This is a genomic window from Methylobacterium sp. AC315 (assembly GCF_979253755.1).
In genome coordinates, this window is record NZ_CEEDEA010000005.1 from 1 (window position 1) to 57,132 (window position 57,132).

The window sequence follows — 57,132 nt, forward strand, 5'->3', positions numbered from 1 at the left end:
GCGCCGCGGGGGGGGGCCGCGACGGGGGCTCAGTTGTCTAGGAAGCTCCGGAGCTTCCGGCTACGCGACGGGTGCTTCAGCTTGCGGAGCGCCTTGGCCTCGATCTGCCGGATGCGCTCGCGGGTCACCGAGAACTGCTGGCCGACTTCCTCGAGGGTGTGGTCGGTGTTCATGCCGATGCCGAAGCGCATGCGCAGCACGCGTTCCTCGCGCGGGGTCAGCGACGCCAGCACCCTTGTCGTGGTCTCGCGCAGGTTCGACTGGATCGCCGCGTCGATCGGCAGGACGACGTTCTTGTCCTCGATGAAGTCGCCGAGGTGGCTGTCCTCCTCGTCGCCGATCGGGGTCTCCAGCGAGATCGGCTCCTTGGCGATCTTCAGGACTTTCCGCACCTTCTCCAGCGGCATCGCCAGCTTCTCGGCCAGCTCCTCCGGGGTCGGCTCGCGGCCGATCTCGTGCAGCATCTGGCGCGAGGTCCGGACGATCTTGTTGATCGTCTCGATCATGTGCACCGGGATGCGGATCGTGCGGGCCTGGTCGGCGATCGAGCGGGTGATCGCCTGCCGGATCCACCACGTGGCGTAGGTCGAGAACTTGTAGCCGCGCCGGTACTCGAACTTGTCGACCGCCTTCATCAGGCCGATGTTGCCCTCCTGGATCAGGTCCAGGAACTGCAGGCCGCGGTTCGTGTACTTCTTGGCGATGGAGATCACGAGGCGCAGGTTCGCCTCGATCATCTCCTTCTTCGCCTGCCGGGCCTCGCGCTCGCCCTTCTGGACCATGTTGACGATGCGGCGGTACTCGCCGATCTCCAGCCCGGTCTCGGAGGCGAGGTCGAGGATCTGGGCGCGCAGCTCCGTCACCTGCTTCGAGCCGCGCTCGACCAGGTTCTTCCAGCCCTTGCCGCCTAGCGTGCCGACGCGCTCCATCCAGTTCGGATCGAGCTCGTAGCCCTGGTAGTGGCGCAGAAACTCGTCCCGGGCCACGCCGTGGCTCTCGGCATAGCGCATCAGCCGGCCCTCGTGGCCGATGAGTTGCTTGTTGATCGAGTAGAGCTGGCCGACCAGCGCCTCGATGCGGTTGTTGTTGAGCGACAGCGACTTCACGTCGGCGACGACGCTGTCCTTCAGCTCGATCTGCTTCTGGTTCTGGGCCGGGCTGTTCTTCTCGCCGGCAGCCTTGCGGTCTGCGCCCTCGGTCTGGAACTTGCGCAGCTTGCGGTAATTCGCGGCGATCGCGTCGAAGGTCTCGAGGACCCGCGGCTTGATCTCCGCTTCCATGGCGGCGAGCGAGACGTTGTTCTCGAGGTCGTCCTCGTCGTCGCCGCCCTCTGGCGGCGCCGGCGGCTCGGCCTCCTCGGCGCTCTCCTCGCTCTCGCCCTCGGCGATCTGCGGCGCGTTCTTGCCGTCCGGGCCGGCGTAGGTCGCCTCGAGATCGATGATGTCGCGCAGGAGGACCTTGCCCTCCACGAGCTCGTCCCGCCAGATGATGATCGCCTGGAAGGTTAGCGGGCTCTCGCAGAGGCCCGCGATCATCGCCTCGCGGCCGGCCTCGATGCGCTTGGCGATCGCGATCTCGCCCTCGCGGGACAGGAGCTCCACCGAGCCCATCTCGCGCAGGTACATCCGCACCGGATCGTCGGTGCGGTCGGTCGGCTCCTTGGTGGTCGTGGCGACCGTGACGGCGCGCGTCGGCGCGACCTCGGCCACCTCGCCGCCCTCGGATTCCTCTTCCTCGCCGTCGGCGCCGTTCGCCGCCTTCTCGGTGGTTGCAGCCTCGTCGGTCTCCTCGGCCTCGACCACGTTGATGCCCATCTCGGACAGCTGCGAGAGCACGTCCTCGAGCTGGTCAGGGTCGGACTGGCCCTCCGGCAGGACCTCGTTGACCTCTTCGTAGGTCACGTAGCCGCGCTTCTTCGCGAGCTTGACCATCCGCTTGACCGAAGCATCCGTCAGGTCGAGGAGCGGCCCGTCGGTCTGCTGCTCGGGGGCAGCGTCCGTCTCGTCCCGTTCCGTTGCCTTCGTCGCCATGATCAGCCTATTGTTTCGGGTGCGGCGCGCTGCGGGGGCCTGAGTAAGGCCGCTCCACGCCGTCGGCGCCGCGATACTTGCGAGTGGCCCCGGATTGCTCCGGACGCCTTGAGTCGTCGGGTTCCGTATGCAAGCCCGAGGCTTGACCAATTGTTAACTAACGCGGGGTTCGGCCCGTCGCCACCGCCATCGCACGGCCGTCATGCGGCGGTCGAGTCGTTCGACACCGGCTTGTCGGCTTCAGCCTCGGCAGCGATGACGGTCTCCAGCCTCGCCTTGACTTCGCAGAGCCATGCCCACCCGGCATCGGTCGGATCGTCTTCGAACGCCTGCCGTGCTTCGCGAAGTTCGCTATGTAGCGCGCCAGCCTGCCGGTGCAAGATCATCGCCTGTCTGAGAGCGTCCGCGCGCTGCTGCGGATCGGCGTGCGGGGACAGCGTAATCCGGTCTCGGGACCGGGCGAGCGCCAGAATCCGCTCCGCCGCCTCTCCGAGACCAGCCCGTGTGATGCGGGTTTGCAACAGGTCCGCGTTCGTTTGTCCATCCTCTGCGGCACAAGCGACCAGGACCGACAGGAGCGCCCGCGCGTCGGGGTGCTCGAAGTCGAGTTCCGAGACCTCGTCGCCGAACTCGCTGAGCATCTCCGGGTGGACCAGCAATGTGCCGGCGATCACCGCCTCGCGCACCGGCGCCGCCCCGGAGAAGCCCGCCGAGGCGGTCATCGAGGCGCTGGGGCTGCCGGTGATCCGCGGCGAGACCGGTTCGCCCGGGCGAACGAAGCGGCGGTTCTGCCCCTTCGGGCCGGGCCCGGGCCCGCTGGACCGCGCGTTCCGGGGCGACAGGCTGCGCAGCCGCTCCTCGATGTCGTCGCGGTAGTAGCGCTTGACGGTCTCGTCGCGGATCGTGGCGACGGTGGCGCGCAGCGTCTGGGTCAGGCCGGCCCGGCGCTCGGGCGTATCGGCCGGCCCCGATTCGAGCGCGCGGCGCCAGAGCAGCTCGGACAGCGGCAGCGCGGCCTGCAGCACCTGGTCGATCGCCCCGGGACCGCCCGAGCGCAGCAGGTCGTCGGGATCCTGACCGCCCGGCAGCAGGGCGATCCGCAGCGAGCGGCCTGGCTCCAGGGCCGGCAGGGCGATGTCGAGCGCCCGGAAGGCCGCCCGCTGTCCGGCCTTGTCGCCGTCGAAGCAGAGGATCGGCTCGTCGGCGTGGCGCCAGAGCAAGGCCAGCTGGTCCTCGGTCAGCGCGGTGCCGAGCGGCGCCACCGTCTCGGGATGGCCGGCCAGGGTCATGGCGATGACGTCGACGTAGCCCTCGACCGCGATGATCGAGCTGCGCTCGTGGGAGGCCTTGCGCGCGCCGTGGAGGTTGTAGAGCGTCCGGCCCTTGTGGAAGAGCGGCGTCTCGGGCGAATTCAGATACTTGGCGCGCACCTCCTTGGCGAGCGCCCGCCCCCCGAAGGCGACGACCCGGCCGCGGGTGTCGGTGATCGGGAACATCACCCGGTCGCGGAAATAATCGTACGGGACCGAGACATCCTCGCCGCCTGCGAGCAGGCCCAGCTCGACCATCAGCGCCTTGTCGACCCCCTGCCCGGCCAGGTGGTCGCGGAGGGCGTAGCGCTCGTTCGGCGCGTAGCCGAGCCGGAAGGCCCGCTGCGTGTCGTCCTTGAGCCCCCGGCGTTCGAGATAGGCCCGCGCCTCGCTGCCCGGCCCGGCCCGCAGGCGGTCCTCGAACCACCGCGCGGCCATCTCCATGACCTCGATCGCCCCGGCGCGCTGCTTCTCGGCGACGCGGGTATCTTCCGTGGGCGCCGGCAGGCTGACGCCGGCCTCGCTCGCCAGCCGCTCCACGGCCTCGGGAAAGCTCAGGCCCTCCGTCTCCATCAGGAACGTGAAGATGTCGCCGTGCTTGGACGATGAGAAGCAGTGATAGAACTGCTTCTGGTCGTTCACGTAGAAGGACGGCGTCTTCTCGGCGTTGAACGGCGACAGGCCGCGCCATTCGCGGCCGGCCTTCTTCAGCTGCACCCGCCGGCCGACCACGGCCGAGGCCGGCAGCCGGGCGCGGATCTCTTCCAGGATGTGGGGCGGATAGCGCACGGGGCCTGCGGATCGACTGCCTGACCGTTGGATATAGCGCGCCCGGGCGGTCCGAGTCCCGCCCGGTCGGTCGATCGTTCGATCAGGCGGGGGATTGTGGGGAGAGCCGGCGCCTCGGTCTCAGCCCTTCGCCGCCAGCGCGGCCTTCACCAGCCCGCTCGCCTTGCCGAAATCCATCCGGCCCGCGAAGGTGCCCTTCAGGGCGGCGATGACGCGGCCCATGTCCTTCTGGCCGGCGGCGCCGGTCTCGAGGATCGCGGCGTCGACCGCCGCCTTCATCTCGGCCTCGTCCATCTGCTTGGGCAGGAACGCCTCGATGATCGCGATCTCGGAGCGCTCGTTGGCGGCGAGTTCCGGGCGTCCGCCCTGCTCGTAGACCGTAGCCGATTCGGTGCGCTGCTTGATCATCTTCTGGAGCAGCGACAGGATCTCCTCGTCGGAGGCCGGCTCCTTGCCGAGGCCGCGAGCCTCGATGTCCTTGTCCTTGAGGGCGGCCTGGATCATCCGCACGGTGGCGAGCTTGTCCTTGTCGCCGGCCTTCATGGCCTCCTTCATCTCGGTGGTGAGGCGGGCGCGCAGCATCTCGATGAACCTTTTGACGGGAGAAACGGGGGGCTGGCCTGCACTTTGCGGGTGTTGAGCCTCGTCGGCCGCACGGCCACATTGACCCGATCGCGGGCCGCTCGCTAAGAGCGCCGCACACGATCATGCCGCCAGCCGAGCGTACCGCATCGCGGTGCCTGCCTTCGGCCGGACATAAGCGAGACCGACCCGATGCTGCAAGACGCCGCCGCGCAGGCCTCCAAACCCGCTGGCTCCAAAGCCGCTGCCCCCGAGCCCTGGGCGGAGCCCGTCGCGACGGCCCTGCTGGTGCTGGCCGACGGGACCATCCTGGAGGGCTTCGGCATCGGCCGGACCGGCGTCGCCGACGGGGAGGTCTGCTTCAACACGGCGATGACCGGCTACCAGGAGATCCTGACGGACCCGTCCTATGCCGGGCAGATCGTCACCTTCACGTTCCCGCATATCGGCAATGTCGGCACCAACGACGAGGATCTGGAGAGCCTCGAGGCGGCCCCGGCCTCGGGCGTGCGCGGCACCGTGATCGCCTCGGCGGTGACCAAGCCGTCGAGCTGGCGGTCGTCGTCACATCTCGACGGCTGGCTCGACGCCCGCGGCATCGTCGGGATCACCGGGGTGGACACAAGGGCGCTCACCGCCCGCATCCGCGACGGCGGAATGCCCAACGCCGTGATCGCCAACGATCCCGAGGGCCGGTTCGACCGGGAGGCCCTGAAGGCCCGGGCCGCGGCCCTCGCCCCGATGGAGGGCCTCGACCTCGTGCCGCCGGTGACCAGCCGCGCCAACTCGGAATGGTCCGAGACCGTCTGGGCGCTCGGCGACGGCTACGGCAAGCGCGCGCCCGGCGAGGGCCTGAAGGTCGTGGCGATCGATTACGGCGTGAAGCGCAACATCCTGCGGCTGCTGGCCCAGGCCGGCTGCGACGTCACCGTGGTACCGGCCACCACCAGCGCCGAGGAGATCCTGGCGCTGAAGCCCGACGGGGTGTTCCTGTCCAACGGTCCCGGCGACCCGGCGGCGACCGGCACCTATGCCGTGCCGGTGATCCGCAAGCTGCTGGACGAGAAGGTGCCGACCTTCGGCATCTGCCTGGGGCACCAGCTCATGGGCCTCGCGCTCGGCGGCCGGACGCTGAAGATGGGCCAGGGCCATCACGGGGCGAATCACCCGGTCAAGGACAAGACCACCGGCCGGGTCGAGATCGTCTCGATGAACCACGGCTTCGCGGTGGATCCCGCGAGCCTGCCGGCCAGCGCGGTCGAGACCCATGTCTCGCTGTTCGACGGCTCGAATTGCGGGCTCACCCTCACCGACCGCCCGGCCTTCTCGGTGCAGCACCATCCCGAGGCTTCGCCTGGCCCGCGCGACAGCCACTACCTGTTCGAGCGCTTCGTCGCGCTGATGCGCTCCGGTGCGCCGGAGACCGCGAAGGACGCCTGATCGGTCCGCGTCGGCGCGGTCCCATTCAGGCCGCGCCGGGGTCACAAAATCCGCGAATTCCGGCGGCTTATAGAACCCATCGACGGGCCGCACATGGCGGTTCCGTCCGGGGGGATTGCCGGATGACCATCGACGAGGCGCGCGACGACTTCTCCCGCCTGCACCGGACTTTCACGTTCCATCTCGGTGTCGCGGCCAGCCTCGCCTGGGCGACCGCGCTCTACGCCGCCGTCTACGCCCCCTGGGTGCGCAACATCCGCGCCCTGATCGATCCCGCCGCCGGCCTGGACCGGGTCGAGAGCACGGTGTCCTACCTGTTCGCGATGCCGGCCGTGCTCGCGTTCGCCTGGGTGTCCCTGTATTTCGGCCGCGAGATGCTGCGCCGGGCGCAAACGCTCTCGAACGTCGCGCTCGAATTCGCCGCCGCCGCCCTGGTCGCCTTCGGAATCTTCTACCTGTCGATCGACCGGGCGCTCGCCGCGCTTCACGCCGGATTCTGAGCGGGGACAACGGGCCGCCCCCGCCGGACCCCTACTGCACCTTCTCGAACAGCGGCTCGAAGCGCTTGGCGGCGAGCTTGCCGTGCTGGACCGCCTTTGCGGCCTCGAGGTTCTCCGGCTTGTCGCCGACCTCGATCAGGCCGACCATGCCCATGATGTAGTGCGGCGAGCACTTGAAGCCGTAGAGGCCGGGCGTGTCGAAGGTCACAGCCTCCTCCTTGCCGACCACGGTCTTGAAGGTCGGCGCGCCCTCGGGCGCCATGCCCTTGATGAGTTCGGCGTTGTGGCCCTTGTCGGCCGGCACGAACCGGACCGTGTCCCCGGGCTGAATCTTCACGAAGGCCGGATCGAAGACCATCATCCCGCCCGGGCCGTTGTTGAGCGTCTTAACGGAGACTTCCGTCGCCCGTGCGCCGGCTGCCGCGCCGAGCAGAAGCATCGCCGCGCTGAACGTTTCCCTGATCATCGTCAATCTCGAATTGTTATCGTTTCAATCGACGGACCCGTCGATCGAAAGAGCTTTATGGAGCTGGGAACGACTCGACAATGCCGTTCGCCATCGGGCGAAGACTTCAGAACTATTTGAATCTGGCGTGAGGCCCGCGGACCCGCCGGCAACGCCCCGCACCATCGCCGAACGCGCACGGCCTTCCAATGCGCCGATCCGCCGTGTAAACGCGGCGCTCAACGACAATCCCGCCACGCGCGTCCGGGAGCAGGGCCGATCCGAGCCGTGCCCGATCGGGCGCGCTTGGCCTGAAAAGGCCGCAGATGCCCAAGCGCACCGACATCTCCTCGATCCTCATCGTCGGTGCGGGACCGATCATCATCGGGCAGGCCTGCGAGTTCGACTATTCCGGGACCCAGGCCTGCAAGGCGCTCCGTGAGGAGGGCTACCGCATCGTCCTGGTGAACTCGAACCCCGCGACGATCATGACCGACCCGGACATGGCGGACGCGACCTACGTCGAGCCGATCACCCCGGAGATCGTCGCCAAGATCATCGAGAAGGAGCGCCCCGACGCGATCCTGCCGACCATGGGCGGCCAGACGGCGTTGAACTGCGCCCTGTCGCTGCAGAAGATGGGCGTGCTAGCCAAGTACGGCGTGCAGATGATCGGCGCCACCGCGGAGGCCATCGACAAGGCCGAGGACCGGAGCCTGTTCCGGGACGCGATGACCAAGATCGGTCTCGACACCCCGAAATCGGCGCTCGCCAACGCCTCGGCGGCCAAGAAGGCCGACCGGGAGAAGTTTCTGGCCGAGATCGCCCGGATCGAGGCCGCCAACGCCGACCCGCAGGCGCGCGCCGGGGCGATCACGGCCTTCGAGCGCAAGTGGCAGTCCGGTGAATCCGAGCGGCGCAAGCGCTACAGCGAGCACGCCCTTGGACAGGCCCTGATCGCGCTGGCCGAGGTCGGCCTGCCGGCGATCATCCGCCCGTCTTTCACCATGGGCGGCACCGGCGGCGGCATCGCGTACAACCGCGAGGAGTTCCTCGACATCGTCGAGCGCGGCATCGACGCCTCGCCGACCAACGAGGTCCTGATCGAGGAGAGCGTGCTCGGCTGGAAGGAGTACGAGATGGAGGTAGTCCGCGATAAGGCGGACAACTGCATCATCGTCTGCTCCATCGAGAACATCGACCCGATGGGCGTGCATACCGGCGACTCGATCACCGTCGCCCCCGCGCTGACGCTCACCGACAAGGAATACCAGGTGATGCGCGACGCATCGCTGGCGGTGCTGCGCGAGATCGGCGTCGAGACCGGCGGCTCGAACGTGCAGTTCGCGATCAACCCCGAGAACGGGCGGATGATCGTGATCGAGATGAACCCGCGCGTCTCGCGCTCCTCGGCGCTGGCCTCCAAGGCCACCGGCTTCCCGATCGCCAAGGTCGCGGCTAAGCTCGCGGTCGGCTACACCCTCGACGAGATCGCCAACGACATCACCGGCGGCGCGACCCCGGCCTCGTTCGAGCCGACGATCGACTACGTCGTCACCAAGATCCCCCGCTTCGCCTTCGAGAAGTTTCCGGGCGCAGAGCCGACGCTCACCACCGCCATGAAGTCGGTCGGCGAGGCGATGGCGATCGGCCGCTGCTTCGCGGAATCGCTGCAGAAGGCCCTGCGCTCGCTGGAGACCGGGCTGACCGGTCTCGACGAGATCGAGATCGAGGGCCTCGGCCGCGGCGACGACCACAACGCCATCAAGGCGGCGCTCGGTGTGCCGACGCCGGACCGGCTGCTCAAGATCGCCCAGGCCCTGCGCCTCGGCGTGAGCCACGAGGAGGTCCACGCCTCCTGCAAGGTCGATCCGTGGTTCCTGGAGCAGATCCAGGCGATCGTCGACCTGGAGAACCGGGTGAAGGCCCACGGGCTGCCGGGCACTCCCGGGGCGTTCCGCCAGCTCAAGGCCGCCGGCTTCTCGGATTCGCGCCTCGCCGTGCTGGCGAAGTTGGAGGAATCCGAGGTCCGGGCCAAGCGCCGGGCGCTCGACATCCGTCCGGTCTTCAAACGCATCGACACCTGCGCGGCCGAGTTCAAGGCGCCGACCGCCTACATGTACTCGACCTACGTCGCCCCCTTCGCCGGCACGGTCGTCGACGAGGCGCAACCGACGGATGCCAAGAAAATCATCATCCTGGGCGGCGGACCGAACCGGATCGGCCAGGGCATCGAGTTCGACTATTGCTGCTGCCACGCCTGCTACGCGCTGTCGGAGGCCGGCTACGAGACCATCATGGTCAACTGCAACCCGGAGACGGTCTCGACCGACTACGACACGTCGGACCGGCTCTACTTCGAGCCGTTGACCGCCGAGGACGTGCTGGAGATCATCGAGACCGAGCGGCAGGCCGGCACGCTGCACGGCGTCATCGTGCAGTTCGGCGGCCAGACCCCGCTGAAGCTCGCCCGCGCCCTGGAGGCTGCCGGCGTGCCGATCCTCGGCACCTCGCCGGACGCGATCGACCTCGCCGAGGACCGCGACCAGTTCAAGCGCCTCCTCGACAAGCTCGGGATGAAGCAGCCGAAGAACGGCATCGCCTACTCGGTGGAGCAGAGCCGGCTGATCGCCTCCGAACTCGGCCTGCCCTTCGTGGTGCGCCCGAGCTACGTGCTGGGCGGCCGCGCCATGGCGATCATCCGCGACGAGAGCCAGTTCGCCGACTACCTGCTCGGCACGCTGCCGAGCCTGATCCCGTCCGACGTCGTCGCACGCTATCCGAACGACAAGACCGGGCAGATCAACACGGTGCTGGGCAAGAACCCGCTGCTGTTCGACCGCTACCTGTCGGACGCCGTGGAGATCGACGTGGACGCCGTCTGCGACGGGCAGGACGTGTTCATCGCCGGCATCATGGAGCACATCGAGGAGGCCGGCATCCACTCCGGCGATTCCGCCTGCTCCCTGCCGTCGCGCTCGCTCTCCCCGGAGACCATCGCCGAGCTGGAGCGCCAGACCACCGCGATGGCGCTGGCGCTCAAGGTCGGCGGCCTGATGAACGTGCAGTACGCGATCAAGGACGGCGACATCTACGTGCTGGAGGTGAACCCGCGCGCCTCCCGCACCGTGCCGTTCGTCGCCAAGGTGATCGGCGAGCCGATCGCCAAGATCGCCGCCCGGGTGATGGCCGGCGAGAAGCTCGCGAGCTTCGGCCTCAAGCGCAAGGAATTGGCCCACATCGCCGTCAAGGAGGCGGTGTTCCCGTTCGCGCGCTTCCCCGGCGTCGACGTCCTGCTCGGACCGGAGATGCGCTCCACCGGCGAGGTGATCGGCCTCGATGCCAGCTTCGGCGTGGCCTTCGCCAAGAGCCAGCTCGGCTCGGGCACGCAGGTGCCGCGCTCCGGCACCGTGTTCGTCTCGGTGCGCGACGCCGACAAGGCCCGGATCCTGCCGAGTGTGAAGCTGCTGTCGGAACTCGGCTTCTCGATCCTGGCCACCGGCGGGACGCAGAGATACCTGGTCGAGAACGGCGTGCCGGCCGAGCGCGTCAACAAGGTCTTGGAGGGCCGGCCGCACGTGGTCGACTCGATCAAGAACGGTGACATCCAGCTCGTGTTGAACACGACGGAGGGCGCGGGTGCGCTGTCGGACTCGCGCTCGCTCCGCCGCGCGGCCCTCTTGCATAAGGTGCCGTATTACACCACTCTAGCCGGCGCGATGGCTGCGGCCGAAGGGATCAAGGCCTATCTAGAAGGCGATCTCCAGGTTCGCGCCTTGCAAGAATACTTTGCGGCCTGAGCCTCAGGGTCCCGCTGACTTAACTTCGTGGCCCGGGGAGAGTGCTTCACTCTCGGCCGGGCCTCTTCATTGTGGCGCGAGACGATGACGATAGACAAGGTTCCGATCACGGTGCGCGGTTTCGCGGCTCTCGAGGAGGAGCTGAAGCACCGCCAGCAGGTGGAGCGCCAGCGCATCGTCGCGGCCATCGCCGAAGCCCGCGCGCACGGCGACCTGTCCGAGAACGCCGAGTATCACGCTGCCAAGGAGGCTCAGTCCCACAACGAGGGACGCGTGATGGAACTCGAGAGCATGATCGCGCGGGCCGAGATCATCGACGTCGCGAAGCTGTCCGGCGACAAGATCAAGTTCGGCGCCACCGTGAAGCTCGTCGACGACGACACGGAGGAGGAGAAGACCTACCAGATCGTGGGCGAGCCCGAGGCCGACGTGCATGCGGGCCGGGTCTCGATCACGTCCCCGATCGCGCGGGCGCTGATCGGCAAGGGTGTCGGCGACACGGTCGAGGTGACGACGCCGGGCGGCGGCAAGTCGTACGAGGTCGTCGGCGTCCAGTTCGGCGGCTGAGCGCGATGCGCGCGTATGCCCGGAGCTGGCTCGCCGGCCTCCTCCTGCTGTGCGGGCTGGTGCCGGCCTCGGCGGCCGGCGATTTTCCGCCGACCGCAACCTTCTCCGACGTCCGGGTCGACGTGCGGCCCCTGCGGGACAAGGGCGCCGGCCTCCAGGCCGACGCGCTCGCGGCCGACCTGAGCGCGGCCCTGCGCAAGACTTTCGCGGGGCGGATCGGCGGCGCCGGACCGCGTCTGGTGGTGGTCGTGACGGCGCTGTCGTTGCGCCCCTATGTCGGCGGCGGCGCGATGCGCGGCCGGGGCGGCAATTTCGAGACCGACTACCTGGAGGGGGAGGCGCTTCTCGTCGGCCGCAACGGGCAGGTGCTCGGGCGTCACCCGCAGATGACCGCGACCCCGTCGAGCTACGGCGGCGCGTGGTACGCCCCCGATTTCGAGGCGCGGCGGCTGGCGGCGATCGCCGACATCTACGCCCAGTGGCTCGCCCGCGACCTGCCGCGGAATTAGCCCCGGCCCGGCCCGCGGTGTAAGGCGTTCCCGATGAGAAGCATCGACGTGCCGGAGGCGACGCCCGCCTCGCCGGCTCAGACATCCGTGCGGCGCGAGCCCCCTCCCGAACTGTCGCAGGCCCGGGCCTGGATCATCACCGACGGCAAGGCCGGCGACGAGAACCAGTGCGTCGGCATCGCCGAAACCCTCGGGGTCCCGTTCGAGATCCGCCAGGTCCCGGCCGCCGGCCCATTCGGATGGGTCGCCCCGTGGGGGCCGATCGACCCGCGCGAGAGCCCGCGCCGCCGCAACGGCGCCCTGTCCGGGCCCTACCCCGACCTGCTGATCGCCTCGGGCCGCCGGGCGGTGCCGTATCTCCGGGCGCTGCGGCGCGCAACCGACGGGCGGACCTTCACGGCGTTCCTCAAGGATCCGCGGACCGGGGCGGACAGCGCCGACTTCATCTGGGTGCCGGATTACGACGACCTGCGCGGCCCCAACGTCTTCACGACCCTGACGGCGCCGCACCTGGTCACCGCCGCCCGGCTGGAGGCGGCCCGGGCCAACCCGGATCCGCGGCTCGCGAACCTCGACGGGCCGCGCGTGGCGGTGCTGGTGGGCGGCGATAGCCGGCACCTGAGCTACCGCAAGACCGACATGCAGCGCCTCGTGGGCGAGTTGCGCAGCCTGATCGACCAGGGCTGCCGGCTGATGGTGACGATCTCCCGGCGCACGCCCAACCCGCTGCGCGACGCGGTCAAGACGCTCACGGCCGAGACCGGGGGCTTCCTCTGGGACGGCACCGGCGACAACCCCTACGTCGCCATGCTGGCGCTCGCCGAGGCGATCGTGGTCACCTCCGATTCGGCCAACATGGTCAGCGAGGCGGTGGCGACCGGCGCACCCGTTCTGCTGTTCGACCTGCCGCGTACCTATATCCGGCATCGGCGGATGTTCGCCGGCCTGGCGATCGCCGGGGCGCTGCGGCCGTTCACCGGTCGCTTAGTCGATCTGCCCTACAAGCCGATCGACGCGACCCCGGTGATAGCCGAGGCACTCGCCAAGGCTTACGCTGCGCACCGCGCGACCGGACTGACCTGAAGGGAACGAGAGAGATGGCCCACACGCACGCCAAGCTCGTGATCGTCGGATCCGGCCCGGCCGGCTACACGGCCGCGGTCTACGCCGCCCGCGCGATGGTCGAGCCGCTGCTGATCTCCGGCTTCCAACCCGGCGGCCAGCTGATGATCACCACGGACGTCGAGAACTACCCGGGCTTCGCCGAGGCGATCCAGGGGCCGTGGCTCATGGAGCAGATGCGGCTGCAGGCGGAGCATGTCGGGACCAAGATCGTCTCGGAATACATCACGTCGGTGGATCTCAAGCAGCGGCCGTTCCGGCTGGAGGCCGATTCGGGCGAGACCTATTCATGCGATGCGCTGATCATCGCCACCGGTGCCCAGGCCAAGTGGCTCGGCCTGCCCTCCGAGGCGGCGTTCCAGGGCGGCGGCGTCTCGGCCTGCGCGACCTGCGACGGCTTCTTCTTCCGCGGCAAGGAAGTCGTGGTGGTCGGCGGCGGCAACACCGCGGTCGAGGAGGCGCTGTACCTCGCCAACATCGCCAAGAAGGTCACGGTGGTGCACCGCCGGGACAGCTTCCGGGCCGAGCGGATCCTGCAGGAGCGGCTGTTCAAGCACCCGAACGTCACCGTGCTGTGGCACCGGGAGATCGCCGAGATCTGCGGCGTGCAGAAGCCGGCTCCGACGGTCACCCATGTCCGGCTCAAGGATCCGCGTTCGGGCGAGATCAGCGACGTGCCCGCCGACGGCGTGTTCGTGGCGATCGGTCACCAGCCGGCCACCGCGATCTTCGAGGGCCAGCTGCCCATGCGCCACGGCGGCTACCTGTCGGTGCGACCGGGCACCGCCGAGACCGAGATCCCCGGCGTGTTCGCTGCGGGCGACGTGACCGACGACGTCTACCGGCAGGCGATCACGGCTGCCGGCATGGGCTGCATGGCTGCCCTGGAGGCCGAGAAGTTCCTCGCCAACCTGGAGATCGGCGAGAGCCCGATCCAGGCCGCTGCCGCCGAGTGAGACCACGCAGCGCCAAGGCTTCGGCGCTCTCGGACCAAAGTCCTGTCAACAACTTCGCGATCTGAACCCTTGCGTCGGACCATGCGCCGGGCGCATAGGGGTTCTGACCGGGCAGGGCTGCAAACCTTGCATGCCCCAGCAGCGCCGGCCGCGTCCGCGCGGCGTCGGCCGCGTGCGGATCGCCCGGTGCTACGCCTGATGCAGCACCGGCCCGGCGCGGGCCGCGCATCGAATGCGGATTCGCGGTGGTGGGGGTTCTCGCCTTGGATTGGGACAAGATCCGGATCTTCCTGAACGTCGCAGAGGCGGGCAGCTTCACCAAGGCGGGCGACGATATCGGCCTCAGCCAATCGGCGGTCAGTCGCCAGATCAGCGCCCTGGAACGTGAGCTGAAGGCGCCGCTGTTCCACCGCCACGCCCGCGGCCTGATCCTGACCGAGCAGGGCGACCTGCTGTTCCGCGCCGCCCGGGACATGAAGCTGCGCCTGGAGAACACCCGGGCGCGCCTCGTGGAGACTTCCGAGCGGCCGACCGGCGACCTCAAGGTGACCACCACGGTGGGGCTGGGCACCTCGTGGCTGTCGCAACGGGTCGGCGAATTCCTGGACCTCTACCCCGATGTGCGGATCGAGCTGATCCTGACCAACGAGGAGCTCGACCTCGCCATGCGGGAGGCGGACGTGGCGATCCGCATGCGTCGCCCGGCCCAGCCGGACCTGATCCAGCGCCGGCTGTTCACCGTGCATTACCACGCGTTCGCCAGCGTCGATTACGTCAAGCGCTTCGGCGAGCCCAAGACCATCGAGGAACTGGACAATCACCGCCTGGTCTCGTTCGGCGGCAACGAGCCCTCCTACCTGCTGGCGGCCCATTGGCTGGCCGATGCCGGGCGTGAGGGCCGCGACCGGCGCAGCGTCCACCTGACGGTGAACAACATCGGCGCGCTCCAACGGGCCATGGAAGCCGGCGCCGGCATCGGCATCCTGCCCGACTACGCGGTGGACGGCGACCAGCAGCTCACCCAGGTGCTGCGCGACACCGAGATGCCGAGCCTCGAGAGCTACCTGGTCTACGCCGAGGAGATGCGCTCGGTCGCCCGGGTGCAGGCGTTTCGCGACTTCCTGGTTTCGAAGGCGCAGCGCTGGACCTACTGACCGGCCCTTGCGCGGTCGATGATAGGTCCGGTTTCACAAGATCGTCGATCTTTTGCGGGTGCAGGGCTCCGCCCTGCAAGTCTCAGGGGCTTCGCCCCTGAGAACCCCACCAAGGCGCCCAGGCCATATGGGATCTAGTCGTCCCTCACAGGAACAGCCGCTCGCCCTCCAGCCCCTTGTACAGCCCGGCGACCTGCTCGCCGTAGCCGTTGTAGATCAGCGTCGGCACCCGCTCGTCGGTGCCCAGGACCCGCTCGGAGGCCTGGCTCCAGCGCGGATGCGGCACCGCCGGGTTCACGTTGGCCCAGAAGCCGTACTCCGAGGCCTGCAGGCCCTCCCAGAACGTCTTGGGTCGGTCGGCGGTGAACGAGATCTTGACCAGCGACTTCGCCGACTTGAACCCGTATTTCCACGGCACCGCGATGCGGATCGGCGCGCCGAACTGGTTCGGCAGCGGCTTGCCGTAGACGCCCGTGACCACGAAGGCGAGGTCGTTGCCGGCCTCGGCCAGGGTCAGACCCTCGGTGTAGGGCCAGGGATAGTAGAACGCGCGCTGGCCCGGTGCCATCGCCTTGTCCATGAAGGTCTCGAACCGGATATACTTGGCTCCGGAGCCGGGCTTGGCGAGCGCCACGAGCTTCGACAGGGGAAACCCCGTCCACGGCACCGACATCGACCAGGCCTCGACGCAGCGGTGACGGTACAGCCGCTCCTCAAGTCCGATCTTCCGGATCAGGTCCTCGACGCCGATCTCGAACGGCTTCTCCACAAGGCCGTCGATCTTCAGCGTCCAGGGCTGGGTCTTGAGGGCGTTGGCGGCCGGCAGCACCGTCTTGGACGTGCCGAACTCGTAGAAGTTGTTGTATGCGCCGCTGAACTGCTCCGGCGTCAGCGGCCGGTCCAGCGTGTAGGCCGGGTTGCGCGGCGCCGGGTAGAGCGCCGCATCACCGGCGGCCGCGAAGGCGGAGCGACCGCCCAGGACGGATCCGGCGGCCAGCCCGGCGGCGGCTCCGATCAGTGCCCGGCGGTTCAGGAAGACGGCCTCGGGCGTGGCCTCGGTCTCCGGGATCTCCCACCCGCGCCTGCTCCGGATCAACATCGCTTCTCCTCGCCTGTCCCGCGCGAACAGCCCACAGATCGGTCTGCGCCGACAGGGGTACAACCGCCGCAGTCTCACCATTCGGCGATCGGGGCAGGCGGTTACGTGCGCGGCCGACGACGATCCGCCGCGGGCACGCTCAGCCGGGCGGCGTCTCGTCGCGCAGGACCCGGCGCAGCACCTTGCCGACATTGGTCTTGGGCAAGGCGTCGTGCAGCACCACCCGGCGGGGCACCTTGTAGCCGGTGAGCTGGGTGCGGGCATGCGCCCGCAGGGCGTCGGTGGAGACCGCCGGATCCTTCATCACCACGTGGGCGACCACCATCTCGCCGGTCTCCTCGCTCGGCGCGCCGACCACCGCGCATTCCAGAACCGCCGGATGGGCCGCCAGCACCTCCTCGACCTCGTTCGGATAGACGTTGAACCCCGAGACGAGGATCATGTCCTTCATCCGGTCGACGATCTTGATCTGGCCGTCCGGCTCCATCACGGCGACGTCCCCGGTGCGGAAGAAGCCGTCCGGCGTCATCGCGCGCGCGGTCTCATCCGGCCGGTTCCAGTAGCCGCGCATCACCTGGGGCCCGCGCACGCAGATCTCGCCCGGCTGGCCCGGCGGCACCGGCTTGCCGGCGGCGTCGCGGATCGAGAGTTCGGTGGACGGGAACGGGAACCCGATCGTCCCGGAGAACTCCGTCATGCCGGGCGGGTTGGCGCTCACCACCGGAGAGGTCTCCGACAGGCCATAGCCCTCCAGGATGGTGTTGCCGGTGAGCGCCTTCCAGCGCTCGGCCACGGGACGCTGCACCGCCGTCCCGCCCCCGACGACGAAGTCGAGGTTCGAGAAGTCGACCGTGTCGATCTTGGGGTGGTTGATCAGCACGTTGAACAGCGTGTTCACGCCCATCAGGCACGTGAAGCGGTGGCGGCTGAGGGTCTTCACCATGCCGTCGCAGTCGCGCGGATTGGGGATCAGCAGGCACGACCCGCCGTTGCGCATGAACTGGAAGAAGCAGGCCGTCAGCGCGAAGATATGGTAGAGCGGCAAGGCCGTGACGGCGCAGCGGAGGATGCTCGGATCCTTCGAGTTGAACCAGACCTGCGACTGCTCGACGTTGGCCATGATGTTGCGGTGGCTGAGCATCGCCGCCTTGGCCACGCCCGTTGTCCCGCCGGTGTATTGGAGGAACGCCAGATCCTCCGGCGCGACCGGCACCGAGGCGTGCGGCATGCCGCTGCCCCGGCGCAGGGCGGTCGTGAACGGCAGCGCCAGCCCGTCGGGCAGCTGGAACGGCGGCACGGCCTTGCGCACGTGGCGGCTAGCCAGGTTGATCACCTGACCCTTGAGCCCGAGGCCGTCGCCGGGGCCGACCAGGAGGATGCGCTCCAGCGTCACGTCGGCCAGAGCCGCCGCGACGGTCGCGCCGAAATTCTCGAGGACGATCAGGAAGCGAGCGCCCGAATCGTTGATCTGCTGGGAAAATTCCCGGGGCGTGTAGAGCGGGTTGACGTTGACCACCGTCCCGCCGGCCGAGAGCACACCGAACAGGGCCACCGCGTAGGCCGGCACGTTCGGCAGCATGATCGCGACGCGGTCGCCCTTCGCCAGCCCCTGGGCGCGCAGCCAGGCCGCCAGGGCGCGCGCCTGCTTGCCGAGGCCCGCATAGGTCAGGGTCGAGCCGAAGCAGAGCATCGCCGGGCGGTTGGCGAAGGCCGAGACGCTGGTCTCGAACAGGTCGACCAGCGTACCGAGGCTGTCGACGTCGATCTCGGCCGGGACCCCCGGCGGATAAGCGGCGAGCCAGGGACGGGGGGAAAGCCGTGCGAACGCCGGATCCGTCTCGGACCCGTGCGTGCGTGCCGTCGCACCGTGCTCGATTACGCTGGCCTCGCGCATCGCGTCGTCTCCCGCGAGCCCGACTCTCGACGGTCGGGTCTCGTCCCTACGCAGAACCCCCCGACTGTGGGCGAACCCACCGCCACTAGCAAGGCGCCGCCGTCAGGCGGTCCGACGTAGCCGGCTGAATGTCGTCAGCGCGGCGTGCGGCAGGGCGGCGACGGAAAGGAGCAGCGCGGCAAGGCCGGCCTCGGGCAGGCGCAGGCCCCGGAGCGGCCAGGATCCGAACCCGAGCGGGACCGCGAGCCCGATCACGCCGGCGCCGAACCAGAGGGCCAGGTACGCCAGCAATCCGGCCCCGATCCGCCGCAGACGCGGGCGCAGGGGCCGGTTGGCGGCCAGAGCGAACAGGCCGAGGGTGCCGCCGAAAATCGCCGCCGCGACGCCGGCGCCGAGCCCGTAGGCCAGCCATAGGGGCTGATGGGTCAGGAACGCCATCCCGCCGGTGGCGTAGCCGCCGCGCAGGATCAGGCCTCCGAAGGTCGGGTAGAGACCGATCACAGCGAGGGCCGCGGTGCCGAGCGACGCGAACAGGATCCGTCGGAATGCCGAGGCCGGCCCCGGCCCCGCCGCGACCGTCGCGAGATGCGCGATCCCGTAGACGAGCGCGAAGGCGAAGAGCGGATAGCGGGCGATGAAGTAGCCGTAGATCCAGGGCTCGAACGCCTCCGGCACGGCGGAGCGCTGGCTGAAGCCGGTGACGGTCACCAGCGCCAGCGCCGCGAGCGCGGCCAGGATCGGGGCTGCGGCCAGGAGCATCTTTCTCAGATCGGCCACAGACGCATCGGTCTGGTCACGCGCAACGGACTGCACAGGGCGCGCCCCTATCAAACGATCGTTCCGTTGCCGGCGTCCGGATCATGCTGGCACCTGGGCACCCACCTTGTCATCCCGGGGCCGCGCAGCGGAGCCCGGGACCCATAGCCACCGACCGATCGAAACCTGGCCGCGTCGGCGATTATGGGTTCCGGGTTCGCCTGCGGCGCCCCGGAATGACAAAATCGGTCTGTCAGGCTGCCGTCCATAGACCAGACGACGGCATCTCCGACGCTGAGCAGCTCAGACACATGATCCGCCTCACCGCGCCTCGTAATGGTCGCGCACCAGCCGGTCGAGGAGGCGCACGCCCCAGCCCGCGCCCCAGCTGCGGTTGATCTCGCTGGCGTTCGACGACATCGCCACGCCCGCGATGTCGAGATGCGCCCACGGCACCTCTTCGACGTAGCGCTTGATGAACGAGGCCGCGGTGGCGGCGCCGCCGTGGCGGCCGCCGGTGTTCTTCATGTCGGCGAACTTGGAATCGATCGCCTTGTCGTAGGCGGGGATCAGCGGCATCCGCCAGACCTTCTCGCCCGTGGCCTCGCCGGCAGCGTTGATGTTGGCGGCCAGCGCGTCGTCGTTCGAGAACATCCCGGCGATGTCCTGGCCGAGCGCCACGATGATCGCCCCGGTCAGCGTCGCGAGATCGACCATTGCCTTCGGCTTGGCGCTACGGACCACGTGGGTGATCACGTCGGCGAGCACGAGGCGGCCCTCCGCGTCGGTGTTGATGACCTCGATGGTCTGGCCGGACATGGAGGTCAGGATGTCGGACGGGCGGTAGGCGCCGCCGTCCGGCATGTTCTCGACGATGCCGATTGCGCCGACGACGTTGCACCGGGCCTTGCGGCTGGCAAGCGCGTGGAGCGCGCCGACCACGGCGGCCGCGCCGCCCATGTCGCCCTTCATGTCCTCCATGCCGCCGCCCGGCTTGATTGAGACGCCGCCGGAATCGAACACCACGCCCTTGCCGATGAAGGCGACCGGTGCCTCGCCGGCGGGGCCGCCGTTCCAGCGCATGATCACGATGCGCGGCTCGCGGACCGAGCCCTGCGCCACCGCGAGCAGCGCGCCCATGCCGAGTTCGCGCATACGCGCCGGCTCGATGACCTCGATCTCGACGCCGAGCTTCGACAGCTCCGAGGCGCGCCGGGCGAACTCATCCGGGAAGAGCACGTTCGGCGGCTCGTTCACGAGGTCGCGCGCCAGGATCACGCCCTCGGACAGGGTCCGGGCGCCCTCGCCCTCGCGGGAGGCCGTGCCGTGCTCGGCGAGCAGGAGGGTGAGCGTGGTGCCGCTCTTGTCCTCGGCGTCGGGCTTCTTCTTGGTCTTGTAGCGGTCGAAGGCGTAGACCCGCAGGCGCGCGCCCAGCGCGAACTCGCCGGCCTGCGCGGCGCTGACATTCGTGCCCGGCCAGTCGAGCACCACCCGGGCCGCCCGGCCCGCGACCTTGCCGGCGGTGAAGCCGCCGAGCGCCGGCCAGTCGGTCTTGGCCCGGTCCTTCTCGGAGCCGAGCCCGACCACGACGAGCCGGTCGGCGCTGACGCCCGCCGGCGTCGGCAGGCTCATGGCGCTGAGCGAGCGGCCCTTGAATTTCTCCGAGGCCGCGGCCTTCGCCACGAGGTCGGCACCCGCGGCGCCGAGCGCCGCCCGGGCCGCCGAGCCGAGGGCGAGGTCGTCGCCGACGAACACCACGAGATCGCCCGTTCCTCCCGGGCCCTGGCCGCTCTGCTCCAGGGGTCCGAAACCGATCTCGATACCGTCCGCCATACCCGTCGTCCTGCCCAATGTTCCGCAGCCGTTCCCACGCTTGGGCCATGCCGCAAGGCGTGATCCGCCTTGTGTAGCCGCTGAGGCGGCAAACGCAACGCGACGCAGCAGCCCTGGAATCGCCCCTTTTGTCGGTTCCCTGGCCCGTGAGGGCGCGAGAGGACGGGCGGAACTGCCGGGCCAATGAGGCAGATCGAGCGCTACATCTTTCGGATCGCCCTGGGCGCGAGCCTCGCGTGCCTGATCGGCCTCACCGGCACGATCTGGCTGACGCAGGCCCTGCGCGAGCTCGATCTGGTGACCGCCAAGGGCCAGACCCTCCTGGTCTTCCTGTTCGTGACCGGGCTGTCGCTGCCGACGCTGGTGGTTGTGATCGCGCCCGTGGCGCTGTTCATCGGCACCGTGTACGCGCTGAACAAGCTCAACGGCGATTCCGAGCTGATCGTGATGTCGGCCGCCGGCATGCCGCCGCGCGCGCTGCTGCGGCCGTTCCTGACGCTCGCGCTGATCGTGAGCTTCCTGGTGGGGTTCCTGGTGGTGGTGGTGATGCCCGCGAGCTTCCAGGAGCTGCGCGACGTGATCACCCGGGTGCGGGGCGACTTCATCGCGAACGTCGTCAAGGAGGGGCAGTTCACCCAGCTCGACAACGGCATCACCTTCCACTTCCGCGAGCGCGGGCCCGGCGGCGTGCTCAAGGGCCTGTTCATCCAGGACCGGCGCGAGGCCGGGAAGACCAAGGTCTACCTCGCCGACCGCGGCAACGCCGTCGACATCGACGGGCAGAGCTTCCTGGTCCTGGAGAACGGCAGCGTCCACCAGCAGCAGAAAGATTCGCGCGATTCCTCGATCCTGACCTTCGAGCGCTACACGATCGACCTCGCGGCCTTCGCGCCCCCGGATGCCGACACGATCTACAAGCCGCGCGAGCGCTCGACCTCGCAGCTGCTGTTCCCCGACCAGACCGAGGGCTACTACAAGCTGCAGAAGGGCCGGTTCCGGGCCGAGCTGCACGATAGGCTGTCGGCCTGCCTCTATCCGCTGGCCCTGGTTTTCATCGCCTTCGCGGCGCTCGGCGATCCCCGTACCACCCGGCAGGGCCGCGGGCTCGCGGTCGCCGGGGCGATCCTGGCCGTGGTCGCCCTGCGGATCGCCGGCTTCGCCGCGGTGAGCGCCGCCGCGCGCAGCGCCGGGGCGGTGGCGGCGATCTACGGTGTCCCGCTCCTGGCGATCGCGCTGTCCGGCCTGCTGATCTTCTTCGGCCCGCGGGTGCGCGCCTTCAATGCCGCGGTGGCGGGCGCGGTGCGCGCCCTGTTCCGCGCCCCGCGCCTCGCCCCGGCACGCTGAGCCCACGATGCTGATCGGTCCGACCCTCGGGCGCTACTTCGCCGCCCGGTTCGCCCGCACGGTGCTCGGTGTGTTCGTCACCGTGTTCGCGCTGGTCTACACCTTGGACTTCGTCGAGCTCCTGCGCCGGGCCGGCGAGGCCGAGGGCGCCTCCACCGGGCTGATGGCGCTGCTCTCGCTCTACCGCACCCCGGCGGTGGCCGAGGGCGTGCTGCCCTTCGCGGTGCTGTTCGGCTCGATGGCAGCCCTGCTGCAGCTCTCGCGCAAGCTGGAACTGGTGGTCGCGCGTGCGGCCGGGATCTCGGCCTGGCAGTTCCTCCAGCCCGGCTTCTTCGTGGCCCTGGCGCTGGGGGCCGTGGCCGTCGGCATCTACAACCCGGTCTCGGCCTTGCTGAAGCAGCGCTCCACCGAGATCGAGGCCAAGATCTTCGCCAAGTCGACCAAGGCGGGGTCCGGCAAGGATCTCTGGATCCGCCAGCGCGGCCTGGACGGCGAGGCGATCATCCGGGCCGAGACCGCCATCGAGGGCACCACGACCCTGGCGGGCGTTTCGGTCTTCACCTTCGACGAGGCCGGCAAGTTCGCCGAGCAGATCGTGGCCGCCCAGGCCACCCTGCACGACGGCTACTGGGCGCTGTCGGACGCCCGCGTGCTGGCCCCGGACGCGCCGCCTGAGTCGTTCGACACCTACCTGATCGCCTCGAACTTGGACCCCGGGCAGGTCCGGCAGCGCTTCACCCCCCCGGAATCTGTGCCTTTCTGGCAACTTCCCACAACCATCGCGCGGACCGAGCGGGCCGGTCTCGACGCCACCCGATACCGTCTTCAGTACGATGTCCTGTGGGCCCGGCCGGTCCTGTTTCTGGCCATGGTGATCGTGGCTGCAACCGTTTCCTTACGGTTCTTCCGCTTTGGTGGGGTCGGTAAACTCGTCCTCGGCGGCGTCGCGGCGGGCTTCGCTCTCTACGTGGTCCGACAGGTCATGGAGGGGCTCGGCGCCTCCGGACTCGTCGCCGCACCGGTGGCGGCCTGGTTCCCCGCCGTGGTAGGCAGTCTTCTCGGTACGCTTACGCTTCTGTACCAGGAAGACGGCTGACGCCCGTGAGTCATCGCGGGACGGGAGACGGGTGTGTGAGGTTGGTGGCGGATCACGTCACAGGGGTTGGGTCGCGCGTTGCGTAAGGTTGCCCACATCCTGCGGAAGACGGCCCTCCTGGCCGCGCTGGCACTCGCCGCGCCGCTGGCCGGGGGCGTCTCGGCGCATGCCCAGGGGATGGCTGCGCCGAAGCTCGGCAATTCGGGCGGGAAGCTGCCGGGCGACAAGCTGCTCGTCGAGGCCAACGAGCTGATCTACGACAACGACCACAACACCGTGACCGCGCGCGGCAACGCCGAGCTGCATTTCGGTCCCCGGACCCTCCAGGCCGACAGCGTGCGCTACGACCGCGGCACCGGCCGGGTCTTCGCCCAGGGCAACGTCCGCCTCACCGAGGCCGATGGCGGCGTCGTGACCGGCGCACGCATGGAGCTGACCGACGACTTCAAGACCGGTTTCGTCGACGCGTTCCGCGGCCAGCAGACCGTGGAGCGGCGGACCGAGACTGTGCGGACGCGGTTCTCGGCGCCCCGGGCCGAGCGTCTGAACGGCGAGCAGACCAGCTTCGAGGCCGGCAGCTACACCGCCTGCGAGCCGTGCAAGGACAACCCGGAGACGCCGCCGCTCTGGCAGATCCGCGCCAAGAAGATCATCCACGACAACAAGACCCACACGATCTACTTCGACGATTCCACCCTGGAGATCGCCGGGATCCCGGTCGCCTACCTGCCCTATTTCGAGGCGGCGGATCCGACCGTGAAGCGCAAGACCGGCTTCCTGACGCCGCGCTTCATCTCGACCACGGCGCTCGGCCGCGGCGTGTCGCTGCCGTACTTCGTCGACCTCGCGCCCAACTACGATCTGACCATCACCCCGACCCTGCTGAGCCGCCAGGGCGTGCTCGGCCAGGCCGAGTTCCGCCAGCGGATCGACAACGGCTTCTACAACATCCGCCTGTCGGGCATCTCGCAGACGACTCCGTCGGCGTTCCTCCCGAGCCCGCTGGGGGCCGGCGAGCGCGACTTCCGCGGCTCGGTGGAATCGCAGGGGCGGTTCTACATCAACGACCGCTGGCGGACCGGCTGGGACCTCGTCGGCGTCACCGACAAGTGGTTCCTCGACAACTATAGAATCCGCAACCAGAACATCACCACGGACTATTTCCGCGAGGCGACCTCGACGGCCTACCTGGTCGGACAGGGCGACCGGTCGTGGTTCGAGGCGCGCGGCTACTACTTCAAGGGCCTGTCGAGCTTCGACTGGCAGAAGCAGCAGCCGATCGTCGCGCCGGTGATCGACTACGACAAGCGCGTCAACGGCCCGGCCGAGATCGGCGGCGAAGTGCGGTTCCAGGCCAACATCACCAGCCTGACCCGCGAGACCACCCAGTTCCAGGGTCTGCCCCGCACCTCGAGCTACCTGTTCTCGCCGAGCGTGAACGGCGTCAGCTTCCCGCTCTATCAAACCTGCACGGTGTTCCAGCGCGGCCTGTGCGCCATCGACGGGCTCGCCGGCACCAACACCCGCGCCTCGGCGGAGCTGTCCTGGCGCCGGAGCTTCATCGACGATTGGGGCCAGAAGTTCACGCCGTTCGCGTATCTGCGCACCGACGCGTTCTTCACCAACCCGAGCTTCTCCGGCTACCAGAACGACCTCGCCCCCCAGGTCGCCAAGATCGACGACGGCTTCGCCGGCCGGGTGATGCCGGCGGTCGGGCTCGATTACCGCTACCCGTTCGTCGCCAATTTCGGCGCGCTCGGCGTCCACACCCTGGAGCCGATCGGCCAGATCATCGCACGCCCGTCCGAAACCCGGATCGGCCGCCTGCCGAACGAGGACGCCCAGAGCCTGGTGTTCGACGACACCTCCCTGTTCGAATGGGACAAGTTCTCGGGCTACGACCGGGTCGAGGGCGGCGTGCGCACCAATCTCGGCGGCCAGTATTCCGTGGTCACGCCCTCGGGCTGGTACACCAACGTGATGTTCGGCGAATCCATCCAGCTCGCCGGCGTGAACTCGTTCCGCCGGGGCGACATCGCCAATGTCGGTCTGGATTCCGGACTGGAGACCCGCCGCTCCGACTTCGTCGGGCGGTTCCAGGTCTCGCCGAACCAGAACATCACGTTCATCACCCGGGCGCGGTTCGACCAGTCCGACTTCCACGTCGCCCGGCTCGAGACCGGCGCCACGGCGCGGTTCGCGCCGTTCCTGCCGCTCACCGTCTCCGCGTTCTACTCGTATTACGAGGCGCAGCCGCTGCTCGGATACAGCCACTACCGCGAGGGCGTGACCGCCAGCGCCACCTACAACATCACGCCGAACTGGTTCGTCTCCGGCTCGCTGCTGGTGGACCTGACCCACTACCTCGACATCCGCAACACCTACACGGATGCCCTCTCGGCCTACCTCGCCAACCCGATCGGCACGGTGCCCACCTACCAGAACCCGGGCCGGTTCTACCTCTCCGGCGCGAGCTTCGGCGGCGGCTACCAGGACGAGTGCACGACCATCTCGATCAACTACATCAACTCGCCGATCGCCACCGCGACCGGTGTCCGCGAGCGCAACCAGACCGTGCTGCTCCGCCTCGAGCTGAAGACGCTGGGCGAAGCGGATCTGCGCCAGAACGTCGGCACCGCCACCACCGCGGACGGCATCGCCACCGTGCGGTAGTGTGCTGGGGTTTTTTGGGTAGAGCCTAGGTCGCGGCAGGCTCCGCACCGGAAAACGCGCCGTCCGCACAAACGCGTTGCTGGCTAGCGTTGGTGCGGACGGCGTAGGTCCCCTCCCCGCAAGGGCTCCGGGTTAGCCGGGTTGGACGATTCATCTCTCGCAGAGTGATCCCCAGATCCGATGACCCGCGCCGTCATTCCGGGGCGCCGCGGGCGGGCCCGGAACCCAGAACCGCTATCGGTGCAGGAGCACGACACGTCGGCGTCTCTGGATCCCGCGCTCCGCTGCGCGGCCCCGGGACGCCGCGCTGCGTCTCATCCGGAACCACCCCTGCCCTCCACCTCCTCCCCACAAGGGACAGGAGAGAGGGACGCCTCTCGCGCACGGTCGATTTCGTAACCCGTTGAGGCGGAGAGAAACACGCGTCTGCCGCCATCCTCCCGCGATGAAGCGGAGATCTGCCCCAAGAGGATGCGCCCCCGCCCCACGGGCGCTATAGACCCCCGATGCCGCCGCTCGCCCTCACCCTCGGAGACCCGGCCGGGATCGGCCCGGAACTCGCCCTCAGCGCCTGGCTCGGACGGGGCGGCGTGGATCCGCTGCCGCCGTTCTTCCTCGTGGCCGACCCGGACTTCATCGAGCGCCTCGCGAACCGGCTGAACCGGCCCGTCCCGGTGGCCGAGGTCGATCCCGAGACCGCTGCCGAGGTGTTTCCCCGGGCGCTGCCCGTGGTGCGGCTGCCGAGCGGCGCGACGGTGGCGGCCGAGCCCGGCGTCCCGGATTCCGGCAATGCCGGCGCGGTCATCGAGTCGATCACCGCCGCGGTGGCTTTCGTGGCGGCCGGGCGCGCCGGTGCCGTGGTCACCAACCCGATCGCCAAGTTCGTCCTGACCCGGGCCGGGTTCGCCCATCCGGGCCACACCGAGTTCCTGGCCGCCCTGTCCGTCGCCCCCGGCCGCACGCCGCCGCGTCCGGTGATGATGATCTGGAGTACGGATCTCGCGGTCGTGCCGGTGACGATCCACGTCCCGCTCAAGGACGTGCCGGGCCTGCTTACCCAGGAACTGGTGGAGGAGACCGCCCGGATCGTCGCCCGGGACCTGCGCGACCGGTTCGGCTTGGCCGAGCCGCGCCTGGTGCTCGCCGGGCTCAACCCCCATGCCGGCGAGGCCGGGACCATCGGGCACGAGGACCGTGACGTGCTGGCACCCGCGGTGGCGCGGCTGCGGGCCGCCGGGATCGACATCCGCGGGCCCCTGCCCGCCGACACCCTGTTCCACGCCCGCGCCCGGGCGACCTACGACGTCGCCCTCGCGCCGACACACGATCAGGCGCTGATCCCGATCAAGACCATCGCGTTCGACGACGGCGTCAACGTCACCCTCGGGCTGCCGTTCGTACGGACCTCGCCGGACCACGGCACCGCCTTCGACATCGCCGGGACCGGGGTGGCGCGACCCGACAGCCTGATCGCCGCCCTGCGGCTCGCGCGGCGGCTCGCCGACACCGAGGCGGCCCGCACCGGCCCCGGCCCGGGCGGCGCCGACATCATCCCGTTCAGCATCTATGCCGGGCGGCCGCGCGCCACGGGCGCCCAGCATTTCGACGCCGAGGACGAGCTGTGAGCGATGGAGACGGGCTGCCGCCCCTGCGCGATGTCGTCGCCCGGCATGGGTTGGAGCCCAGGAAGGCGCTGGGCCAGAACTTTCTGTACGATCTCAATCTCACCGGCCGGATCGCGCGCGCCGCGGGGCCGCTCGACGGCGTGACCGTGGTCGAGGTCGGCCCCGGGCCCGGCGGCCTGACCCGCGCGCTGCTGGCCGAGGGCGCGGCCCGGGTCGTGGCGATCGAACGCGATCCCCGCGCCCTGCCGGCGCTCGCCGAGATCGCGGCGCATTATCCCGGCCGGCTGGAGGTCGTGGACGCCGACGCCCTCGCGTTCGATCCCCGGCCGCTGATCGGGACCGGCCCGGTCCGGATCGTCGCGAACCTGCCCTACAACGTCGGGACTGCGCTGCTCACCGGTTGGCTCGACGGCGCGGCCTGGCCGCCCTGGTGGGACCAGGCGGTGCTGATGTTCCAGCGCGAGGTCGCCGAGCGCATCGTCGCGGGCCCAGAAACCCGGGCGGATTACGGCCGGCTCGGCGTGTTGTGCGGCTGGCGCACGCAGGCCGACATCCTGTTCGACGTAAGCCCCTCGGCCTTCGTGCCGCCGCCGAAGGTGACGTCCAGCGTCGTGCGGCTGTTGCCCCGGGCGCAGCCCCTGCCCTGCCGGGCCGGCGCCCTGGAGGCCGTGACCCGGGCGGCGTTCGGCCAGCGCCGCAAGATGCTGCGCCAGAGCCTCAAGGCCCTGAGCCCCGAGCCCGGCGCCCTGCTGGCGGCGGCCGGGATCCTGGAGACGGCCCGGGCCGAGGAGGTGCCGGTGGCCGGGTTCGTGACCCTGGCCAACCTGTGGGACGCGGGGTGCGGACGGTAAGGCTGCCGGTCACGCGTCCAGACATTTCGCTCCCGCTCGAGCGACCACCCCGCCCTTCCGGGCTCGCCTGCGGCGCCCCGGAATGACGGGGTTGGATTTACAGCCGCCGGGCCGTTTGATCCGGTATCTGCCCAAAAAACAAAAAAAACCGGCGCCGCGGAAACGGCGCCGGCTCGATAACCCCGTCCCGGCCTGAACGGCCGGGACGGCAAGTCCCAGATCAGCGGGTCTGCTGGATCGCCGAGAGCACCCAGCCGCGGCCGGGCTGGCGCTGGAAGGTCCAGAGCTCGACGGCCTCCGGGGCGGGCTCGGTCTTCACGACCCGGCCGCTTGCGCGGTCGACCATCACGTCCTTGAGGGCGTAGCGCATCGCCACGGTGGCGTAGTCGGTGCGGTCCTCGCCCCAGGATTCCGCGAGGTCGCCCTGCAGCAGCTTCACGTCCGTGATCTTGTTGACCACGCCCTGGGCCGCGTTGTTGCGCAGCTCCTCGTCGAAGTAGCCGGCCATCTCGGGCGTCGCCAGGTTGCCCAGCGTCACCCGATCCTCACGGGTGTAGGCGTCCTGGATGTCGCCGAGCAGGCGCTCGAACGCCTGGTAGTCGGCCGGGCCGATCTGGACGTTGCGGGTCTGTACCGGACGCTGGCCGCCGAACGAGCCGCCGGTGGCCGCGCCGCCCATCGGACCGCCCGGATTCGGGCCGCCCTGGTTGGGGCCGCCATCGAGCGTCGAGCGGGCGTAGGGCGCGCCGGCGCCGGCCGGCTCGCTGCGGCGGCGGAAGAACCGCACCGCCAGCATCACCACCAGCACGACCAGGCCGACCTGGAACAGCAGGCCGATCATGGAGGCGAGGCCGCCGAGGCCGCCGAAGAAGCCACCGCCCAGCAGGGCGCCGAGCAGGCCTGCGCCGAGCAGGCCCGCAAAGAAGCCGCCGCCGAAGCGACGACCGGGCGCGGCCGGCGCCTGCATCCCGGGATTGGACATCCCGGGGGACGGCGCGGTCTGGGACCGCTGCATGGTCGAGCCGCCGCCCGGCGCCGTGGGCGTCGCGGAGGGGGCGGTGTAGGTCCGCGAGCCGCGCGAACCGAAGGACCCGCCGCCGCCCGGACGGGCTTCCGCGACGGGCGCCGCGACGGTCAAGGCAGCAGCGAGCGCCAGGAAGGCGGCCGTGCGCCGACGACGCGAGAATTGGGTGAGCATGTACGCGCCTCTGAGGACGAGAACCGAGTGGCGGAAGCCGCCGACGACTATATGGTGACGGCTCAGCGCGGGTTTTAGTCCGCGCCTCTCGGCGTCGTGATGACGTTTGTCGCCGACCGTCGCGTCAGTGCAGCGTCCGGTCCGGCGCAGCCGGGAAGCCGAGGCGCACCCGGGTGCCCTCGCCGGGCTGGCTGTCCAGGGTGATCGTGCCGTTCTGGCGCTTCATCAGGCCGTGCACGATGGCGAGGCCCGCGCCCCGTCCCGCCTCGTGGCTGGTCTGGAACGGCGCGAGCGCCCGGGCCAGCATCTCGGGCGACATGCCCGGCCCGGTATCGCTGACCTGGATCCCCACGGTGCCGGGCCCCGGCTGGTGCAGAGCCCGGTCGCCCGGATCGACCCGGAAGGTGGAGAGCGTCAGCGTCCCGCCCGCCGGCATGGCCTCGCAGGCATTGGCGACCAGATGCCGCAGGGCGAACTCGATCTGCGTCGGGTTGCTGATCGCCCGGGGTAGCCCCGGCGTCGGGTTCACCACGAGGCGGATCCCGGCCGGGAAGTCCGGCGCGAGGCGTTCCGCCAGCTCCGCCACGATGGCATCGAGGTCCACGGCGCGCACGTCCGGGGCGATCCGGCGCGAATAGGCCAGGAGCTGGCGCGTGAGGATCGCGGCCCGCTCGGTGGCGTCGGCCGAGCGGACGAGCGCCCGCTGGATGAACGGCTCGGGCCGGTCGCCCAGGCGGCGCTTCAGCCCGTCGATGTAGCCGATCAGGATCTGCAGGAAGTTGTTGAATTCGTGGGCGACGCTGTTGGTCAGCAAGCCCAGGGCCTCGCGCTGCCGCGACAGAGCCAGCGCCCCCTCGGCCTCGCGCCGTGCCGTGACGTCGAGCATCTGGCCGATCGTCGCATCGCTCCCGGGGAGCTGCCCCAAGGTAAGGCTCGCCCAGAAGCTGGTCCCGTCCGACCGCTGCGCCAGGAATTCCTGCGGTGCGTCGCCCGAGAGATCGGGTGCCGACCCGCGGCTCGCCAGGATCGGCTCGAGGCCGCGTTCGGCAAACGCCTGCGCCGGATGACCGGTCAGGCGCTCGAAGGCCGGGTTGGCGTACCGGACGCGACCCTGCGCATCGACGAGAAGACTGGGCGTGGGCAGCGCATCGAGAAGTGCGCGGGCCTGCGCCGTGAGCGGGCCGCCCGCCTCGCCGTGATCCGTCCCGGGCTGCGTCATCCTGCGTCCGAGCTGAGCGGGTGCGGGAAACCCGCGGCGAGGCCCGCGATAGCGGCGAACCGCGGCGCGGCCAAGGGGGACGGGTTCAACCCCGGAGCGCGGTGACTCTCATTGCCGGACCCACATCACCCGGGCCATCCAGGCGACCTCGCCGATATTGAGGACCCGGTCCTCGTGCTCCGGATTGAGCGAGACCAGCTCCACGGTCCGGGCGGTACGCCGCCGCAACTCCTTGGCGAGGACCTCGCCACCGTGGAGGCGCACCACGACACGGTCGCCCTTGCGCACGCTGGCGGTGGGCGACACGATCAGCACGTCCCCGTCGCGGAACAGCGGCTGCATGGAATCGCCCTGGATCTCCAGCGCGAAGGCGCGCTCCTCGCCCAGGTCGGGGAACTCGATCTCCTCCCAGCCGGCCCCGCCGGTGGGCATGCCCTCATCGGTGAACAGGCGTCCGGCCCCGGCCTGGGTCAGGCCGATCAGCGGCACCATGGTGCGGGCCGGGATCTCCCGGGCCTCGATCAGGCGCAGGAACTCGTCGAGGCTTGCGCCGGTGGCGGCCAGCACCTTCGAGACCGATTCCGTGGAGGGCCAGCGCTTGCGCCCGTCGGCGCCGATCCGCTTGGAACGGTTGAAGCTCGTCGCATCGAGGCCCGCGCGGCGGGCGAGCCCGGAGGCGGAGTAGCCGTGTCGCTCCGCCAAGCGGTCGATGGCGTTCCAGATCTGCTCGTGAGACAGCATGTCGGGCTCGAAGGCTCAACGTGAGCGGGCCGGCACCCCCGTCTCGCCAGCCGGCTGCCGGCTGCCGCGGAGGCACAGAGGCAGTCTCCCCGGAGGATTCGGACTGAAATCACCCGAGGAGCGCGGTATATTGAAGACCGCCACGAGCCGGCCCGAGTGACCCGTTTCGGACACGGTTCTGTGACGCTCAGCCTAGTCGTAGGAAAGTAGAACTACAACCTACAGAATGCAATCGCCGTTGGCATCGATCTGGTTTCCGTGTGTTGCCGGCGGATGGCGCGGTCTCCGGTGGGCGTGTCGTCCGGAGACAGGCCTGCTGCGGATTCCGCATGTCCGAGGCCGTATCCAGGATCCACCCCGTCATCCCGGGGCGCCGCAGGCGAGCCTGGGATCCAGAACCGCCGAGAGTGCAACACCTTGCGCGGCATGTATCTCCGGATCCCGGGCTCCGCTTCGCGGCCCCGGGATGACGGGGTTGGTCTCCGGTCTGCCGTGCAGCCGCCTCGAAACGGCTCCTGCGACAGGACCGGTGGGATTGATCGGCGCGCACGCTCCTTCGGCCCTGGTTCCGGTCCCCGGAGCGATGGGCTATGGACCCTGCGCTTTCCAGGGAATGCCGATGCCGCTCATCTACAAGATCTGTCCGCGTGCGCTCTGGCGCGAGGCCGAGGCGGCGGGCCGGTTCACCGGGGCGCCCGTCGACCGGGCCGACGGCTTCATCCACTTCTCCACCGCCGCGCAGACCGCCGAGACGGCGGACCGCCATTTCGCCGGCCAGGCCGACCTGCTGCTGATCGCCGTGGAGGCCGAGACCCTGGGCGCGGCCCTGGTCTACGAGCCGTCGCGCGGCGGCGCTCTGTTCCCGCACCTCTACGGTGACCTGCCTCTCACGGCGGTGGCGTCGGTGGAGGATCTGCCCCTCGGGCCGGATGGGCAGCATGTCCTGCCGGCGGGACTCCCGCGCGCATGATCGCCGCCGCCTTCCCGCTGGTCCGCCCGCTGCTGCTTCGCCTCGATGCCGAGAGCGCCCACGACCTGACCCTGCGCGCCCTCGCGCTGCTGCCCCCGGGTAAGCCCGCCACGGACGACCCGCGCCTCGCCGTGGATCTGCTCGGGCGCCGTTTCCCCAATCCGGTCGGCCTCGCGGCCGGCTTCGACAAGGGGGCCCGGGTGCCGGACGCGATGCTCGGCCTCGGTTTCGGCTTCGTGGAGGTCGGCGGCGTGGTGCCGCGGCCGCAACCCGGCAACCCGAAGCCGCGAGCGTTCCGCCTCGCGGCCGACCGGGCGGTGATCAACCGCTACGGCCTGAACAGCGAAGGCCTGGCGACGGTGGCGGGGCGGCTCAGGGCCCGGGCTGGCCGGCCCGGCCTCGTCGGGGTCAATATCGGGGCCAACAAGGACTCCACCGACCGGCTGGCCGATTACGTCGCCTGCACAGGGACCCTGGCGCCCCTGGTCGATTTCGTCACCGTCAACGTCTCATCGCCCAACACGCCGGGCCTGCGCGACCTGCAGGGCGAGGCCTTTTTGGACGAACTGCTCGCCCGCACCGTCGAAGCGCGGGACGCGGCCGGCGCCAAGGCGGCGGTACTCCTGAAGATCGCCCCCGACCTCGCGCTGGATGCCCTCGACGCGATCTGCGCCACGGCGCTGAAGCGCGGGGTCCAGGCTTTGGTGGTCTCGAACACCACGGTGGCGCGGCCCGAAAGCCTGCGGGAGACAAGCCTCGCCCGGGAGACCGGCGGGCTCTCCGGCCGGCCGCTGTTCGGCCCGGCTACCCGGATGCTGGCCCAGACCCGCCTCCGCGTCGGCGACACGCTTCCCCTGATCGGCGTCGGCGGCGTCGATTCCGCCGAGGCCGCCTGGACCAAGATCGAGGCCGGTGCGAGCCTGGTCCAGCTCTATTCGGCGCTGGTCTATGACGGGCCAGGGCTGGTGGATCGCATCAAGGCCGGCCTCGTCCAGCGGATGGCCGCGAACGGGCTGGTCTCGCTCAGCCAGGTCGTTGGCCGGGGCGCCGCGGATCTCGCCCGCGCGGCCTGAGCCGTCGTCGGCCTGGGCCGGTCCCACACGCACTCCGTCATCGCGCCCGGGGCGCAGCATGCCAGGGCGGCGTGCGGGGCTTCGAATTGCCGGCGACCCGGTCGACCGCCGCCGGTCGCACCCGCCAGTTTAGAAAGGCTTTGCCGAGCGGAGACTTAGTCTGTGTCCCATGCATGAGGGGCCTGCGCCTGCACGCCATTGTGAGCGGTATCCCAAGCCGCTTATCTCGCGGTTGCGAATTGGCGAGCCAACTCGCTTTCATGAGAACATCCAGGACAATTCATGGCCCAGCCTGACGGGGCTCCCAAGCGCTCATCCGCCGCCGGCGGCTGGGGTGCTCTGAAGAGTTGCGGCAAGCACTTGTTCGGCTCGCGCGCTCCGCTGACGGGGGCCCGTGCGCTGCTGAAGGCGAACCAGCCCGACGGGTTCGATTGCCCGGGCTGCGCCTGGGGCGACCCGGAGCACGGTTCGTCGTTCGAGTTCTGCGAGAACGGCGTGAAGGCGGTGTCCTGGGAGGCCACCGACAAGCGCACGCCGCCCGCCTTCTTCGCCCGCCACACGCTCACCGAGCTGCGCGGCTGGAGCGACTACGCCCTGGAGGGCGAAGGCCGCCTCACCCACCCGATGCGCTACGATGCGGCGAGCGACCGCTACCTGCCGGTGAGCTGGGACGAGGCCTTCGCCGAGATCGGCGTGACGTTGCGCGGCCTCGACACCCCCGACCAGGCCGAGTTCTACACCTCGGGCCGCGCCTCCAACGAGGCGGCCTATCTCTACCAGCTGTTCGCCCGCTCCTACGGGACCAACAACTTTCCCGACTGCTCGAACATGTGCCACGAGGCCAGCGGCGTCGCCCTGATCGACGCCATCGGCATCGGCAAGGGCACGGTGCTGCTGGAGGATTTCGAGAAGGCGGACGCGATCTTCTGCGTCGGCCAGAATCCCGGCACCAACCATCCGCGCATGCTCGGCGACCTGCGCCGGGCGGCCGAGCGCGGCGCCCAGGTCGTGGTGCTGAACCCCGTGCGCGAGCGCGGGCTGGAGCGCTTCGCCGACCCGCAGAACACCGTCGAGATGCTACGCGGCTCCAGCCAGCCGATCGCCAGCCACTACCTCCAGCCGCGCTCCGGCGGCGACATGGCGGCCTTCCGGGGCATCGCCAAGATCGTGTTCGCCCGCGACGCCGAGGCCCTCGCGGCCGGGCGACCGTCGCTGCTCGACCGAGCCTTCCTGGAGCACCACACCGCGGGTCTCGACGCCTACCGGGCCGCCGTGGAGGCGACCGCCTGGGACGCAATCCTCGACCAGTCGGGCCTGACCTACGAGGACATCTCCGCCATGGCGGATGTCTATCTCGGCGCGCAGCGGGTGATCGCCACCTGGGCCATGGGCGTGACCCAGCACCGCCACTCGGTGGCGACCGTGCGGGAGATCGCCAACCTGCTGTTCCTGCGCGGCCATATCGGCCGGCCCGGGGCCGGCCTGTGCCCGGTGCGCGGCCATTCCAACGTCCAGGGTGACCGCACGGTCGGTATCAACGAGCGCCCGCCGGTGGCCTTCCTCGAATCGCTGGAGCGGCATTTCGGCCTCGCCATGCCGCGCCGGCACGGCCACAACGTCCTCGCGGCGATCCGGGCGATGCGCGACGGCACGTCGAAGGCCTTCATCGGGCTCGGCGGAAACTTCCTGCGCGCGACGCCGGACACGCCCGTGGTGGCGCAGGCGCTCGCCGCCTGCCGCCTCACAGTCCACATCGCGACCAAGCTCAACCACGCCCACCTTGTGCCGGGCGCCATCGGCTACCTGCTGCCCTGCATGGGCCGCACCGAGATCGACCGGAACGCGGCCGGCAAGACCCAGATCGTGACCGTCGAGGATTCGATGAGCATGGTCCACGGCTCGGGCGGCATCAACAAGCCGGCCTCGAAGGAGCTGCGCTCCGAGATCGCGATCATCGCCGGCATGGCCCAGGCCACCGTCGGTTCGGCCGCGATCGACTGGGCCGGACTGGCGGCCGATTACGACCGGATCCGCGAGGCGATCGCCGCGACGATCCCGGGCTTTGCGGAGTACAATACACGGGTGCGCAAGCCGCGCGGCTTCATGCTGCGCAACCTCGCCGCCGAGCGGGTGTTCGAGACCGCCACGGGCCGGGCCAACTTCTCCGCCGACGCCCTGCCGGCCGAGACCGAGCATCAGGTCGCCCGGAAATCCGCGGACACCTACGTTCTCCAGACCTTCCGCAGCCACGACCAGTACAACACCACGATCTACGGCCTCGACGACCGCTACCGCGGCGTCTACGGCGAACGGAAGGTGCTGTTCGCCCACCCGGACGACCTCGCCGAGATCCGCGACCGGATCGGCGAGCGGGTCGACATCGTCGGCCTCCATGCCGACGGCGTGACCCGGCGGGCCGAGGATTTCCGCCTCGTCCCGTTCGACATGCCCCGGGGCGCGGTGGCCGGCTACTACCCGGAGCTGAACGTGCTGGTGCCGCTCTCGACCTTCGGTGAGAAGAGCGACACGCCGACCTCGAAATCGGTGCTCGTGACCCTGCAGGCCCGCGCGGCCGCTTGAGCGGGCCCGCGGACCGTCCCCTGGACGAGGCGGCGTTCGTCGCCGCCCTCGACCGCGTGACGGCGGCCCATCCCGGGATGATGCCGCTGGAGGCCGGGCTGCTCGCGGCCCTTTCCCTCGGCCTGCCCGGCGACAGCCGCGCCTTCGCCCGCACCTTCGCGGTGGAGCACGCCCTGGTGCTGCGTGCCCTCTCAGGGCTGGAGGAGGCGGGCCACGTCGCGGTGACCGCCCGGGATGCGCGCACCCAGCGCACGCGCTACGGGGCGGCCGCCTAGGCCCTCTTTCAAGACGCGGCGGCGGCCGCCTCCAGGGCCGCGACGTCGAGCTTCACCATGGTCTGCATGGCTGCGAACACCCTGGCCGCCACCGCGGGATCGGAATCTGCGAGCAGCCGCGGCAGGGCCTCCGGGACGATCTGCCAGGGCACGCCCCAGCGGTCGCGCAGCCAGCCGCACTGGATCTCCGCCCCGCCCTCCGCGGTGAGGGCGTCCCACAGCCGGTCGACGTCCGCCTGATCCGCGCAGGACACCGCAATCGACGCGGCGGTGCCGTACGCGGCCGGGACGCCACCGTTAAGCGCCTGGAAGCTCTGGCCGCCCAGGGTGAACGCCACCAGGATCGCGGCGCCCGGCGCGCCGCCGGGCCAGGGTCCGGGCGCCCGCAGGATCGGCCCGAGGCTGGAGCCGGGCACCAGCGACACGTAGAACCGCGCGGCCGCCTCCGCGTCGTCCGCGAACCAAAGGCAGGTGCTGACCGTCTTCGCCATGACGAGACCTCCGTCCCGGGGGATTGGACCCGTCGCGCGGCCTACAACTCGGCGGCGCGTTCGGCGAGCTGATTGGCGCAGCGGCCCCAGCCCTCGTGGAAGCCCATGGCCTCATGGACACCCGCGCTCTGGAATTCCGAGCCGTCGGACGCCCGCATGACGATTCGGGTGGCGCCCCCGGTGCGCAGGTCGGTCTCGGCCTCCGAGACCGTGAAGGGCGCGGGTGCGAACCAGCGCTTCAGGAGATCCGGCTCGGTCCGGGCCGGGTAGAGCGCTGCCGGGGATGCGGCGATGCTGCGCGTGAGGACGAGGTCGCGCCCGGTCGGATCGGTCATGGCGGGGCTCGGAAGCGTGGGCGGGTTCGGGATCGCGCGCGCGGGCCGTCAGCCCTTGCGCTGGTTCATGGCCCAGATGATCCCGAACGGATCGCGCAACTGGCCGTAGCGGTCGCCCCAGAACATCTCGGCCGGCGGCATCAAGGCGGTCGCGCCCGCCGCGACGGCCTCGGCGTAGCGCGCGTCGATATCCTCGACCATCAGCATGAGGGAAAACGCCTGCGGCGCCTGCAGCGGGTGGCCATGCTCCGGGAAGGCGTCGCTCAGCATCAACGACGACCCGTTGACGTGGAGGTGCACGTGCATGGTCCGGCCCTGGTCGTCCGCCGGCATCGCGGTGACGATTTCGGCCCCGAAGGCGCGCCCGTAGAACTCGGCCGCTCTCAAGGCGCCGTCCACGGTCAGGTAGGCCACCAGCCCGCCCTTCACCGGGGCCGGGATGTCTGGATTCGCGCTGCTCATGGCGTGAGCCTCCGATCGCGGCCGCGCGCCCAGGATCCATGCGTTTGACACGGTCCGATTCGGCCGGTCGAATAGTGTCTCATCCCGTGTGTGATCCGTCGAGCGGCGCGCGAATGGGGATCGAATATTTGAAACGCGGGCCGCATGAGATTAACCGGCGGACCCAGGCGCGCACCCTCACCCCGGTGCGGAAGAGGATGGCCCGCAAAGCGGGTCGGGAAAGGGGAACCCGGCTTCCCAAAGGGACGAGACCCAGCCCTTGCAAGGTGTTTGCAGCAGCTGTCGGCATCGAACCGTCCCGCCTGTCCGGCGCCCCCTGGTCTTTGTAGAAGCCGCTTTGAAGGCAGCTTCGTCATCCCGGGGCCGCGAAGCGGAGCCCGGGATCCAGAACCATCGTCGGATCAAAGACTTGCGCCGTCGCGTCTCGTCAGTCCAGATCGCCGGCGAAATTCACGCGATCGCCGCCAGCGGCCGGTCCGGATGCACGGCCTCCGCGCCGGGGCTCGGCGCGAACATCTCCATGTCGTCGGCGAACTGCTCCACGATCGTCCCCGAGTTCGCGAGGCACACCGGAAGATACGAGGCGAGCGACGGCGCCTGCGCGAACCCGTCCTCGAGCAGCCTGTCGTTGGCGAAGGTGAGGTCGAGGGCGCAGAAGGCGTAGTAGGCGCGGGTGGCACGCAGCATCGCCCGCTTGGACGCATCGTTCAGGCCGAACACCTCTGCGAAGCGCTTGCGCAACCGGGCGTGGTCGCGCTCGAGATCGAAGCGCTGGAAGGCACGCACCCCGTCGCTCGGATCCGCCGCCTCGAAGGCGGCGATCACGTCGGCCCAGCGGGTCCGCCCGGCGGTGCCCGCGGAGAGGTGATAGAGGGTGTTGTTCAGCTCACGCTTCGCGAGGAGGCCGATCAGCATCTCGGCGACCCAGTCGGCCGGAACGATGTCGACGCAGCTCTCCGGGCTGCAGGGCAGCATGCGCAGGGCGTCGGCGGCGCGCAGGACCCAGAGGATGCTCGAACTCGGCGCGGCGCCGAGCGTCGCATGACCGACGACGATCGATGGGCGCGCCACCACGATCGGCAGGTCGGGGAATAGCGCGGCGAGCGATGTCTCGGTCGCCGCCTTCGATTCGGTGTAGCCGACGATGTGCTGGGCGTCGGCATCGGGATAAGCCGCCTCCTCCACCAGGCTGGGGGCGCCCGAACCGCAGATCATGGCGGTTCCGACATGCAGGAACCGCTGCAATCCCGGCATGGCCCGGGCCCGGCGGGCGAGCGCCAGGGTGCCGTCATGGTTGGTCCGGAACACGCGCTCGCCGCCCCACCACGAGGTGTCGGCGGCGAGGTGGAGCACGTGGGTGCACGCGTCGAGCCGCGGATCCATGTCGAGGTCCGCCCGGGTGAAGTCGCCGGGCACGATCTCGATCTTGCGCACCAGGCGCTGGGCCGTGAACGCGTCGGTGAACCGCTCCAGGCGCGCGGCGATGCGCTGGCGCCCCTGCTCCACGCTCGTGCACCGGACCAGGCAGACCCAGCTCGCGTCGTCGTCGCGGCTGAGGGCCTGGTGAAGCACGGCGCCGCCGATCAACCCGGTCCCGCCCGTCAGAAGTATGCGTGCCAACGGTGCTCTCCGCTCGATAGGGAGAGTGAGTAGCGCAAAACTTCGGAAACAATCCCGCGGCGGCAGCTTAAAACATGAACTTTTTTCGACCGTGCCCGATCAGCCACAGTCATCACGGGCCCGTGATCGTTTGGCGGAAGATACTCACGAACGCGTGATCTATGTGATCAAGAAGAAGACCGCTCGTTGGTCTTTGTCCAAGTTCAAGGAAACATGCGGAATGAGTAGATCGCCCCGACCGCAACCGTAAGTTCGTTCGCAGTGCCGACGCGGCGCACGATCGGGCTCGCCGCCGCCGCGGCGATCAGCCGGTCGTAGCGGACATAGCCGAGGCTCTGCCATGCGTCGGACCAATCGTAGCTCAGCGTCGCCGTCGCCCCGGCGGAACGCGGTCCGGCCGAAGCCCGGTACGGGGCCAGGACGGGATTCACGAGCGTCGTGGCGACCGGGACGTCGAAATCCAGATGCATGGCGGCGGCATCGCCGACCACGAAACGGGGGCCCAGGCTGAGGGTGAACCGTCCGAAATGGCCCACCCAGTCGGCCGCCAGCTTGGCGATGACCCCGTCATGGGCACGGACGCCCTGCGTGACTTCGGCCCGCAGCCTGAACGTATCGGGGACCGGCCAGACCTCTCCGAATAGGCCGAGCCCAACCGTGGCCGGCAAGTGCGGCAGGCCGGCGAGACGCTGGTCGTCGCGGCGGGACCGGCCTTCCCGGAAATCAAGGACGGCACCCAGCTGGACCGGGCCTTCGCCCACGAGCGTGGCATCGAGGCCGTCGTCCGGGGACCACCAGTCGCGGGGTTCGTCGGCCTTGCGGAACGACAGGTAGGGCAAACCCCAGAGCCCGGCCGCCCGGCTCCCCTGGAAGCGCGGGCCGGCGCCGGCGAAACCGCCGACCGAGACGATGGTGTTGTGATCGAACAGCGCGCTGAGGTCGTCGGCGCGCGCCGTGGCCGGGCAAAGCGCCAGGGCCGCCAAGAGGTACGGGCCGGGCCGTACGGCACGCCGGGGCCATCGATTCGGGAGTGCACGGGCGTGCACGGGCAGGCGGGGCACCGTCACGGTCCTTCTGTCACGCTAGGCTTAAAGACCTCTCCCATGACACGCCCATGTTAACGGCGATGGGTCAATCGTCCACGCGCGCACCCAGGATGCGCCGGGGCTCGCCGCGCCGGCCGATGAGTTTTGGGAGGGCGTGCACCGAGCTGTCAGGCGAATCGCTGTCGATTGCCGTCGTCCGAGCCGCGATCGGCCGAGCGGCGCCCCGGAATGACGATGCGGGTGATCAGATATGGAGGATCGGCCCTCGAGAGGGGAACCGTGCAACCCGCGTATCCCGTTTGGAAGCGCCGGGCGTCCGTTCAAGCGCGTACCGACGCGGGCTGCGCCGCCCGCCCCGGGACACGCCCACCACGATCTCGACGCGGGCCGGGACCCGCGTCGGACGCCCGATCTCAGAACCCCTTCGCCCTGATCGCTTCGGCCCAGGTCACGGCCCGGCGGTTCACGCCGAGGTGCTGGCGCTCGTAGAGGCGGCCTTCGAGCTTGATCGCGCCGCGCTTGGCGTATTCCGGGCGCTCGAACGCCTCGATCACCAGCTTGGCCCGGCGCACCTCCTCGTCGGTGGGCGCGAACGAGGCGTTGGCCGGCTCCAGTTGGGTCGGGTGGATCAGGGTCTTGCCATCGAAGCCGAGGTCGCGGGCTTGGCGGCACTCGTCGCGGCAGCCTTCCGTGTCCGCGATGTCGTTGTAGACGCCGTCCAGGATCGCCAGGCCCTCGGCCCGGGCGGCGGCGAGCGCCATCATCATCCAGGGCAGCATCGGCACCCGGCCCGGCACGATCTTGGCCCAGGTGTCCTTGGCGAGGTCGTTGGTGCCCAGGACCAGGCAGGTCAGGCGCATGCGCGGATCGCGCTTGGCCCGGGCGATCTCCTGGATGTTGAGGATCGAGGCCGGGGTCTCGATCATCGCCCAGACGGCGATGCCCTCCGGGGCGTCGAGGGATTCGAGCCGGTCGGCGATGCTCTCCAGCACCGCCGAGGACGACACCTTCGGCATCAGGATCGCGTCGGGCTTGGCCTCGATGGCGGCGTGGAGGTCGGCTTCGCCCCAGGGGGTCTGCGGGGCGTTGACCCGGATCACCAACTCCCGGCTGCCGTAAGCGCCGCTCTTGACCGCGGCGCAGACCTGCTCCCGGGCGAGCTCCTTCTCCTCGGGGCCGACCGCGTCCTCGAGGTCGAGGATGATGCTGTCCACCGGCAGGGTCTTGGCCTTGTCGAGCGCCCGCTGGTTCGAGCCGGGCATGTAGAGCACGCTCCGGCGCAGGCGCAGGTCCGTCGTCGTGGCCATGGGCATCTCCCTCCTGCGGCCGCTCCCCGGCCGGCCTTCGTTGCACTGCACCCTAGAGCAGAACGTTCGATACGCCACGCCCGATGTCCTGCCATCGGTGAGTCCGCGCGCGGTTTGATACGGTCCGGGGCGGTGCTGGATCCAGCCGTGCTTTGGTCATGTTCTCACGGCTAAAGGCGGCCCGGGTTCAATCCTTGGATCCCGGGATCCAGTCTCATGCGCGCTCTCTCGACTGTCTTCGTCCTCGCCGGCCTGGTCCTGGCCGGGGCGCCCGATCCGGCCCGGGCTCAGAGCCGGACCACCCTGGGGGTCGGCTCCGGCGCGGTGGCCGGCGCCCTGGTGGGCGGCCCGATCGGGGCGGTCGCCGGCGCCGTGGTCGGCGGGTTCGTCGGCCATTCCAGCGAGCGCGGACGCCGCCACCTCCGTAGGGGCCGGCGGTACGGCAGCATCCGCCGGGCGCCCCAACGCCGCGCCGAGGCAGAGATCCCGCGCACAACCGGGACGGTCGCCCGGGCTGCGCCGCCGGCCGCCACGGCCTGGAAGGATCCGCGCTGAGCCGGGCCGCGCGCCCGGACCGCAATTCTTCGAAGAACGACCTGGGTTTCGGGCGCCGCGGCTTACGCTTCGCAGACTACGCGGAGGCTGGCGTCGGATTCCCATCTGCAGAATTCGTCGATCCGCGAAACGTGGCGCGGGACAGGCGGGGAAACGCCACCGCCTGGAACAGGCCGCGGGCACCCAGGAACGCCACGAAGGCCAGCCACAGCCCGGCATTGCCGAGGCCAAACACCTGCACCAGCACCAGGGCCGCGCAGTAGATCGCGAGCGCGCCCGCCATCAGGTTGCGCATCGCCCGCGTCCAGGTCGCGCCGATATAGATCCCGTCATAGGCGAATGGCGCCGCCGCCGCGAACGGCGCCAGCGCGGCGTACGGCAGGTACGCCCGGGCGGTCTCGCGCACCGGCGCGCTCGTGGTGACGAAGTCGATGAAGCCCGGCCCCCCACCGAGCGCCAGCAGGCTGACCCCGATCCCGAAGCCCAGGCACCAGCGCAGGCTCAAGGCGGAGGCCCGCCGGAACCCGTCCGCATTCCCCGCGCCAACCGCTTGTCCGCACAGGGTTTCCGCCGCCGTGGCGAAGCCGTCGAGGAAGAAGCCGCCGATCAGGAACAGATTCCACAGGACGGAATTGGCTGCCAGGACCACGTCGCCCTGGCGTGCGCCGAGCGCCGAGAACAGCACGATGCCGGTGATCAGCGCCAGGGTGCGCAGGATCACGTCGAGATTGACGCTGAGCGTCCGGCGCAGGGCGGCGGCGTCCCGCAGATCACGCAGCGGCACCCGGAACGGTCGCGATCCGAGCCGCGCCAGTACGATCAGGCCGAGCCCCAGCCCGGCCGCCTCCGCGCAGAGCGACGCCAGCGCTGCGCCGGCGAGCCCCAGGCCGAGGCCGAGCACGAAGGCAAGCGTCAGCCCGACATTGATCAGGTTGATCGCCACCTGCAGCAGCAGACCGAGATCGGTCCGCCCACGCCCCACCACCGAGCCGAGCACGCCATAACTTGCCAGCACGAAGGGCGCGGACAGGATGCGGATATGGAAGTAGGTCGCGAGCCCCAACGTCACCGCCTCGCTGGCGCCGCTGACCGCGAAGGCGGCGTGCGCGATCGGCCATTGCAGCACGACCAAACTCAGGCCGATCGCGGCGCCGGCCATCAGCGCTCGGGCCAGGATACGGTCGACCTCGATGCCCTCCCGGGCCCCGACCGCCTGGGCGGTCAGTCCCGCGGTTGCCATGCGTAGGGACCCGAACGACCAGAAGATGGCATCGAAGATGACGGCGCCCAGCGCAACCGCGCCGAGCAGGGCCGCATCGCCGAGCCGGCCGATCACCGCCGCGCCGACGAAGCCGAGCATCGGCGTCGTGACATTGGCGAGCGTCATCGGCAGGGCCAGTGCCAATACGCGGCGATGCGTCGGCAGGACCGGGGCGGTGGGCGGATGCGTCATGCCGCGACCTTAGCCGAGCCGGACCATGCGCGGTCCGGTCAGCGCGACGTCGCGAAGAGTCGCGAGAGCAGCCAGAGCGGGATGACGACCACGGCGCCCGCGACGATCCAGCCGCCGAAATCGTGCAGCGAGGCGAGGCCGATCTCCAGGAGCGCCCGGGCCGAGTCGTAGACGTGCCAGAATAGCCGGCCAGGCGTCAGGCCGAGCATCGACATGAAGGCGCCGACCAGGACCGATAGGAACAGCAGGCGCAGGAAGACTCCGGCCGGCGAGCCACCCAGGAATCGGTGCAGCGCCGAGGGCCGCCGCTGGTAGGTCTCAGCCCCGTATGCGGCGTTCGGCGGCGGAGCGCCTTGCCGGCGCCGGTCGTGATCGACGAGCATCGCGTCCTCATGAAGCCAGAAAGGGTCGGGATCGGCGAGGAAACGGGCGGAACCGTGGCCGGCACACAACACCGCGTCGAAACCGGATCCCGGATCGGGCGTTAGCGGGTTTCACCCACGGACCCGAGATGGCAAGCGAGAGCCGTCCCGCCAAGATGCCGGGAATGGCCGCGGGACAGCGCCGACGGGACGAGACCCAACATGATCGACCACGCCTTGTTCGACCCGGCGACGATCGATCCCGAGACGCTTCGGCTCAATGCCGAGATCGTCGCGGCGCACGCCGCCCTGCCCGATCCCTGGTCGTTTCCGATCGAGGAGGTTCGTGCCCGCCGTCGCGCCGGGACCAAGGCGGCCCCGGCGATGCCGCACAGCGCCCGGGCGGAATGGATGACGATCGAGGGGCCCAGCGGGCCGCTCAAGCTCCGCGTGATCCGCCCGAAGGCCGACACGAAGGTGCGCGGCGCCTATCTCCACATCCACCGGGGCGGCTGGGTCTGGGGCGCGGCCGACGAACAGGATCCCTGGCTCGAGCGCATCGCCGACGCCTGCGGCTTCGTCGTGCTGTCGGTGGAGTACCGCCTTGCCCCCGAGCATCCTTATCCGGCCGCGCTGCTCGATTGCGAGGCCGCCGCCCTTTGGCTGGCGGGACCCGGACGGTTGGAGTTCGGCATCCATGCGCTGACGATCGGCGGCGAATCGGTCGGCGCGCATCTCGCCGTGATGGTGCTGCTGCGCCTTCGGGACCGGCACAACCAGCCGCGCGCGTTCCGGGGCGCCAACCTCAACGCGGGATTCTACGATCTCGGCCTGACCCCGTCGGTGCGCAATTGGGGTGACGAGCGCCTCGTCGTGAACACCCTCGATCTCACCAAGTTCGCCGACGGCTACGTCCGCGAGGGGATCGACCGGCGACGTCCGGACGTGTCGCCGATCTATGCCGACCTGAAAGGTCTACCGCCGGCCCTGTTCACCATCGGGACCGCGGATCCGCTCCTCGACGACACGCTGTACATGTCTGCGCGCTGGGCCGCCGCCGGCAATGGCGGCCACACCGCCATCTATCCCGGCGGTTGCCATGTCTTCGCCCGGTACCCCGGCCCGATGAGCGAGCGTGCCCTGGAACTGATCGACCGCTTCCTGATGGCCCTGGCCTGAGCGATCGATCCGAGATCCTGCCGGAGGCCTTCCGGGCGTGGTTCGCGGCGCGTGGCTGGACGCCGCGTCCGCACCAGCTCGACCTGCTTCGGATCGCCGGTGCGGGCCGGTAAGACGCTGGCGGGATTCCTGCCGAGCCTGGTTGCCCTCTCGGAACGGGGGGCCACCAAAGCCGAGGCCAAGGCTTCAAGAGGCCTGCATACCCTCTACGTCTCGCCGCTCAAGGCCCTGGCGGTCGACATCGCCCGCAACCTGGACGCGCCGATCGCCCAGATGAGCCTCCCGGTGCGCGTCGAGACCCGCACCGGCGATACCCCGGCGCACAAGCGGACTCGCCAGATCAGCCGCCCGCCCGACATCCTGCTGACGACGCCCGAGCAACTGGCGCTTCTGATCGCCCATCGCGACGCCGCCGAATTCTTCGCGGGATTGCGCTGCGTCATCCTCGACGAGCTGCACGCCCTCGTGACCTCGAAACGCGGGGATCTGCTTTCCCTGGCGCTCGCCCGGCTGCACCGCCTCGCCCCGGATCTGGCGGCGATCGGATTGTCCGCCACCGTGCGCGAGCCGGATGAGCTGCGGAAGTATCTGGTGCCGCAGGTGCAGAAGCCTCCTCTTCCCTGTGTGGGAAAAGGTACCCTGCGCAGCAATCGGAAAAAGGAGCCGAGCGACAGCTCAGAAGAGGAAGCCGGTCGGGACGTCTCCGGCGGCGCTTCGCTTTCCCGAACCGGTCTTACGGCCGGTCTACCCGCCTCCTTAGGGGAGGAAGGCAGCGCAGAACCCTGCATGGCTGACCTCGTGACCGTCCAAGGCGGCGCCAAGGCCGACTTGCGCCTGCTCGATCTCGGACGGTCGCTGCCGATTTCGGGGCACACCGCTTGGCACTCGATGCCGGCGATCTACGCATTGATCAAAGAGCACCGGACGACCCTGGTCTTCGTCAACACCCGGCTCCAGGCCGAGTACACGTTCCAGGAACTGTGGCGTCTCAACGAGGACGCGCTACCGATCGCGATCCATCACGGCTCCCTCGACGCGCAGCAGCGGCGACGGGTCGAGGCCGCCATGGCGGAGGGACGTTTGCGGGCGATCGTCTGCACCGCGACCCTCGACCTCGGGATCGATTGGGGCGACGTCGATCTCGTGGTCAACGTGGGGGCTCCCAAGGGCGCGAGCCGGATCATGCAGCGGATCGGACGGGCCAACCACCGGATGGACGAGCCGTCGAAGGCCTATCTCGTACCCGGCAACCGCTTCGAGATGCTGGAGTGCCAGGCGGCCCTCGATGCCGTCGAGGCGGCCGCGCAGGACACCCCGGACGCGCGGCTCGGCGCCCTCGACGTGCTCGCCCAGCACGTGCTCGGTATGGCCTGCGCCGACGCCTTCGATCCGGTCGGCCTCTACGACGAAATCGTCTCCGCAGCACCCTATGCCAGCCTGACTTGGGAATCGTTCGAGCAGGTCGTCGATTACGTCGCGACCGGCGGCTACGCCCTGCGTGCCTACGAGCGTTTCGCCAAGATCCTGCGTGGGCCCGACGGCTTGTGGCGCGTGCGCGATGCCCGGACGGCGCAAGCCTACCGCATGAATGTCGGCACGATCGTCGAGGCGGCGCGGGTCCGGGTGAGGCTCGGACGGACCTTGCGCGGCAAGCCCGGCACAGTCCTGCCGAAGGGCGGCCGGGTGCTCGGGGAGATCGAGGACGAGTTCGCCGATACGTTGACGATCGGCGACACGTTCCTGTTTGCGGGCGAGACTCTGCGCTTCGAGGGCCTGGCCGAGGACGAGGCCCTGGTGACCCGCGCGCCACTGGGGACCGATCCTGCGATTCCCTCTTATGCCGGTGCGAAATTCCCGCTCTCGACCTTCCTGGCCGAGCGGGTCCGGGCGATCATCGCCGACCCGTTCGCCTGGGATCGCTTGCCGAAGCAGATCGGCGAGTACCTGCTGCAGCAGCGCCGCCGCTCCGTGCTGCCGGGCGAGCGCGACTTGCTGGTAGAGACCTTCCCTCGGGGCAAGCGGCACTACCTCACGGCCTTTCCGTTCGAGGGACGGCTGGCGCATCAGACGCTCGGCATGCTGCTGACACGGCGGATGGAGCGTGATGGCCTGCGCCCGCTCGGGTTCGCAGCCAACGATTACGGCATCGCGATCTGGACGACCCGCGATGTTTCGGAGCGGGCCGCGCTGGACCCCGACTTCATCGGCGACCTGTTCGCGGTCGACATGCTGGGCGACGACCTCGAGGCGTGGCTCGATGAATCGGCGATGATGAAGCGCACGTTCCGGCAATGCGCGGTGATCGCCGGCCTGATCGAGCGCCATCATCCCGGCTTGAAGAAGTCCGGTCGCCAGGTCACGATCTCCACGGACCTGATCTACGACGTGCTGCGCAAGCACCAGCCCGACCATCTCCTGCTGCGCGCCGCGCGACAGGATGCGGCAACCGGACTCCTCGACGTGAGGCGCCTCGGCATGATGCTAGAGCGCATTCAGGGGCGAATCATCCATAAGGCTCTCGATCGAGTCTCGCCGCTCTCCGTATCCGTGATGCTCGAGATCGGGCGCGAACGGGTCTACGGTGAGGGGGCCGACGAGATCCTGGCCGAGGCCGAGGCGGAGCTTCTTCAGGAAGCCCTGTCCTGACCGTCGATCCGCCCTCCCCCATCGAGACCGAGGATGCGATCTTGGCGGCCGGCCTGAGACTCGAGAAGACTCACAAGCACCCGACCCTGCTGCTGGCGGGCGAGACCCTGGTGCTCGATCTGTGTGGCGGCGTGTGGCTGCCCGAGCACCGCACGCTGATCGTCTCCGATCTCCATCTGGAGAAGGGGTCGTCCTACGCCGCCCGCACCGGCCAGTTCCTGCCGCCTTACGACACCCGCGAGACCCTCGCCTGCCTCCACGAGGCGGTGGTGCGCCACGATCCGGCGCGCGTGGTCGCGCTCGGGGATTCGTTCCACGATGTCCGCGGCCCGGAGCGGATGGAGCCCGGCGACCGGGCCATGGTGTCGGCTTTGCAGGAGGGCCGGGACTGGGTCTGGATCGCGGGCAATCACGACGCGGCGGTTAGCGAGGGCGTCGGCGGCCGCTACGCCGACGCGCTAACCCTGGGCGGCCTGATCCTGCGTCACGAGCCGAGCGGCGAACCGGTCCCCGGTGAGATCGCCGGCCATCTCCATCCCTGCGGAAAGGTCGCCATGCGCGGTCGGGCGGTCCGCCGCCGCTGCTTCGTCACCGACGGCACCCGCCTGGTGATGCCCGCCTTCGGTGCCTACGCGGGCGGGCTGAACGTCCGCGACCGGGCCATCGACGGCCTATTCCCCAATGGGTTCACGGCCCATCTGCTCGGGGATGGACGGGTCTTCACCATCGGCCGAGCGCAGCTGGCGCGGGATTGACGGGAGCGCGCGTGACAGTTCGAAATATCGCCTCGCCGCGGGTGGGGCCGTGTGAACGAGCGCCGTGAGACGTCAGCGATAGAAGGTGTAGGTCGCGCTGTAGGGCACCCGCGCCGTCTGGCCCGGCATGCAGACGCCCTGCGGTTTCTCACCGCCGACTGTGTCGCTGCGCAGGACATACTGCGTTCCGGCGAGCAACCCGGTTCCGGACGTCCGGCCGGAGAGTAGCAGCCACGCGACCGCCTGGGGTCGCGGTGCGGGCACCTGAGCGATGACGGTACCGAGCACCCGGGATCCGTCCTGCGCCTCCCAGACCGGTCCCTCGAAGTGGCGCCCGACCGTGCTTCCATCCGGCTGGACGAGTTCGGCCTCGGGTTTGGCGGGGCCCCAGGCCGGGCCGTTCTCGGCAGCGATGCAGGCATAGACCTGCACGCCCCGGGCGGCGAGACGCGCGATCGCCACGCTGCCGGGCGGCGGTTCCAGGCCCGCCGGTTCGGCCAATGCGAAAGCCGGAGCGCAGGACGCCACGGCGATGAGGGTTGTCCGCCAAGACCTTGTGAGGCTGCGGAGCGTGATGACGGCGTGGGGAATCGGTTCAGCTCCATCCGGACAGTCCGAACCGCCGATACGTTGCAAACCGCGTGCGCGTTTCACGCCGCGGCTCGCGCGTGATCCAGGTCAGGCGGATTTCATGAACCGCGTGACACTCTCCGAGAGATCCGCTGAGTGTCCGGCGAGGCTCTCGGCGACTCCCAGGACAGCTTCCGCCAGTTGACCGGTGGCATTGGCGGCCTGCGAAACGCCGCCGATATTGCCGGACATCTCGTGCGTCGAGACCGCCTGCTCCTCGACAGCGCTCGCCATCGCCAGGGTCAGCGTCGAGAGCTCGGCGACGGCGGCGGTGATCATCTCGATCGCTCCGACCGCCTCGCCGGTTGCGCTCTGGATCGCCGCAACCTGCTGGGTGATCTCGCCGGTGGCCTTCGCGGTCTGCTCGGCCAGAGCCTTGACCTCGCTCGCCACCACCGCGAAGCCCCGGCCGGCGGCGCCCGCCCGCGCGGCCTCGATCGTGGCATTCAGCGCCAGGAGGTTGGTCTGCCCGGCGATCGACTTGATCATGCCGACCACCGCGTCGACCTCCCGGGCGTTCTCGGCGAGCTGCCGCATCGTCGCGTCCGTGGTCTCGGCCTGCACCGCGATCTGGCGGGCGCGCTCGGAGACCCGTCCGACCTGACCCGAGATCTCCTGGATTGCGCCGTTCATCTGCTCGGAGTTCGCCGCCACGGACGAGGCCTTCTGCCGAGCGGAATCGGCCGACTGCGTCAGCCCCTCGGCCGAATGCTGCATCTCGCGGATCGCCGAACCCACGGCATCGACGACACGGCTGACGTCGGTGGACATATTCACCTGCGCGGATACGACGGCCCAGGTCAGCATCGGTCCGATGTAATTGCCCTTCCGGTCGTTGACGGCGGTGACCTGCAGATCGAGGGTCTCCGGCCCGACCTTGATCTTGGTCCGGTGCGGCAGCCGGCTCGCATCCGCCAGCATGTTACGCTGGTGACGCGGGTTCTTGTGGAACACGTCGAAGGAGTGGTCGAGCATCTCGTCGACCTTGATCGGCAGCCATTGCTCCAGCGGCCCGAGGGTCCGGCGCGAGGTCGCGTTCAGGTAGTTGATCTTGAACTCGTTGCGGGGATCGGCGGTCATCACCGCGACCGGCATGTTGTCGATCATCGACATCAGCCGATCGATATCGTTCTTCTTGGCCGAGATGTCGGCCGCGAACTTGACCACCTTCACCGGCTTGCCGCGCGCGTCGAGGACGGGGTTGTAGGTCGCCTCCAGCCAGACCTCCGTGCCGTTCTTGTCGATCCGCAGGAATTCGCCGGTGACGTACTGACCGTCCTTCAGCTTCGACCAGAACTCCGTGTACTCTGGCGACTTGGCAGCCATCGGTTCGACAAAGATGCGATGATGTTTGCCTTGTACATCCGCAAGGGTGTACTTCATCAGGTGCAAAAAGTTGTGGTTGGCACTCAGGACTTGCCCGTCCATCGAGAATTCGATGATCGCCAACGACCGGTCCAGGGCGTCAAGCTTGGCCTGCGCCTCGTTATAGACGGTTCTCTTGAACATATCGGTGTCCACGCTGCTCCTGCGAGCATATGGCCGAGATTGGGTTAAATTTTATATAATTCGACAGTCTTTGAAACCGAAGCCTGCATTGAGAGCGCGTCAAATGAAATATTCAATCAAAGTAAGTTGTAATAGTTGATTGGCAGAGGCTTAGATTTGTATTAAAGACAGCTTTTGCCTTTTAAGCTGACGAATATCAGAACCACCCGCGGCTTCGGAAATATACAATTGGAGCAAGAGCGCTGATCAAAATAAGCGCGAGGGCGTAGGGATATCCGTAGGCCCAGTCCAGCTCCGGCATGTGCTTGAAGTTCATGCCGTACATCGAGGCGATCAGCGTCGGCGGCACACCAACCACAGACACCACCGTCAGTACCCGGAAGACGTTGTTCTGCTCGATGTTGATGAGCCCCAATGTGGCGTCGAGGAGGAACTGAACGTTCTCGGCAAGCCGCGTCTCGAACTCGTCCAGGGAGTCGATGTCGCGCCGGATCGTCTCGAAGCGACCGTCGCCGGGCAGGCCGAGCCCTTCGCAAGCGGCCGACACGAACGGCACGATCCGCTCCAGGCCGAGCAGGCTCGCGCGGATCTTCCCGAGAACCTTCCCACGGTTGCTGATGCCGCGCAGGATCCGCCGCAGCGCCAGGTCGCGGCGGCGGGGCGGCGGGCTTTCCAGCCGACGGCGATCGGCGCCGCGGACATCGAAGTCGAAGATCCGCGTGGACAGCGTGTCGAGTTCGGAGGCCATGTCCTCCAGGGCGTCCGCGAGGCTGTCGACCAACTCCTCCAGGATCACGAGGAAGATCTCGCTCGGCGTCACGCTGCCGTCGCCGTCGGCGATGCGCTTCTCCGACGAGTCGATCGCGCGCATGTCGTGGAACCGGATCGTGACGAGGTGATCCTTCGACAGGAGGAACCCCAGCGGTTTCAACTGGGAATCACTGCGCTCGAAGGTGATCATCGGCGTCGAGAGCGACAGCCCGCCCTTCACGCGCCGCAGCCGGCTGGAGGATTCCACCTCCGACAGTGCGGCCCGGGACGGTACGCGCAGGCCGGTGGCCGCTTCCACGGCGGCGGCCTCCTCGGAACTCGGGTCGTTCAGATCGAGCCAGACGGCATTGCCGGGAATTGGGCCGCCGCGTTCAGGCGTCACCGCGCCTTCGGGTCCGTGGAGGCTCAGCATGAGGGCGCGTTATCCTAGGGGAAATCAGGGCCGATGCCGGGTCATCGCGCCGTCGCGCGCGGGTGCGACAGTCTTGACTTCAAGCCGCACGAGAGCTAACTCGCCGCCGTCATTGGCACTCGCCAAGACAGAGTGCTAACAGTCGGGCTTGGGAGCGGCCGCGCACGCCGCATCAACGCCAACTGCAGACCTGAAGCAAGAGGGCAGCTCATGAAGTTCCGTCCGCTGCACGACCGCGTGGTCGTCCGTCGCATCGAGGGCGAGGAGAAGACCAAGGGCGGCATCATCATTCCGGACACCGCCAAGGAGAAGCCGCAGGAAGGCGAGATCGTCGCCGTCGGTCCCGGCGCTCGCGACGAGCAGGGCCGCGTCAACGCGCTCGACGTGAAGGCGGGGGACCGCGTCCTGTTCGGCAAGTGGTCCGGCACCGAGGTCAAGATCGACGGTCAGGACCTCCTGATCATGAAAGAATCCGACATCATGGGCGTCGTCGCCGCCTGATCGGATCGCCCGTTCCAACCCTTTGAGGCCACCTGAGGCCTTGGGGTCCAACCCAACCACAAGAGGCAAACCATGGCAGCGAAAGACGTTCGTTTCTCCGCCGACGCCCGCGATAAGATGCTGCGCGGCGTCGATATCCTTGCCGACGCGGTGAAGGTGACGCTGGGCCCGAAGGGCCGCAACGTCGTGATCGAGAAGAGCTTCGGCGCCCCGCGCATCACCAAGGACGGCGTCACCGTCGCCAAGGAGATCGAGCTCGCCGACAAGTTCGAGAACATGGGCGCCCAGATGGTGCGCGAAGTGGCCTCGAAGACCAACGACATCGCGGGTGACGGCACCACCACCGCCACCGTGCTGGCCCAGGCCATCGTCCGTGAAGGCGCCAAGTACGTCGCCGCCGGCATCAACCCGATGGACCTGAAGCGCGGCATCGACCTCGCCACCGCCGCTGCGGTGAAGGACATCATCGCGCGCGCCAAGAAGGTCTCGACCTCCGACGAGGTCGCCCAGGTCGGCACGATCTCCGCCAACGGCGACAAGGAGATCGGCGAGATGATCGCCCACGCCATGCAGAAGGTGGGCAACGAGGGCGTGATCACGGTCGAGGAGGCCAAGACGGCCGAGACCGAGCTCGACGTCGTCGAGGGCATGCAGTTCGACCGCGGCTACCTGTCCCCGTACTTCATCACGAACGCGGAGAAGATGGTCGCCGAGCTCGAGGATCCCTACATCCTGATCCACGAGAAGAAGCTGTCGTCGTTGCAGGCGATGCTGCCGGTGCTCGAGGCCGTGGTGCAGACCGGCAAGCCGCTGCTGATCATCGCCGAGGACATCGAGGGCGAGGCGCTGGCCACCCTCGTGGTGAACAAGCTGCGCGGCGGCCTGAAGGTCGCGGCCGTGAAGGCGCCGGGCTTCGGTGACCGCCGCAAGGCGATGCTCGAAGACATCGCGATCCTGACCAAGGGCCAGATGATCGCCGAGGACCTCGGCATCAAGCTCGAGAACGTGACGCTCGACATGCTCGGCCGCGCCAAGCGGGTGCGCATCGAGAAGGAGAACACCACGATCATCGACGGCGTCGGCGAGAAGACCGACATCGAGGGCCGAATCTCGCAGATCAAGGCGCAGATCGAGGAGACCACCTCGGACTACGACCGCGAGAAGCTGCAGGAGCGCCTGGCCAAGCTCGCGGGCGGCGTCGCGGTGATCCGCGTCGGCGGCGCGACCGAGGTCGAGGTCAAGGAGAAGAAGGACCGCGTCGACGACGCCCTCAACGCCACCCGCGCGGCTGTCGAGGAAGGCATCGTCCCGGGCGGCGGCACTGCACTGCTGCGTGCCAAGAAGGCGGTCGCCGCGCTGAAGAGCGATGTTCCGGACGTCCAGGCCGGCATCAAGATCGTGCTGAAGGCGCTTGAGGCCCCGATCCGTCAGATCGCCCAGAACGCAGGCGTGGAAGGCTCGATCGTCGTCGGCAAGATCACCGACAACACCTCCTCGGAGACCTACGGCTTCAACGCCCAGACCGAAGAGTATGTCGACATGATCCAGGCCGGTATCGTCGATCCGGCCAAGGTCGTCCGTACCGCCCTGCAGGACGCCGCTTCCGTGGCCGGCCTGCTGGTCACCACCGAGGCGATGGTGGCCGACGCGCCGAAGAAGGATGGCGGCGCCCCCGCGATGCCGGGCGGCGGCGGCATGGGCGGCATGGATTTCTAAGTCCACGCCAACCATCGATCTGACGAAGGGGGTCGCCGAAAGGCGGCCCCTTTTTTCGTTGGTATGACACGGCCGTCTCACGGTCCCGCGGAAGTCCGAGCCGTCATGAGGGGCGGCTGTTCGACGGCTGCAGAAAGATTTCTGCGTGCGAGATCGGCCTCGACTTGGGCAGCGAGCTTGAAGAAGCGCTGGCGGACATCAGCGGCAAACGGATTGGATCGCTCGATCGCCTCGAACACTTCGGGGGCGTCGTGCCGGACCATGTCGACCGCTTGCATGAGCAGTGAGAAGCTTCGCGTGGTCATGTGAGTGGGAAGCGGCTCCATGGCGACGAGCACCCGCGCGATCAGATGCGTCAGGCCTTGCACGGCCGCGGCCTCGCGGTCGTGGGCCTCGGGCGTCGTGACGATCACCTTGAGCTTCAGCACCGTCCGGAGGAAAGCCGCAGCACGACGCCCGTGCCGTCCCGTGGTGTCAGGGCACACCGCGATCTTCAGTCCCGCGATCCCGCCGACGGCACTCTGCGGGCCGAACAGGGGATGGGTTCCCAGGATCTCGACGCCGGCCGGTAATCCCGCCCGCATGATCTCGACGGGGATCATCTTCACCGAGCCGACATCGACCACCAGCGTTCCCGATCGGAGATGAGGGGCAATGTCGGCCACGACATCGGACAGGCGGGATACCGGAACGGCCAGGATGACGACGGAGCAGCGTGCCGCCGCGATCAAGTCCGTCCGCACGGCGCCGTAGGTCTGGGAATCGGCCTCGGCCGGGCGTGGATCGTAGACGCGCAGCGCCATGTGCGGCCCGAGATGCCGGACGATCAGGCGACCGAAGGCGCCGAAACCGATGACCCCGACGGCGGGGTAGAATTGAGTGGCTTGGGAGACTGACACGGTGACCTCGGGCAGACGCGAGGTCGACGGATCATGATGAAGTGCAACCGCCGACGACGCAGCGGTTGGGCAAGATAAGCAAGCCGCCGCTATGAAAAGGGCGGGCGATAGGATGCGGTGAACGGCAAGCTTGTCATGAGGACGGTCGTCTATGCGGTGCTGCCATGCTCGTCAACAAGGCCGCCTCGATGCCAGGACTCGGCCTGATCGTACGGAATGCTTGAACGCTGCTCGATTGAAGGGCCCAGGTTTCGCTGCCCCGAGCGCGCTCTTCCACACCGCGTGACTGCGGAACCAAAAAAAACGGGACGGCTTGCGCCGTCCCGTCTGTCGTCGTGCCTATCGGCCTAAGAAGATAGAAGCCAGTCGCTGGAGCAGGCCCCGCGGTGCGGGCGGAGGCTCACTCTGTCCAGGACCGTCCCCAATCTAATTGGCGGCGAAGGGGTGCTGAGCCGAGTTGCGCTGCTCGGTGACGGTCGAAGCCTTCGGCTCGCCGTTCACGGCGCGCTGGATCGAGAGCTTGGTGGCCTCGTAGTTGTACTTCTGGATCTTGGCGTCGTCGGCCGCTTCCCAGTGGATGAACACGCCGACCAGGATGAACAGGTCGTCGGCCTCATCGGCCGGGATGATGCCTTCGGCGACGGCATCCTGGACGGCCTTGGCAACGCCGTGCTGGGCCGGGCCGAACATCTGGACGGCCTGACGGGCGTCGTTGATGGTGACCTTGTTGAACATCAGGGTGTTCGGCTTGCACGGCAGGTTCGGCGCGATGACCGCGAGCAGGCTGGTGAAGCCGTGCTTGTTGTTCACGAGGCCGTTGCAGAAAGCCGTCTCGGCGGGCGAGCCGCGCGGTCCGATGATCAGGTCGATGTGAGCGACTTCGTTGCCGTCGCCGACGAGGGCTTCGCCAACCTGAACCTTGGTGATCTTCGCCATTCGGTGTCTCTCCCTGGATTCCGAAATAGGGCCGCGGCGCCGGACAATGCCAGCGGCCGGGAAGCCATCCTTGTTATCGGCGCCCGAACCTCCGGACGAGCCGGTTGGGCCGAGCCGGTTGGGCCGGACAGCGCGCCGGACCCTACAGTGCGACCCAGCGGCTCACAACCCGCGCAAGGCCCTGGATCTGAGGAATTTCTTTGACCGCGGGCCGTGAAAAGCTGGAACTTATCCGCGTATCACGCCAGGGCGGCGCCTGCCGTAGTCAGGGCGTCCCAGAACACGGTCGCCACCGTGAAATCCGCGCTGGTGCCAGGGTTGAGCCCGCGCGCCTTCAACGACGCGTCGAAGAGCAGCAGCGGCTCGACCGGACGTGTGGCGAGATCGAGACCGTCGAGTAAGCCTGCGGCCTCCAGGCGAACAGACTCCGCCACTGGTGCGCCGGCCTTGCGGGCGATGTGGCTGTCCGGAACGGTCCGGAGATAGGCGAGGTGGATCGCGGTGGTGCACCAGGTCGGATCGAGGCCTGCGGCGCGCGCGCCGGCGAGGGCCGGCAGCCCGATCTCTGCGATGTCCGCGAAGCCCGTGCCATAGGCCCGAGCGATGCGGTCGCGATCTGCCGCTTCCGCCATGGCCGCGCGCAGGGAGGCCGGGGCGGCGACCGATACGTCGTGCTGGTCGGCCCGGCCGAGGCCTCCCGGGTTCGCGAGCCGGATCGCTGCGAAGACCGCTTCGGAATCGTCAGCCTGCAGGGTGTCCAGCACCGCTTCGACCGATCGGCCCCCCTCCGCTGCGACGGCAAGCGGCGCACACAGGAGCAAGATGCCCAGATTGGTGTTCTGGGCGACGGCCGCCAGGGTGGCCGCGACCCCGGCGCGGACCCGCGCACCGACGCCTGATCCCGCCCACGCCAGCCCCGGTGCCGAGACGTCGGCGCTGGTGACGAAATCCGCCATGACCATGCGATGGCCGGCTGCGTAGGCGTGGACGTTGCCGGGTTTCAGCGCGTCGAGTTCCGCCAGGCAGGCGGCGCGGTAGAGCGTGCCGATCAGCCCCGGCGCGAGACCGGTCATGCCACCACGAGCCGCGGAATGCTGGCGCCCCGGACGGCGGACA

General features: G+C 69.2%; 49 protein-coding genes (1 of these 49 only partly in view). 23 read left to right on the forward strand and 26 right to left on the reverse strand.

Translation table 11 applies throughout. The features are described from left to right. Positions 1-29: 29 nt before the first annotated feature. The 3 genes from rpoD to AC0IY0_RS10150 all read right to left on the reverse strand — a co-directional run bounded on the left by rpoD (position 30) and on the right by AC0IY0_RS10150 (position 4,711). The gene (gene rpoD, locus AC0IY0_RS10140) at positions 30-2,030 is read right to left on the reverse strand and encodes an RNA polymerase sigma factor RpoD (RefSeq protein ID WP_147906656.1); all 2,001 of its coding nucleotides are present in this window, start codon (positions 2,028-2,030) and stop codon (positions 30-32) included. 200 nt (positions 2,031-2,230) lie between these two features. Next, positions 2,231-4,129 carry a DNA primase gene (gene dnaG, locus AC0IY0_RS10145; protein WP_471763729.1) on the reverse strand — a complete coding sequence of 633 codons (1,899 nt, stop codon included), beginning with the start codon at positions 4,127-4,129 and terminating at the stop codon, positions 2,231-2,233. Between the two features lie 120 nt (positions 4,130-4,249). Further along, on the reverse strand, positions 4,250-4,711 hold the full coding sequence (locus tag AC0IY0_RS10150; RefSeq protein ID WP_147854239.1) for a GatB/YqeY domain-containing protein: 462 nt from the start codon (positions 4,709-4,711) through the stop codon (positions 4,250-4,252). Between the two features lie 192 nt (positions 4,712-4,903). Between AC0IY0_RS10150 and carA the strand changes: the two genes are divergently transcribed. Then, positions 4,904-6,151 (forward strand): glutamine-hydrolyzing carbamoyl-phosphate synthase small subunit, encoded by a 1,248-nt coding sequence (gene carA, locus AC0IY0_RS10155; RefSeq protein ID WP_147937832.1) that lies wholly within the window; start codon positions 4,904-4,906, stop codon positions 6,149-6,151. Positions 6,152-6,273: 122 nt separating this feature from the next. Then, a complete protein-coding gene (locus tag AC0IY0_RS10160; RefSeq protein WP_147906653.1) occupies positions 6,274-6,651 on the forward strand; it encodes a hypothetical protein in 378 nt (125 codons plus the stop codon). A gap of 31 nt (positions 6,652-6,682) precedes the next feature. Here the strand turns inward: AC0IY0_RS10160 and AC0IY0_RS10165 are convergent, their stop codons facing one another. After that, positions 6,683-7,117, reverse strand: coding sequence for a pseudoazurin (locus AC0IY0_RS10165; protein ID WP_147937834.1), 435 nt, complete (start codon positions 7,115-7,117; stop codon positions 6,683-6,685). A 305-nt stretch (positions 7,118-7,422) separates the two neighbouring features. Between AC0IY0_RS10165 and carB the strand changes: the two genes are divergently transcribed. From carB to AC0IY0_RS10195, 6 genes are all read left to right on the forward strand, one after another. Beyond that, entirely contained in the window at positions 7,423-10,896 is a 3,474-nt protein-coding gene (gene carB, locus AC0IY0_RS10170; RefSeq protein WP_147906651.1) for a carbamoyl-phosphate synthase large subunit, read from the forward strand. A 90-nt stretch (positions 10,897-10,986) separates the two neighbouring features. Further along, positions 10,987-11,463 (forward strand): transcription elongation factor GreA, encoded by a 477-nt coding sequence (gene greA, locus AC0IY0_RS10175; protein ID WP_187193718.1) that lies wholly within the window; start codon positions 10,987-10,989, stop codon positions 11,461-11,463. A 5-nt stretch (positions 11,464-11,468) separates the two neighbouring features. After that, entirely contained in the window at positions 11,469-11,972 is a 504-nt protein-coding gene (locus AC0IY0_RS10180; RefSeq protein WP_471763730.1) for a hypothetical protein, read from the forward strand. 33 nt (positions 11,973-12,005) lie between these two features. Further along, the gene (locus AC0IY0_RS10185) at positions 12,006-13,055 is read left to right on the forward strand and encodes a mitochondrial fission ELM1 family protein (protein WP_471763731.1); all 1,050 of its coding nucleotides are present in this window, start codon (positions 12,006-12,008) and stop codon (positions 13,053-13,055) included. A 14-nt stretch (positions 13,056-13,069) separates the two neighbouring features. Beyond that, complete coding sequence (gene trxB / locus AC0IY0_RS10190) at positions 13,070-14,050, forward strand: thioredoxin-disulfide reductase (RefSeq protein ID WP_147937839.1); 981 nt, start codon at positions 13,070-13,072, stop codon at positions 14,048-14,050. Between the two features lie 263 nt (positions 14,051-14,313). Next, on the forward strand, positions 14,314-15,204 hold the full coding sequence (locus tag AC0IY0_RS10195) for a LysR family transcriptional regulator (protein ID WP_147854249.1): 891 nt from the start codon (positions 14,314-14,316) through the stop codon (positions 15,202-15,204). Positions 15,205-15,349: 145 nt separating this feature from the next. Here AC0IY0_RS10195 and msrP read toward each other — a convergent pair whose 3' ends face one another. From msrP to AC0IY0_RS10215, 4 genes are all read right to left on the reverse strand, one after another. Then, positions 15,350-16,303, reverse strand: coding sequence for a protein-methionine-sulfoxide reductase catalytic subunit MsrP (gene msrP / locus AC0IY0_RS10200; RefSeq protein WP_147906646.1), 954 nt, complete (start codon positions 16,301-16,303; stop codon positions 15,350-15,352). A 139-nt stretch (positions 16,304-16,442) separates the two neighbouring features. Next, a complete protein-coding gene (locus tag AC0IY0_RS10205) occupies positions 16,443-18,197 on the reverse strand; it encodes an AMP-binding protein (protein ID WP_471763732.1) in 1,755 nt (584 codons plus the stop codon). A 102-nt stretch (positions 18,198-18,299) separates the two neighbouring features. After that, positions 18,300-18,974, reverse strand: coding sequence for a hypothetical protein (locus tag AC0IY0_RS10210; protein ID WP_419830380.1), 675 nt, complete (start codon positions 18,972-18,974; stop codon positions 18,300-18,302). Positions 18,975-19,274: 300 nt separating this feature from the next. Then, positions 19,275-20,786, reverse strand: coding sequence for a leucyl aminopeptidase (locus AC0IY0_RS10215; protein WP_471763733.1), 1,512 nt, complete (start codon positions 20,784-20,786; stop codon positions 19,275-19,277). Positions 20,787-20,969: 183 nt separating this feature from the next. Between AC0IY0_RS10215 and lptF the strand changes: the two genes are divergently transcribed. The 5 genes from lptF to rsmA all read left to right on the forward strand — a co-directional run bounded on the left by lptF (position 20,970) and on the right by rsmA (position 28,375). Then, the gene (lptF, locus tag AC0IY0_RS10220; protein WP_147906643.1) at positions 20,970-22,130 is read left to right on the forward strand and encodes an LPS export ABC transporter permease LptF; all 1,161 of its coding nucleotides are present in this window, start codon (positions 20,970-20,972) and stop codon (positions 22,128-22,130) included. A gap of 7 nt (positions 22,131-22,137) precedes the next feature. Further along, positions 22,138-23,226 (forward strand): LPS export ABC transporter permease LptG, encoded by a 1,089-nt coding sequence (lptG, locus tag AC0IY0_RS10225; protein ID WP_147906642.1) that lies wholly within the window; start codon positions 22,138-22,140, stop codon positions 23,224-23,226. Positions 23,227-23,304: 78 nt separating this feature from the next. Continuing rightward, on the forward strand, positions 23,305-25,899 hold the full coding sequence (locus AC0IY0_RS10230) for an LPS-assembly protein LptD (RefSeq protein ID WP_147937842.1): 2,595 nt from the start codon (positions 23,305-23,307) through the stop codon (positions 25,897-25,899). Positions 25,900-26,405: 506 nt separating this feature from the next. After that, positions 26,406-27,524: a 4-hydroxythreonine-4-phosphate dehydrogenase PdxA gene (pdxA, locus tag AC0IY0_RS10235; protein ID WP_471763734.1), complete on the forward strand. Its 1,119-nt coding sequence runs from the start codon at positions 26,406-26,408 to the stop codon at positions 27,522-27,524. After that, complete coding sequence (rsmA, locus tag AC0IY0_RS10240; RefSeq protein WP_471763735.1) at positions 27,521-28,375, forward strand: 16S rRNA (adenine(1518)-N(6)/adenine(1519)-N(6))-dimethyltransferase RsmA; 855 nt, start codon at positions 27,521-27,523, stop codon at positions 28,373-28,375. The genes pdxA and rsmA overlap by 4 nt, the downstream gene beginning before the upstream one ends. A gap of 220 nt (positions 28,376-28,595) precedes the next feature. On the opposite strand, the gene AC0IY0_RS10245 is transcribed toward rsmA, so the two are convergent. The 3 genes from AC0IY0_RS10245 to AC0IY0_RS10255 form a co-directional block, all read right to left on the reverse strand. After that, on the reverse strand, positions 28,596-29,573 hold the full coding sequence (locus tag AC0IY0_RS10245) for a Tim44 domain-containing protein (protein WP_471763736.1): 978 nt from the start codon (positions 29,571-29,573) through the stop codon (positions 28,596-28,598). Between the two features lie 124 nt (positions 29,574-29,697). Then, the gene (locus tag AC0IY0_RS10250) at positions 29,698-30,792 is read right to left on the reverse strand and encodes a two-component system sensor histidine kinase NtrB (RefSeq protein ID WP_147906637.1); all 1,095 of its coding nucleotides are present in this window, start codon (positions 30,790-30,792) and stop codon (positions 29,698-29,700) included. 108 nt (positions 30,793-30,900) lie between these two features. Further along, positions 30,901-31,533 (reverse strand): S24 family peptidase, encoded by a 633-nt coding sequence (locus AC0IY0_RS10255; protein ID WP_147856975.1) that lies wholly within the window; start codon positions 31,531-31,533, stop codon positions 30,901-30,903. A 619-nt stretch (positions 31,534-32,152) separates the two neighbouring features. Between AC0IY0_RS10255 and AC0IY0_RS10260 the strand changes: the two genes are divergently transcribed. From AC0IY0_RS10260 to AC0IY0_RS10275, 4 genes are all read left to right on the forward strand, one after another. Further along, positions 32,153-32,503: a DUF952 domain-containing protein gene (locus AC0IY0_RS10260; RefSeq protein ID WP_147937846.1), complete on the forward strand. Its 351-nt coding sequence runs from the start codon at positions 32,153-32,155 to the stop codon at positions 32,501-32,503. Further along, on the forward strand, positions 32,500-33,576 hold the full coding sequence (locus AC0IY0_RS10265; RefSeq protein ID WP_471763737.1) for a quinone-dependent dihydroorotate dehydrogenase: 1,077 nt from the start codon (positions 32,500-32,502) through the stop codon (positions 33,574-33,576). The genes AC0IY0_RS10260 and AC0IY0_RS10265 overlap by 4 nt, the downstream gene beginning before the upstream one ends. A 282-nt stretch (positions 33,577-33,858) precedes the next feature. Then, complete coding sequence (locus tag AC0IY0_RS10270) at positions 33,859-36,156, forward strand: FdhF/YdeP family oxidoreductase (RefSeq protein ID WP_147906634.1); 2,298 nt, start codon at positions 33,859-33,861, stop codon at positions 36,154-36,156. Further along, a complete protein-coding gene (locus AC0IY0_RS10275; protein ID WP_147906633.1) occupies positions 36,153-36,431 on the forward strand; it encodes a hypothetical protein in 279 nt (92 codons plus the stop codon). Before AC0IY0_RS10270 ends, AC0IY0_RS10275 begins: the two co-directional genes overlap by 4 nt. 8 nt (positions 36,432-36,439) lie before the next feature. Here the strand turns inward: AC0IY0_RS10275 and AC0IY0_RS10280 are convergent, their stop codons facing one another. From AC0IY0_RS10280 to AC0IY0_RS10305, 6 genes are all read right to left on the reverse strand, one after another. Then, on the reverse strand, positions 36,440-36,922 hold the full coding sequence (locus AC0IY0_RS10280) for a VOC family protein (protein ID WP_147906632.1): 483 nt from the start codon (positions 36,920-36,922) through the stop codon (positions 36,440-36,442). A gap of 41 nt (positions 36,923-36,963) precedes the next feature. After that, entirely contained in the window at positions 36,964-37,257 is a 294-nt protein-coding gene (locus AC0IY0_RS10285) for an SRPBCC domain-containing protein (RefSeq protein WP_147906631.1), read from the reverse strand. 48 nt (positions 37,258-37,305) lie between these two features. Further along, entirely contained in the window at positions 37,306-37,719 is a 414-nt protein-coding gene (locus tag AC0IY0_RS10290) for a VOC family protein (RefSeq protein WP_147896503.1), read from the reverse strand. A gap of 450 nt (positions 37,720-38,169) precedes the next feature. After that, entirely contained in the window at positions 38,170-39,339 is a 1,170-nt protein-coding gene (locus AC0IY0_RS10295) for an SDR family oxidoreductase (RefSeq protein WP_471763738.1), read from the reverse strand. A gap of 203 nt (positions 39,340-39,542) precedes the next feature. After that, positions 39,543-40,400 (reverse strand): MipA/OmpV family protein, encoded by an 858-nt coding sequence (locus AC0IY0_RS10300; RefSeq protein WP_419830389.1) that lies wholly within the window; start codon positions 40,398-40,400, stop codon positions 39,543-39,545. A gap of 398 nt (positions 40,401-40,798) precedes the next feature. Further along, positions 40,799-41,692, reverse strand: coding sequence for an HpcH/HpaI aldolase/citrate lyase family protein (locus tag AC0IY0_RS10305; RefSeq protein ID WP_147906629.1), 894 nt, complete (start codon positions 41,690-41,692; stop codon positions 40,799-40,801). 216 nt (positions 41,693-41,908) lie between these two features. Between AC0IY0_RS10305 and AC0IY0_RS10310 the strand changes: the two genes are divergently transcribed. Further along, positions 41,909-42,247, forward strand: a complete 339-nt coding sequence (locus tag AC0IY0_RS10310; RefSeq protein WP_147906628.1) for a YMGG-like glycine zipper-containing protein — start codon at positions 41,909-41,911, stop codon at positions 42,245-42,247. A 76-nt stretch (positions 42,248-42,323) separates the two neighbouring features. On the opposite strand, the gene AC0IY0_RS10315 is transcribed toward AC0IY0_RS10310, so the two are convergent. After that, a complete protein-coding gene (locus tag AC0IY0_RS10315; RefSeq protein ID WP_471763739.1) occupies positions 42,324-43,700 on the reverse strand; it encodes an MATE family efflux transporter in 1,377 nt (458 codons plus the stop codon). Between the two features lie 38 nt (positions 43,701-43,738). After that, positions 43,739-44,083 carry a DUF6460 domain-containing protein gene (locus AC0IY0_RS10320; RefSeq protein WP_147906626.1) on the reverse strand — a complete coding sequence of 115 codons (345 nt, stop codon included), beginning with the start codon at positions 44,081-44,083 and terminating at the stop codon, positions 43,739-43,741. 201 nt (positions 44,084-44,284) lie between these two features. Here AC0IY0_RS10320 and AC0IY0_RS10325 point away from each other — a divergent pair, with 201 nt between their 5' ends. The 3 genes from AC0IY0_RS10325 to pdeM are packed head-to-tail and all read left to right on the forward strand — an operon-like array spanning position 44,285 to position 48,642. After that, positions 44,285-45,241: an alpha/beta hydrolase gene (locus AC0IY0_RS10325; RefSeq protein ID WP_471763740.1), complete on the forward strand. Its 957-nt coding sequence runs from the start codon at positions 44,285-44,287 to the stop codon at positions 45,239-45,241. Between the two features lie 51 nt (positions 45,242-45,292). After that, positions 45,293-47,887 (forward strand): ligase-associated DNA damage response DEXH box helicase, encoded by a 2,595-nt coding sequence (locus AC0IY0_RS10330; protein WP_471763741.1) that lies wholly within the window; start codon positions 45,293-45,295, stop codon positions 47,885-47,887. A gap of 41 nt (positions 47,888-47,928) precedes the next feature. Further along, entirely contained in the window at positions 47,929-48,642 is a 714-nt protein-coding gene (gene pdeM, locus AC0IY0_RS10335; protein WP_147937855.1) for a ligase-associated DNA damage response endonuclease PdeM, read from the forward strand. Positions 48,643-48,714: 72 nt separating this feature from the next. Here the strand turns inward: pdeM and AC0IY0_RS10340 are convergent, their stop codons facing one another. The 3 genes from AC0IY0_RS10340 to AC0IY0_RS10350 form a co-directional block, all read right to left on the reverse strand. Continuing rightward, positions 48,715-49,104 carry a DUF3455 domain-containing protein gene (locus tag AC0IY0_RS10340; protein ID WP_187278895.1) on the reverse strand — a complete coding sequence of 130 codons (390 nt, stop codon included), beginning with the start codon at positions 49,102-49,104 and terminating at the stop codon, positions 48,715-48,717. A gap of 216 nt (positions 49,105-49,320) precedes the next feature. Continuing rightward, entirely contained in the window at positions 49,321-50,781 is a 1,461-nt protein-coding gene (locus AC0IY0_RS10345; protein ID WP_147937914.1) for a methyl-accepting chemotaxis protein, read from the reverse strand. Positions 50,782-50,977: 196 nt separating this feature from the next. After that, entirely contained in the window at positions 50,978-51,964 is a 987-nt protein-coding gene (locus tag AC0IY0_RS10350) for a CorA family divalent cation transporter (RefSeq protein WP_147906622.1), read from the reverse strand. Positions 51,965-52,174: 210 nt separating this feature from the next. On the opposite strand from AC0IY0_RS10350, the gene groES reads away from it, so the two are divergent. Together groES and groL are read left to right on the forward strand one after the other, a co-directional pair. Then, entirely contained in the window at positions 52,175-52,465 is a 291-nt protein-coding gene (gene groES / locus AC0IY0_RS10355; protein WP_147906621.1) for a co-chaperone GroES, read from the forward strand. Positions 52,466-52,537: 72 nt separating this feature from the next. After that, positions 52,538-54,181: a chaperonin GroEL gene (gene groL / locus AC0IY0_RS10360; RefSeq protein WP_147906620.1), complete on the forward strand. Its 1,644-nt coding sequence runs from the start codon at positions 52,538-52,540 to the stop codon at positions 54,179-54,181. A 77-nt stretch (positions 54,182-54,258) separates the two neighbouring features. On the opposite strand, the gene AC0IY0_RS10365 is transcribed toward groL, so the two are convergent. The 4 genes from AC0IY0_RS10365 to AC0IY0_RS10380 all read right to left on the reverse strand — a co-directional run. Then, positions 54,259-55,080, reverse strand: coding sequence for a prephenate dehydrogenase (locus AC0IY0_RS10365; RefSeq protein WP_147937858.1), 822 nt, complete (start codon positions 55,078-55,080; stop codon positions 54,259-54,261). A 426-nt stretch (positions 55,081-55,506) separates the two neighbouring features. After that, positions 55,507-56,016 carry a 5,6,7,8-tetrahydromethanopterin hydro-lyase gene (fae, locus tag AC0IY0_RS10370; RefSeq protein ID WP_007568574.1) on the reverse strand — a complete coding sequence of 170 codons (510 nt, stop codon included), beginning with the start codon at positions 56,014-56,016 and terminating at the stop codon, positions 55,507-55,509. 239 nt (positions 56,017-56,255) lie between these two features. After that, positions 56,256-57,089: a triphosphoribosyl-dephospho-CoA synthase gene (locus AC0IY0_RS10375; RefSeq protein ID WP_471763742.1), complete on the reverse strand. Its 834-nt coding sequence runs from the start codon at positions 57,087-57,089 to the stop codon at positions 56,256-56,258. Further along, positions 57,086-57,132, reverse strand: partial view of an ATP-grasp domain-containing protein gene (locus tag AC0IY0_RS10380; protein WP_147906617.1) — the final stretch only. 862 nt of this gene lie beyond the right edge of the window; the window shows 47 of its 909 coding nt (coding positions 863-909); the start codon falls outside the window, past its right edge; the stop codon is at positions 57,086-57,088. Before AC0IY0_RS10380 ends, AC0IY0_RS10375 begins: the two co-directional genes overlap by 4 nt.

Excerpts from the sequence above, each read along its gene's own strand:
- rpoD (WP_147906656.1), bottom strand. The coding sequence starts at position 2,030 with ATGGCGACGAAGGCAACGGAACGGGACGAGACGGACGCTGCCCCCGAG.
- AC0IY0_RS10150 (WP_147854239.1), bottom strand. The coding sequence starts at position 4,711 with ATGCTGCGCGCCCGCCTCACCACCGAGATGAAGGAGGCCATGAAGGCC.
- carA (WP_147937832.1), top strand. The coding sequence starts at position 4,904 with ATGCTGCAAGACGCCGCCGCGCAGGCCTCCAAACCCGCTGGCTCCAAA.
- AC0IY0_RS10160 (WP_147906653.1), top strand. The coding sequence starts at position 6,274 with ATGACCATCGACGAGGCGCGCGACGACTTCTCCCGCCTGCACCGGACT.
- AC0IY0_RS10165 (WP_147937834.1), bottom strand. The coding sequence starts at position 7,117 with ATGATCAGGGAAACGTTCAGCGCGGCGATGCTTCTGCTCGGCGCGGCA.
- carB (WP_147906651.1), top strand. The coding sequence starts at position 7,423 with ATGCCCAAGCGCACCGACATCTCCTCGATCCTCATCGTCGGTGCGGGA.
- AC0IY0_RS10180 (WP_471763730.1), top strand. The coding sequence starts at position 11,469 with ATGCGCGCGTATGCCCGGAGCTGGCTCGCCGGCCTCCTCCTGCTGTGC.
- AC0IY0_RS10185 (WP_471763731.1), top strand. The coding sequence starts at position 12,006 with ATGAGAAGCATCGACGTGCCGGAGGCGACGCCCGCCTCGCCGGCTCAG.
- trxB (WP_147937839.1), top strand. The coding sequence starts at position 13,070 with ATGGCCCACACGCACGCCAAGCTCGTGATCGTCGGATCCGGCCCGGCC.
- msrP (WP_147906646.1), bottom strand. The coding sequence starts at position 16,303 with ATGTTGATCCGGAGCAGGCGCGGGTGGGAGATCCCGGAGACCGAGGCC.
- AC0IY0_RS10205 (WP_471763732.1), bottom strand. The coding sequence starts at position 18,197 with ATGCGCGAGGCCAGCGTAATCGAGCACGGTGCGACGGCACGCACGCAC.
- AC0IY0_RS10215 (WP_471763733.1), bottom strand. The coding sequence starts at position 20,786 with ATGGCGGACGGTATCGAGATCGGTTTCGGACCCCTGGAGCAGAGCGGC.
- lptF (WP_147906643.1), top strand. The coding sequence starts at position 20,970 with ATGAGGCAGATCGAGCGCTACATCTTTCGGATCGCCCTGGGCGCGAGC.
- lptG (WP_147906642.1), top strand. The coding sequence starts at position 22,138 with ATGCTGATCGGTCCGACCCTCGGGCGCTACTTCGCCGCCCGGTTCGCC.
- pdxA (WP_471763734.1), top strand. The coding sequence starts at position 26,406 with ATGCCGCCGCTCGCCCTCACCCTCGGAGACCCGGCCGGGATCGGCCCG.
- AC0IY0_RS10245 (WP_471763736.1), bottom strand. The coding sequence starts at position 29,573 with ATGCTCACCCAATTCTCGCGTCGTCGGCGCACGGCCGCCTTCCTGGCG.
- AC0IY0_RS10250 (WP_147906637.1), bottom strand. The coding sequence starts at position 30,792 with ATGACGCAGCCCGGGACGGATCACGGCGAGGCGGGCGGCCCGCTCACG.
- AC0IY0_RS10255 (WP_147856975.1), bottom strand. The coding sequence starts at position 31,533 with ATGCTGTCTCACGAGCAGATCTGGAACGCCATCGACCGCTTGGCGGAG.
- AC0IY0_RS10260 (WP_147937846.1), top strand. The coding sequence starts at position 32,153 with ATGCCGCTCATCTACAAGATCTGTCCGCGTGCGCTCTGGCGCGAGGCC.
- AC0IY0_RS10265 (WP_471763737.1), top strand. The coding sequence starts at position 32,500 with ATGATCGCCGCCGCCTTCCCGCTGGTCCGCCCGCTGCTGCTTCGCCTC.
- AC0IY0_RS10270 (WP_147906634.1), top strand. The coding sequence starts at position 33,859 with ATGGCCCAGCCTGACGGGGCTCCCAAGCGCTCATCCGCCGCCGGCGGC.
- AC0IY0_RS10280 (WP_147906632.1), bottom strand. The coding sequence starts at position 36,922 with ATGGCGAAGACGGTCAGCACCTGCCTTTGGTTCGCGGACGACGCGGAG.
- AC0IY0_RS10285 (WP_147906631.1), bottom strand. The coding sequence starts at position 37,257 with ATGACCGATCCGACCGGGCGCGACCTCGTCCTCACGCGCAGCATCGCC.
- AC0IY0_RS10290 (WP_147896503.1), bottom strand. The coding sequence starts at position 37,719 with ATGAGCAGCGCGAATCCAGACATCCCGGCCCCGGTGAAGGGCGGGCTG.
- AC0IY0_RS10305 (WP_147906629.1), bottom strand. The coding sequence starts at position 41,692 with ATGGCCACGACGACGGACCTGCGCCTGCGCCGGAGCGTGCTCTACATG.
- AC0IY0_RS10310 (WP_147906628.1), top strand. The coding sequence starts at position 41,909 with ATGCGCGCTCTCTCGACTGTCTTCGTCCTCGCCGGCCTGGTCCTGGCC.
- AC0IY0_RS10315 (WP_471763739.1), bottom strand. The coding sequence starts at position 43,700 with ATGACGCATCCGCCCACCGCCCCGGTCCTGCCGACGCATCGCCGCGTA.
- AC0IY0_RS10320 (WP_147906626.1), bottom strand. The coding sequence starts at position 44,083 with ATGCTCGTCGATCACGACCGGCGCCGGCAAGGCGCTCCGCCGCCGAAC.
- AC0IY0_RS10325 (WP_471763740.1), top strand. The coding sequence starts at position 44,285 with ATGATCGACCACGCCTTGTTCGACCCGGCGACGATCGATCCCGAGACG.
- AC0IY0_RS10345 (WP_147937914.1), bottom strand. The coding sequence starts at position 50,781 with ATGTTCAAGAGAACCGTCTATAACGAGGCGCAGGCCAAGCTTGACGCC.
- AC0IY0_RS10350 (WP_147906622.1), bottom strand. The coding sequence starts at position 51,964 with ATGCTGAGCCTCCACGGACCCGAAGGCGCGGTGACGCCTGAACGCGGC.
- groES (WP_147906621.1), top strand. The coding sequence starts at position 52,175 with ATGAAGTTCCGTCCGCTGCACGACCGCGTGGTCGTCCGTCGCATCGAG.
- groL (WP_147906620.1), top strand. The coding sequence starts at position 52,538 with ATGGCAGCGAAAGACGTTCGTTTCTCCGCCGACGCCCGCGATAAGATG.
- fae (WP_007568574.1), bottom strand. The coding sequence starts at position 56,016 with ATGGCGAAGATCACCAAGGTTCAGGTTGGCGAAGCCCTCGTCGGCGAC.
- AC0IY0_RS10375 (WP_471763742.1), bottom strand. The coding sequence starts at position 57,089 with ATGACCGGTCTCGCGCCGGGGCTGATCGGCACGCTCTACCGCGCCGCC.